Annotated in this window: 49 protein-coding genes, 2 tRNA genes and 1 pseudogene (2 of these 52 cut by a window edge); 11 read left to right on the forward strand and 41 right to left on the reverse strand. The window is 71.8% G+C overall.

From position 1 onward, the window contains the following. Nucleotides 1-292, reverse strand: partial view of a cytidine deaminase gene (locus ACFY12_RS26575; RefSeq protein WP_390718412.1) — the 5' portion only. 74 nt of this gene lie to the left of the window's left edge; 292 of the gene's 366 nt are visible here — the first part of the coding sequence; its start codon is at nt 290-292; the stop codon falls past the left edge of the window. Between the two features lie 43 nt (nt 293-335). Continuing rightward, nucleotides 336-1,157 (reverse strand): helix-turn-helix transcriptional regulator, encoded by an 822-nt coding sequence (locus tag ACFY12_RS26580; RefSeq protein ID WP_390718524.1) that lies wholly within the window; start codon nt 1,155-1,157, stop codon nt 336-338. 340 nt (nt 1,158-1,497) lie between these two features. Here ACFY12_RS26580 and ACFY12_RS26585 point away from each other — a divergent pair, with 340 nt between their 5' ends. Further along, on the forward strand, nt 1,498-2,913 hold the full coding sequence (locus ACFY12_RS26585) for an MFS transporter (protein WP_390718525.1): 1,416 nt from the start codon (nt 1,498-1,500) through the stop codon (nt 2,911-2,913). Here the strand turns inward: ACFY12_RS26585 and ACFY12_RS26590 are convergent. The 4 genes from ACFY12_RS26590 to ACFY12_RS26605 form a co-directional block, all read right to left on the reverse strand. Next, nucleotides 2,852-4,174, reverse strand: coding sequence for a hemolysin family protein (locus ACFY12_RS26590; protein ID WP_390718413.1), 1,323 nt, complete (start codon nt 4,172-4,174; stop codon nt 2,852-2,854). The two genes, ACFY12_RS26585 and ACFY12_RS26590, sit on opposite strands and share 62 nt — an antisense overlap. A 10-nt stretch (nt 4,175-4,184) precedes the next feature. After that, nucleotides 4,185-4,682: an rRNA maturation RNase YbeY gene (gene ybeY, locus ACFY12_RS26595; RefSeq protein ID WP_066936642.1), complete on the reverse strand. Its 498-nt coding sequence runs from the start codon at nt 4,680-4,682 to the stop codon at nt 4,185-4,187. Between the two features lie 42 nt (nt 4,683-4,724). Further along, nucleotides 4,725-5,729, reverse strand: a complete 1,005-nt coding sequence (locus tag ACFY12_RS26600) for a PhoH family protein (RefSeq protein WP_390718414.1) — start codon at nt 5,727-5,729, stop codon at nt 4,725-4,727. Nucleotides 5,730-6,029: 300 nt separating this feature from the next. After that, nucleotides 6,030-7,235 (reverse strand): carbohydrate kinase family protein, encoded by a 1,206-nt coding sequence (locus ACFY12_RS26605; protein WP_390718415.1) that lies wholly within the window; start codon nt 7,233-7,235, stop codon nt 6,030-6,032. A 67-nt stretch (nt 7,236-7,302) separates the two neighbouring features. Here ACFY12_RS26605 and ACFY12_RS26610 point away from each other — a divergent pair, with 67 nt between their 5' ends. Beyond that, a complete protein-coding gene (locus ACFY12_RS26610; protein ID WP_390718416.1) occupies nt 7,303-8,640 on the forward strand; it encodes a 6-phospho-beta-glucosidase in 1,338 nt (445 codons plus the stop codon). A 256-nt stretch (nt 8,641-8,896) separates the two neighbouring features. On the opposite strand, the gene ACFY12_RS26615 is transcribed toward ACFY12_RS26610, so the two are convergent. Together ACFY12_RS26615 and ACFY12_RS26620 are read right to left on the reverse strand one after the other, a co-directional pair. Continuing rightward, on the reverse strand, nt 8,897-9,520 hold the full coding sequence (locus ACFY12_RS26615; protein ID WP_390718417.1) for an MBL fold metallo-hydrolase: 624 nt from the start codon (nt 9,518-9,520) through the stop codon (nt 8,897-8,899). After that, nucleotides 9,520-10,605, reverse strand: a complete 1,086-nt coding sequence (locus tag ACFY12_RS26620; protein ID WP_390718418.1) for an S-(hydroxymethyl)mycothiol dehydrogenase — start codon at nt 10,603-10,605, stop codon at nt 9,520-9,522. The genes ACFY12_RS26615 and ACFY12_RS26620 overlap by 1 nt, the downstream gene beginning before the upstream one ends. Before the next feature lie 325 nt (nt 10,606-10,930). On the opposite strand from ACFY12_RS26620, the gene ACFY12_RS26625 reads away from it, so the two are divergent. After that, nucleotides 10,931-11,821, forward strand: coding sequence for an HAD family acid phosphatase (locus ACFY12_RS26625; protein ID WP_390718419.1), 891 nt, complete (start codon nt 10,931-10,933; stop codon nt 11,819-11,821). Nucleotides 11,822-11,857: 36 nt separating this feature from the next. Here ACFY12_RS26625 and ACFY12_RS26630 read toward each other — a convergent pair whose 3' ends face one another. Further along, nucleotides 11,858-12,763: a ribonuclease Z gene (locus ACFY12_RS26630; RefSeq protein ID WP_390718420.1), complete on the reverse strand. Its 906-nt coding sequence runs from the start codon at nt 12,761-12,763 to the stop codon at nt 11,858-11,860. A gap of 6 nt (nt 12,764-12,769) precedes the next feature. Further along, complete coding sequence (locus ACFY12_RS26635) at nt 12,770-13,129, reverse strand: histidine triad nucleotide-binding protein (RefSeq protein WP_390718421.1); 360 nt, start codon at nt 13,127-13,129, stop codon at nt 12,770-12,772. Between the two features lie 221 nt (nt 13,130-13,350). On the opposite strand from ACFY12_RS26635, the gene ACFY12_RS26640 reads away from it, so the two are divergent. Next, nucleotides 13,351-13,779, forward strand: a complete 429-nt coding sequence (locus ACFY12_RS26640) for an OsmC family protein (RefSeq protein ID WP_390718422.1) — start codon at nt 13,351-13,353, stop codon at nt 13,777-13,779. A 55-nt stretch (nt 13,780-13,834) separates the two neighbouring features. Here ACFY12_RS26640 and ACFY12_RS26645 read toward each other — a convergent pair whose 3' ends face one another. From ACFY12_RS26645 to hrcA, 4 genes are all read right to left on the reverse strand, one after another. Beyond that, entirely contained in the window at nt 13,835-14,578 is a 744-nt protein-coding gene (locus ACFY12_RS26645) for a 16S rRNA (uracil(1498)-N(3))-methyltransferase (protein ID WP_390718423.1), read from the reverse strand. Beyond that, a complete protein-coding gene (locus ACFY12_RS26650) occupies nt 14,575-15,663 on the reverse strand; it encodes a nitronate monooxygenase (protein ID WP_390718424.1) in 1,089 nt (362 codons plus the stop codon). The genes ACFY12_RS26645 and ACFY12_RS26650 overlap by 4 nt, the downstream gene beginning before the upstream one ends. 190 nt (nt 15,664-15,853) lie before the next feature. Continuing rightward, a complete protein-coding gene (dnaJ, locus tag ACFY12_RS26655; protein ID WP_390718425.1) occupies nt 15,854-16,990 on the reverse strand; it encodes a molecular chaperone DnaJ in 1,137 nt (378 codons plus the stop codon). Further along, on the reverse strand, nt 16,991-18,007 hold the full coding sequence (gene hrcA / locus ACFY12_RS26660; RefSeq protein ID WP_390718426.1) for a heat-inducible transcriptional repressor HrcA: 1,017 nt from the start codon (nt 18,005-18,007) through the stop codon (nt 16,991-16,993). A 314-nt stretch (nt 18,008-18,321) separates the two neighbouring features. Here hrcA and ACFY12_RS26665 point away from each other — a divergent pair, with 314 nt between their 5' ends. Both ACFY12_RS26665 and ACFY12_RS26670 read left to right on the forward strand, forming a co-directional pair. Next, the gene (locus ACFY12_RS26665) at nt 18,322-19,056 is read left to right on the forward strand and encodes an MBL fold metallo-hydrolase (protein WP_390718427.1); all 735 of its coding nucleotides are present in this window, start codon (nt 18,322-18,324) and stop codon (nt 19,054-19,056) included. A 162-nt stretch (nt 19,057-19,218) separates the two neighbouring features. Then, complete coding sequence (locus ACFY12_RS26670; RefSeq protein WP_390718428.1) at nt 19,219-20,055, forward strand: DUF3097 domain-containing protein; 837 nt, start codon at nt 19,219-19,221, stop codon at nt 20,053-20,055. On the opposite strand, the gene ACFY12_RS26675 is transcribed toward ACFY12_RS26670, so the two are convergent. The 5 genes from ACFY12_RS26675 to lepA form a co-directional block, all read right to left on the reverse strand. After that, nucleotides 20,033-20,602, reverse strand: a complete 570-nt coding sequence (locus tag ACFY12_RS26675) for a Uma2 family endonuclease (RefSeq protein ID WP_390718526.1) — start codon at nt 20,600-20,602, stop codon at nt 20,033-20,035. The genes ACFY12_RS26670 and ACFY12_RS26675 overlap by 23 nt on opposite strands. Nucleotides 20,603-20,708: 106 nt before the next feature. After that, nucleotides 20,709-21,941: a radical SAM family heme chaperone HemW gene (gene hemW, locus ACFY12_RS26680; RefSeq protein ID WP_390718429.1), complete on the reverse strand. Its 1,233-nt coding sequence runs from the start codon at nt 21,939-21,941 to the stop codon at nt 20,709-20,711. A 125-nt stretch (nt 21,942-22,066) separates the two neighbouring features. Beyond that, complete coding sequence (locus tag ACFY12_RS26685; protein WP_390718430.1) at nt 22,067-24,430, reverse strand: SpoIIE family protein phosphatase; 2,364 nt, start codon at nt 24,428-24,430, stop codon at nt 22,067-22,069. Nucleotides 24,431-24,641: 211 nt separating this feature from the next. After that, nucleotides 24,642-26,531, reverse strand: a complete 1,890-nt coding sequence (locus ACFY12_RS26690; protein ID WP_390718431.1) for an AMP-dependent synthetase/ligase — start codon at nt 26,529-26,531, stop codon at nt 24,642-24,644. 421 nt (nt 26,532-26,952) lie between these two features. Continuing rightward, entirely contained in the window at nt 26,953-28,812 is a 1,860-nt protein-coding gene (gene lepA / locus ACFY12_RS26695) for a translation elongation factor 4 (protein WP_390718432.1), read from the reverse strand. Between the two features lie 349 nt (nt 28,813-29,161). Here lepA and rpsT point away from each other — a divergent pair, with 349 nt between their 5' ends. Then, the gene (gene rpsT / locus ACFY12_RS26700; protein ID WP_362914367.1) at nt 29,162-29,428 is read left to right on the forward strand and encodes a 30S ribosomal protein S20; all 267 of its coding nucleotides are present in this window, start codon (nt 29,162-29,164) and stop codon (nt 29,426-29,428) included. A 660-nt stretch (nt 29,429-30,088) separates the two neighbouring features. Here rpsT and holA read toward each other — a convergent pair. Continuing rightward, a complete protein-coding gene (gene holA / locus ACFY12_RS26705) occupies nt 30,089-31,078 on the reverse strand; it encodes a DNA polymerase III subunit delta (protein ID WP_390718433.1) in 990 nt (329 codons plus the stop codon). Between the two features lie 268 nt (nt 31,079-31,346). Here holA and ACFY12_RS26710 point away from each other — a divergent pair, with 268 nt between their 5' ends. Next, nucleotides 31,347-31,625 (forward strand): hypothetical protein, encoded by a 279-nt coding sequence (locus ACFY12_RS26710; protein WP_390718434.1) that lies wholly within the window; start codon nt 31,347-31,349, stop codon nt 31,623-31,625. A gap of 106 nt (nt 31,626-31,731) precedes the next feature. On the opposite strand, the pseudogene ACFY12_RS26715 reads toward ACFY12_RS26710, so the two are convergent. The 7 genes and pseudogenes from ACFY12_RS26715 to ACFY12_RS26745 all read right to left on the reverse strand — a co-directional run. Further along, nucleotides 31,732-34,548, reverse strand: a pseudogene (locus tag ACFY12_RS26715) (ComEC/Rec2 family competence protein); the annotation flags it as partial. Next, nucleotides 34,545-35,480: a helix-hairpin-helix domain-containing protein gene (locus tag ACFY12_RS26720; protein ID WP_390718435.1), complete on the reverse strand. Its 936-nt coding sequence runs from the start codon at nt 35,478-35,480 to the stop codon at nt 34,545-34,547. The gene ACFY12_RS26720 and the pseudogene ACFY12_RS26715, both read right to left, overlap by 4 nt. 109 nt (nt 35,481-35,589) lie before the next feature. Next, entirely contained in the window at nt 35,590-35,724 is a 135-nt protein-coding gene (locus tag ACFY12_RS26725) for a hypothetical protein (RefSeq protein ID WP_390718436.1), read from the reverse strand. A 94-nt stretch (nt 35,725-35,818) separates the two neighbouring features. After that, on the reverse strand, nt 35,819-36,664 hold the full coding sequence (locus ACFY12_RS26730) for a DegV family protein (RefSeq protein ID WP_390718437.1): 846 nt from the start codon (nt 36,662-36,664) through the stop codon (nt 35,819-35,821). Between the two features lie 207 nt (nt 36,665-36,871). Next, nucleotides 36,872-37,771, reverse strand: coding sequence for a hypothetical protein (locus tag ACFY12_RS26735; RefSeq protein WP_390718438.1), 900 nt, complete (start codon nt 37,769-37,771; stop codon nt 36,872-36,874). 208 nt (nt 37,772-37,979) lie between these two features. After that, entirely contained in the window at nt 37,980-40,871 is a 2,892-nt protein-coding gene (locus tag ACFY12_RS26740; protein WP_390718439.1) for a leucine--tRNA ligase, read from the reverse strand. A gap of 385 nt (nt 40,872-41,256) precedes the next feature. Further along, nucleotides 41,257-41,329, reverse strand: a tRNA-Ala gene (locus ACFY12_RS26745). 205 nt (nt 41,330-41,534) lie between these two features. Between ACFY12_RS26745 and ACFY12_RS26750 the strand changes: the two genes are divergently transcribed. Further along, nucleotides 41,535-42,953 (forward strand): glycosyltransferase 87 family protein, encoded by a 1,419-nt coding sequence (locus ACFY12_RS26750; RefSeq protein WP_390718440.1) that lies wholly within the window; start codon nt 41,535-41,537, stop codon nt 42,951-42,953. 280 nt (nt 42,954-43,233) lie between these two features. Here ACFY12_RS26750 and ACFY12_RS26755 read toward each other — a convergent pair whose 3' ends face one another. The 9 genes from ACFY12_RS26755 to ACFY12_RS26795 all read right to left on the reverse strand — a co-directional run bounded on the left by ACFY12_RS26755 (nt 43,234) and on the right by ACFY12_RS26795 (nt 48,394). Continuing rightward, nucleotides 43,234-43,467, reverse strand: coding sequence for a hypothetical protein (locus tag ACFY12_RS26755; protein WP_066936706.1), 234 nt, complete (start codon nt 43,465-43,467; stop codon nt 43,234-43,236). 3 nt (nt 43,468-43,470) lie between these two features. Next, nucleotides 43,471-43,614, reverse strand: coding sequence for a hypothetical protein (locus tag ACFY12_RS26760; RefSeq protein ID WP_390718441.1), 144 nt, complete (start codon nt 43,612-43,614; stop codon nt 43,471-43,473). A 138-nt stretch (nt 43,615-43,752) separates the two neighbouring features. After that, nucleotides 43,753-43,825, reverse strand: a tRNA-Ala gene (locus ACFY12_RS26765). A 112-nt stretch (nt 43,826-43,937) separates the two neighbouring features. Beyond that, on the reverse strand, nt 43,938-44,591 hold the full coding sequence (locus ACFY12_RS26770; RefSeq protein WP_390718527.1) for a histidine phosphatase family protein: 654 nt from the start codon (nt 44,589-44,591) through the stop codon (nt 43,938-43,940). Then, nucleotides 44,588-45,022 carry a ribosome silencing factor gene (rsfS, locus tag ACFY12_RS26775; protein WP_390718442.1) on the reverse strand — a complete coding sequence of 145 codons (435 nt, stop codon included), beginning with the start codon at nt 45,020-45,022 and terminating at the stop codon, nt 44,588-44,590. The genes ACFY12_RS26770 and rsfS overlap by 4 nt, the downstream gene beginning before the upstream one ends. A 282-nt stretch (nt 45,023-45,304) precedes the next feature. Beyond that, nucleotides 45,305-47,137 carry an LCP family protein gene (locus tag ACFY12_RS26780; protein ID WP_390718443.1) on the reverse strand — a complete coding sequence of 611 codons (1,833 nt, stop codon included), beginning with the start codon at nt 47,135-47,137 and terminating at the stop codon, nt 45,305-45,307. 24 nt (nt 47,138-47,161) lie between these two features. Continuing rightward, nucleotides 47,162-47,773, reverse strand: coding sequence for a nicotinate-nucleotide adenylyltransferase (gene nadD / locus ACFY12_RS26785; RefSeq protein ID WP_390718444.1), 612 nt, complete (start codon nt 47,771-47,773; stop codon nt 47,162-47,164). A gap of 52 nt (nt 47,774-47,825) precedes the next feature. Beyond that, nucleotides 47,826-47,987 carry a hypothetical protein gene (locus tag ACFY12_RS26790; RefSeq protein WP_390718445.1) on the reverse strand — a complete coding sequence of 54 codons (162 nt, stop codon included), beginning with the start codon at nt 47,985-47,987 and terminating at the stop codon, nt 47,826-47,828. A gap of 257 nt (nt 47,988-48,244) precedes the next feature. Next, nucleotides 48,245-48,394, reverse strand: a complete 150-nt coding sequence (locus ACFY12_RS26795; RefSeq protein ID WP_181690447.1) for a hypothetical protein — start codon at nt 48,392-48,394, stop codon at nt 48,245-48,247. Nucleotides 48,395-48,567: 173 nt separating this feature from the next. Here ACFY12_RS26795 and ACFY12_RS26800 point away from each other — a divergent pair, with 173 nt between their 5' ends. Next, nucleotides 48,568-49,689 (forward strand): M48 family metallopeptidase, encoded by a 1,122-nt coding sequence (locus tag ACFY12_RS26800; protein WP_390718446.1) that lies wholly within the window; start codon nt 48,568-48,570, stop codon nt 49,687-49,689. Nucleotides 49,690-49,759: 70 nt separating this feature from the next. On the opposite strand, the gene ACFY12_RS26805 is transcribed toward ACFY12_RS26800, so the two are convergent. From ACFY12_RS26805 to proB, 5 genes are all read right to left on the reverse strand, one after another. Then, nucleotides 49,760-50,890 carry a hypothetical protein gene (locus tag ACFY12_RS26805; protein ID WP_390718447.1) on the reverse strand — a complete coding sequence of 377 codons (1,131 nt, stop codon included), beginning with the start codon at nt 50,888-50,890 and terminating at the stop codon, nt 49,760-49,762. Between the two features lie 107 nt (nt 50,891-50,997). After that, nucleotides 50,998-51,666 carry a hypothetical protein gene (locus tag ACFY12_RS26810; protein ID WP_390718448.1) on the reverse strand — a complete coding sequence of 223 codons (669 nt, stop codon included), beginning with the start codon at nt 51,664-51,666 and terminating at the stop codon, nt 50,998-51,000. 85 nt (nt 51,667-51,751) lie between these two features. Continuing rightward, a complete protein-coding gene (locus ACFY12_RS26815) occupies nt 51,752-53,020 on the reverse strand; it encodes a glutamate-5-semialdehyde dehydrogenase (RefSeq protein WP_390718449.1) in 1,269 nt (422 codons plus the stop codon). Nucleotides 53,021-53,093: 73 nt separating this feature from the next. Continuing rightward, a complete protein-coding gene (locus tag ACFY12_RS26820; protein WP_390718450.1) occupies nt 53,094-53,618 on the reverse strand; it encodes a hypothetical protein in 525 nt (174 codons plus the stop codon). 209 nt (nt 53,619-53,827) lie between these two features. After that, nucleotides 53,828-54,964: a glutamate 5-kinase gene (proB, locus tag ACFY12_RS26825; protein WP_390718451.1), complete on the reverse strand. Its 1,137-nt coding sequence runs from the start codon at nt 54,962-54,964 to the stop codon at nt 53,828-53,830. 481 nt (nt 54,965-55,445) lie between these two features. Here proB and ACFY12_RS26830 point away from each other — a divergent pair, with 481 nt between their 5' ends. Beyond that, a protein-coding gene (locus ACFY12_RS26830) for a hypothetical protein (protein ID WP_390718452.1) crosses the window boundary here: on the forward strand, nt 55,446-56,812 show its 5' portion. 748 nt of this gene lie beyond the right edge of the window; 1,367 of the gene's 2,115 nt are visible here — the first part of the coding sequence; its start codon is at nt 55,446-55,448; the stop codon falls past the right edge of the window.

Genomic DNA, 56,812 nt, shown 5'->3' on the forward strand with positions numbered 1-56,812 from the left:
CGGGTCCGCCCAGGTCCCGGACCGCCGCACGGTCGGCGTCGCTCGCGTGGTCGGCGTCGGTCACCACGGCCGCGGCCTCCAGCGATGCGGCCCCGCTGGCGACGGCCATCGCGACGGCCGTCTGCAACGCGCTGAGCTGCAACGACTCCAGGGCAACGGTGCCGGCGACATAGGTGCGGCCGGTCTCGTCGCGTACGGCGGCCCCCTCGGGCACGCCGTTACGGGCCCGCGCCGAGCGTGCGAGCGTGATGAGCTTGCGGTCTTCGGGGTCCAGCGGTGCGGCTTCGGTCATACGGGCGAGCATATGCGGCACCCCCATGGCGGCCGTACGGGGATCACCCGGCGACCGAGTACATCCCCCCGCGCCGGCCCTCCGGGGAGACCAGGCGGGCCAGCCTGTCCGCCGTGTCCGAGTCCGGCAGCGGGTTGTGCATCACCACGGTCAGGTCCGGGCGGGCCGGCATCCGCAGCGTCGTGGTCTCGAACCGCAGGGTGCCGACCAGCGGATGCTCCAGCTCCTTGGTGATCTGACCGCGCTCCTGGACGTCGCGCAGCGCCCACAGCCGTACGAAGTCCTCGCTCACCGCGGACAGTTCCCGGACCAGTTCCTGGTAGCCCTCGTCGTACGGCCGCTCGGAGCAGGCCGCGCGGAACTGGGCGACGACCGTCGGGGCGTTGCGCTCCCAGCTCTTGGCGCGGGCCCGGTAGACGGGGTCGGTGAAGAAGGCGATCAGGCAGTTGGAGGAGACCCCGGGGCAGCCGTGCCGGAGGACGAGCCGCGCCGCGTCGTTGAAGGCGATGCTGTTCCAGTAGGCGTCCATGATGTGCGCGGGGTACGGCATCCAGCCGTCGATCAGGCGGTGGAGGCCCTCGCAGAGGTACTCCGGGTCGTACTCCAGGTGCGGCTGCGGCGGGTTCAGCCCGGCCAGGACGTACAGATGCCGCCGCTCGGCGTCGCTGAGCCGCAACACCCGGGCGACCGCGTCCAGGACCTGCGGCGAGACGGTGATGTCGCGCCCCTGCTCCAGCCACTGGTACCAGGAGGCGCCGACCCCGGCGAGGACGGCGACCTCCTCGCGACGCAGCCCCGGCGTACGGCGGCGGCCGCCGTCGGGAAGGCCCGCCTCGGCCGGAGTGACCCGGGCCCGACGGCTCATCAGGAACTCGCGGAGATCCTGGCGTCGCAGCTGCTCACGTCGGTGCGCCGGGCTTTCCTGGGTTCGGCGCGAGGTGCGCTCGACGGTGGTGTTCGAGGCCACGGGTCTCCCCCTGTCGACGTGGCTGGTGGTGCGGACACCACCATAAGTGCCCGCTCCCCATCCGCTATTCCGGGACCGCAGGCTCGGTTGCATGCCAATATCCGACGCCGTCTCCACAACTGACGTCCTCTCCACCGACGCCCCGGCCGATACCTCGCTCACCTCACGTGATCCCGCTCCGCGGACGGCCGCATCCGGGACGCGGAGACCCACCGCGCCCGCCCCCGGCGACGCCCGGATGTCCCCGCGCGCCAAGCTCATCCTGCTGCTGCTCTGTGCCGCGCAGTTCATCGTGGCCCTCGACTTCTCCATCCTGAATGTGGCGCTGCCCGTGCTGGGCCGGGACCTGGGCATGGGCCAGGCCGATCTCCAGTGGGCGGTCACCGCGTTCGCCCTGCCCTCGGGCGGCTTCCTGCTGCTGTTCGGGCGGATCGCCGACCTCTTCGGGCGGCGGAAGCTGTTCCTGACCGGGCTGGTGCTGTTCACCGCCGCCTCGGTACTGGCCGCTCTCGCCTGGGACCCGGCGTCCTTCCTGGCCGGGCGTGTGCTCCAGGGCCTGGGCGCGGCGGTCCTCGTCCCGACCGGGATGTCACTGCTGACCACCACCTTCGCCGAGGGCCCGCAGCGCGAACGGGCTTTGGGCATCAGCGGCACCCTGCTCTCGATGGGCTTCACCATCGGCATGGTGCTGGGCGGCGTGATGACCGACGCGCTGGGCTGGCGCTCGACCATGGGCCTGCTGGCCGTGGCGGGGGTGGCCGTACTGCTTCCCGCGCCGGCGCTGCTGACCGAGTCCCGGCATCCCCAGCGGCCGCGGATCGACGTCCCCGGCGCGGTCGCCGTCACCGGCGGACTGCTGTCGGTGATCTACGCCCTGTCGACCGCGGCCGAGCAGGGCTTCGGCCGCGCGGACGTCCTCGCGACGCTGGTGGCGGGCGTGGTGCTGCTGGTCGCGTTCGTGATCGTGGAGGCGCGGGCCGCGCAGCCGCTGGTGTCGCTGCCGATGCTGCGCCGGCGTACGGTCGCCTGGGGCAATCTGGCGGGTCTGGTCACCTTCTCGATGATGACCGCCGTGGTCTTCCTGCTGACTCTCTACCTCCAGGAGGTGCTGGGGCTGTCCGCGGCGCAGACCGGTCTGGTCTTCGGCGTGCAGGGTGTCGTCGCGGTGATCGCCGGTGTGGTCGCCCCGAACGTCATCCGCCGGATCGGTGCCCGCCGCACCCTGCTGATCGGGCTGGTGATCCAGGCCGGTTTCACCGCCACGCTGCTGGGCCTGGGCACCGGCTCCGGCGTCTGGCTGACCCTGATCGGCTCGATCCCCGCCTGCTTCGGCCACATGTGGGCGATCGTCGCGTACGGCGTGATCGCCACGTCCGGAGTCCCGGACGAGGAGCAGGGGCTGGCCACCGGCCTGATCACCAGCTCCCAGCAGGTGGGCATCACCATCGGTATCCCGCTGCTGAGCGCCGTGGCCTCGGCCCGGATCGCCGGGCTGCGGTCGGAGGGGGCGGGCTTCGCGGACGCCACCCTCGGCGGTATCAAGCTGGGCCTGGGGCTGGACGCGGCGCTGGTCGCGGTGGTCGCCCTGCTGGTCACAGCCGGGCTTCGGACTCCCCCGCCGTCTCGCTCCGCACCGGCTCGCACAGCACCGTGACGATCCTGTTGCGGCGGCCGGCCGGCGACTCGGCGGTCAGCCGCAGCGCCTTCAGGCCGGGGTCGGCCGCGTCGTCGGAGAGGTCGACCTCGGCGGTGGCACCGGCGATCGGCACCCGGCCGAGCAGCTTGGCGAGCAGGCCGCCGACCGTCTCGACGTCCTCGTCGTCCAGCTCGGCCAGGCCGTAGAGCTCGCCGAGATCGCCGATGTCCAGACGCGCGGTGACCCGGTAGCGGCCGTCGCCGAGGTCTTCGACGGGCGGCAGTTCGCGGTCGTACTCGTCGGTGATCTCGCCGACGATCTCCTCCAGGATGTCCTCGATGGTGACGATGCCGGCGGTGCCGCCGTACTCGTCGATGACCACCGCGACGTGGTTGCGGTCCTGCTGCATCTCGCGCAGCAGATCACCGGCGTTCTTGGTGTCGGGGACGAAGACGGCCGGCCGCATGGCCGTGGAGACCAGCTCGGATTCGGCGTCGCGGCTGATGTGGACCTTGCGGGCGAGGTCCTTGAGGTAGACCACGCCGACGACATCGTCCTCGTTCTCGCCGGTCACCGGGATCCGGGAGAAACCGGAGCGCAGCGCGAGGGTCAGCGCCTGGCGGATGGTCTTGAAGCGTTCGACGGAGATCAGGTCCGTCCGCGGCACCATCACCTCGCGGACGAGGGTGTCGCCCAGCTCGAAGACGGAGTGCACCATCCGGCGCTCCTCGTCCTCGATCAGCGACTCCTTCTCCGCCAGGTCGACCAGCGAGCGGAGCTCGGCCTCGGAGGCGAACGGGCCCTTGCGGAAGCCCTTTCCGGGGGTGAGGGCGTTGCCGATCAGGATCAGCAGCTGCGGGATGGGGCCCATGACGCGGGCCAGCGGGAGGAGGACGTACGCGGCGGCGGTGGCGGTGCCGAGGGGGTGCTGGCGGCCGATGGTGCGCGGGGAGACGCCGACGGCGACGTAGGAGACCAGCACCATCACGGCGATGGCGACGGTCAGCGCCTGCCAGGTCTCCTGGAAGGAGCGCAGGCAGGCGTAGGTGACCAGGACGCCGGCGGCCATCTCGCAGCCGACCCGCACCAGCAGCGCGACATTGAGGTAGCGGGTGGGGTCGGCGGCGACCTGGGCGAGCCTGGCGCTGCCGCGGCGGCCGGAGCGGACGGCCTCCTCGGCGCGGAAGCTGGTCGTCCGGGCCAGCCCGGCCTCCGCGCAGGCGGCGAGCCAGGCGATCACGACGAGCAGGACCGCGACCGCGATCAGCTGGGTGGTCATCGCGGGCCCGTCAGGTGACAGTGGGGGCCGGGGAGGGGCCGGTCAGGCCCCGTTCGGCGCGCCAGCCGTCGATGATCGCCGCCTGCAGCCCGAACATCTCGGCCTTCTCGCCCGGCTCCTCGTGGTCGTAGCCGAGGAGGTGGAGCACGCCGTGGACGGTCAGCAGCTGAAGCTCCTCGTCCATGCTGTGTCCGGTCGGCGCCTCCTCGCCCTGCTTCTTGGCGACCTCCGGGCAGAGCACGATGTCGCCGAGGAGACCCTGCGGAGGCTCCTCGTCGTCCTTGGCCGGCGGACGCAGCTCGTCCATCGGGAAGGACATCACATCGGTCGGGCCGGGGAGGTCCATCCACTGTATGTGCAGCTGCTCCATGGCCTCGGCGTCCACGACGATGACGGACAGCTCGGAGAGCGGGTGGATACGCATCCGGGCGACGGCGTAGCGGGCGACGTCCAGGATCGCCTGTTCGTCGACCTCCGTGCCGGACTCGTTGTTGACGTCGATGGACATGGGGCGTTGCTTCTCACTTCTCGTTCGCGCGGTGCGTCCGGCTCACTGGCCGTTGCGGCTGTCGTACTTCTCGTAGGCGTCGACGATACGGCCGACGAGCTTGTGCCGGACCACGTCCTTACTGGTGAGCAGGGAGAAGTGCACATCGTCGACGCCTTCCAGGATCTCCCGGACCTGGCGCAGACCGCTCTTCGTGCTGCCCGGGAGGTCGACCTGGGTGACGTCACCGGTGACGACGATCTTGGAGTCGAATCCGAGGCGGGTGAGGAACATCTTCATCTGCTCGGGGTTCGTGTTCTGCGCCTCGTCGAGGATGATGAACGCGTCGTTGAGCGTCCGGCCGCGCATGTACGCGAGCGGCGCGACCTCGATCGTGCCCGCGGCCATCAGGCGCGGGATGGAGTCGGGGTCGAGCATGTCGTGCAGCGCGTCGTAGAGCGGGCGCAGATACGGGTCGATCTTCTCGTAGAGGGTGCCGGGCAGGAAGCCCAGCCGCTCACCGGCCTCGACCGCGGGACGGGTCAGGATGATGCGGTTGACCTGCTTGGCCTGGAGCGCCTGGACGGCCTTGGCCATGGCCAGGTACGTCTTGCCGGTGCCGGCCGGGCCGATGCCGAAGACGACGGTGTGCTTGTCGATGGCGTCGACGTAGCGCTTCTGGTTGAGGGTCTTGGGCCGGATCGTGCGGCCGCGGTTGGAGAGGATGTTCTGGGTGAGCACCTCGGCGGGCGTCTCGCTCACCGCACCGTCGCCGTCCTCCGCCGCGCGCAGCATGGCGATCGAGCGTTCCACCGCGTCCTCCGTCATCGGTTGTCCGGTGCGGAGCACCAGCATCATCTCGTCGAAAAGGCGCTGGATGAGGGCGACTTCCCGGGGGTCGCCGACAGCGCTGACTTCGTTGCCCCGGACGTGGATGTCGGTCGCCGGGAAGGCTTTTTCGATGACGCGCAGCAGCGAGTCTCCGGACCCGAGGACCGTCACCATCGGGTGCTTGGCCGGCACGGTGAACTGGGCGTGCGCCTGCGGTTGCGTGGCTGTCTGAGTCATAGGGCGGCCCGTTGGCCTGCTCGACCCCCATCCTTTACTCATCCGAGGAGCCCCTGAAAGGTGCCTGCCTGCACCGGCTCCTTGCGTTACAAGAGTACGACGGGGCACTGACAAGCCCGAGGGGTTTACCGCCCCGCCCCGCGCGCGCCCGGCTTGACCTGCGCCGCTGCCGTGCCGGGGGGTTGCGGCCGGCCCGGGCCACCCGGATCGGACCGCTCGGACCGGATGGCTCGGATGGGACCGCTCAGCCCGGATGGCTCGGACGGGATCGCTCGGACCGGATGGCTCGGACCGGACCGCTCAGGCCGGGCGGCGGAATCCGAGGGTCGGCACGGCGCGGGCCAGCGGGAACGGCCCGGCCGGGGGCGCGGTGTCGGGCGCCCCGGTGGAGCCGGTGGCCGCATCAGGGGGCAGCACCTCGTCCAGGAACGCGTACCGGCGGCGCAGCGCGCCCGGCGTCCCCGCCGCTTCCGTCCCGTCCGCCCCGTACGCCCGTACCCGCTGCCACCAGGCCGCGATCTCCGCCCAGCCGGGCGCGGAGAGCGAGCCGCCGAATTCCTGCACGGAGAGCGCGGCGCTCAGTCCCGCGAAGGACAGCCGGTCGGCGAGCGGCCAGCCGGCCAGAGTGCCGGTGACGAATCCGGCGACGAAGACATCGCCGGCGCCGGTCGGGTCCAGCTCCTCCACGGCGATCGCGGACGCCTCGGCGGTCTCGCCGGTCCGGCCGTCCACCGCGTACGCGCCCTCGCGGCCCAGCGTGACCACGGCGAGCGGGACCAGGTCGGCGAGCCTGCGGGCGGCCGCGCGCGGGCAGTCCGTGCGGGTGTAGCGCATCGCCTCCTCGGCGTTCGGCAGGAACGCCTCGCAGTGGGCGAGTTCGGCGAGGTCGGCCGGGTCCCAGCGGCCGCTGTCGTCCCAGCCCACGTCCGCGAAGATCCGGCTGCCCCGGCCGGCCGCGCAGCCCAGCCAGCCCTCCCGGCGGCCCGGTACGAGCGAGGCGACGCAGGCGCGGGACGGCGGCGGGCAGCCCGGCGCGTGCTTGCCGTCGAAGGCGAAGTCGGGCGGCGGCGCCTCGTGGCCGTGCGAGACCATCGTGCGCTCGCCCTCGTACGCCATGGAGACGGTCACCGGGGAGTGCCAGCCGGGGACGGTGCGCGACAGCGACAGGTCGATGCCCTCGCCCCGTTCGAGCGCCTCCCAGCAGTATTCGCCGTACTTGTCGTCGCCGAAGGCCGCGGCGAGGGAGGTACGCAGCCCGAGCCGGGCCAGCGCGGTGGCCATGTTGGCGACCCCGCCGGGGCTGGAGCCCATCCCGCGGGCCCAGGATTCGGTACCGCGGACCGGTGCGGAGTCCAGGCCGGTGAAGATGATGTCCAGGAAGACCGTGCCGGTGAGGTACACGTCGGTCGGGGGATCGCCCTCGGCGCGCACCGCGGCCAGCGGATCGAGGCCCGTCGGCGCCGTGGCCGGTCCCGCGGGCGGATGGACATCGCGTCGGCTGTTCACCGTGCACGCCCCTCTCGTATCTGCACCGTGGGGCCAGTGTGCCTGATGCTGCGGTACGTTCCGCCCCATGAGGCTGACGATTCTCGGCGGCGGCGGATTCCGGGTACCGCTGGTCTACCGCGCGCTGCTGGCCGACCCGGCCGGACCCGTCTCGGAGGTGGTCCTGCACGACACCGACCCCCGCCGGGTGACGGTGATCGCCGCCGTGCTGACGCGGCTGGCCCAGGGGCATCCGGCACCGGTGCCCGTACGGGTCGCGGCGGACCTGGACGAGGCGCTGACCGGCGCGGACTTCGTCTTCTCGGCGATCCGGGTGGGCGGTACGGCCGGCCGGATCCGGGACGAGCGGATCCCGCTCGCCGAGGGCGTGCTCGGCCAGGAGACGGTCGGCGCGGGCGGGGTCCTCTACGGTCTGCGGACGATCCCGGTGGCGCGGCATATCGCCGAGCGGGTCGCGCGGCTCGCCCCGGGCGCCTGGGTCATCAACTTCACCAACCCGGCGGGCATGGTCACCGAGGCGATGTCCCAGGTGCTGGGCGACCGCGTCATCGGGATCTGCGATTCGCCCGTGGGGCTGGCCCGCCGGGCGGCCCGGGCGGCCGGCGCGGACCCGGCGGCCTTCGACAGCGGCCGGGTCGGCTACGACTACGTCGGGCTCAACCACCTCGGCTGGCTGCGGTCGTTGACGCTGGACGGCACCGAGCAGCTGCCGCGCCTGCTGGGCGACGACACCGCGCTGGCCTCCTTCGAGGAGGGCCGGCTGTTCGGCGCGGAGTGGCTGCGCACCCTGGGGGCGCTGCCCAACGAGTACCTGCACTACTACTACTTCCGCCGCGAGACCCTCGCCTCCGTACGGGAGACCGCGGAGACCCGGGGGGAGTTCCTCGACCAGCAGCAGCGCGGTTTCTTCGAGCGGGCCGCGGCGGCCGGCGGCCCCGACGCGGTGTACGAGCTGTGGGAGCGGACCCGGCTGGAGCGCGAGGAGACGTATCTGGCGCACAGCCGGGAGGCCGGCGGCGGCTGGCAGCGCGACAGCCATGACCTGGAGGGCGGCGGCTACGACCGGGTGGCGCTGGCCCTGATGCACGCCATCCTGCGGGACAGCGGGACGCGGCTGATCCTCAACGTCCGCAACGGGACGACGGTGCCGCAGCTGGATCCGGACGCGATCGTGGAGACGGTGTGCGAGGTGACCGCCCACGGTCCCCGGCCGCTGCCCTGTGCGCCCCTGCGGGAGGACCAGTTGGGTCTGATGCTCCAGGTCAAGGCGGTGGAGCGGGCGGCGGTGGCGGCCGCGGTGTACCAGGAGCGCGGCGCGGCGCTGCGCGCGCTGGCGCTGCACCCGCTGGTGGACTCGCCCGCGGTGGCCGCCCGCATCCTGGAGCGGGCGGCCCGGGAGGCGTAACGGCCCGGGAAGCGTTGCGGCCCGGGGGGGGCATTGCGGCCCGGGAGGCGGAGGCGTACGGCCGGAGAGGCGTAACAGCCGGGATGCCGTCCCACCCCCGGGAATGCCGTCCCACCCCGCCGCGTTGTGGCCCCGCAGGGGGCCCTCGCGACCCTTAGGGGATCTGTTCGACCGCCCCCTAAGGGTCGTCCCGCCTGCTGGAGGCCGTCCCGCCTGGGGGGCTCCCCCCGCCGCCCCCCGCCCCGCGGCAGCGCCGCTACGGTCGCTTCCACTCCTCCGCGTGAGCCGCCTCGGCCCCCACGGTCGTCTCCTCCCCGTGCCCGGTGAGCACCCGCGTCTCCGGCGGCAGCGTCAGCAGCCGCTCCCGGATCGACCCGACGATCGTCGGGAAGTCCGAGTAGGACCGGCCGGTGGCACCGGGCCCGCCGTGGAAGAGCGTGTCCCCGGTGAAGACCACGCCCAGTTCGGGCGCGTACAGGCAGACCGCCCCCGGGGCATGGCCGGGCGTGTGCAGCACCCGCAGGTCCGTGCCGGCGATGGTCAGGACCTGGCCGTCGGCCAGCGCCGCGTCCGGCACGGTGCCGGGGTGGGTCATCCGCCACAGCGGCAGGTCGTCGGGGTGCAGATGGATCCGGGCGCCGGTACGGGCGGCCAGCGCCGGGGCGGCGTCGATGTGGTCGTTGTGCGCGTGGGTGCAGAGGATCGCGCGCAGCGTGCGGCCGCCGAGGGCCTCCTCGATGGCGTCGGCGTCATGGGCGGCGTCGATGACCACCGCCTGGTCGTCGTCGCCGACGATCCAGACGTTGTTGTCGACGTCCCAGGTGCCGCCGTCGAGGGAGAAGGTGCCGGACGTGACCAGATGGTCGATACGGGCCGGCATCAGAGCGTCACCACCGAGCGCAGGACGTCGCCGGCGTGCATCCGCGCGAAGGCCTGCTCGACGTCCTCGATGCCGATGGTCTCGGTGACGAACGCGGCGAGGTCGATACGGCCCTGCTGGTGGAGGTCGATCAGCATCGGGAAGTCCCGGGAGGGCAGGCAGTCGCCGTACCAGGAGGACTTGAGGGCGCCGCCACGGCCGAAGACGTCCAGCAGGGGGAGGTCCAGGGTCATCTCCGGGGTGGGGACGCCCACCAGGACGACGGTCCCGGCCAGGTCGCGGGCGTAGAAGGCCTGCCGGTACGTCTCGGGCCGGCCGACCGCGTCGATGACGACATCGGCGCCGAAGCCGCCGGTCAGCTCGCGGATCGCCTCGACGGGGTCGTCGGTGCGGGAGTTGACGGTATGGGTGGCGCCCATGGTGCGCGCGGTCGTCAGCTTGCGGTCGTCGATGTCGACGGCGATGATCCTGGCCGCGCCGGCGAGCCGGGCGCCGACCACGGCCGCGTCCCCGACGCCGCCGCAGCCGATCACCGCGACCGAGTCGCCGCGGCCGACGCCGCCGGTGTTGAGGGCGGCGCCGATACCGGCCATCACCCCGCAGCCCAGCAGCCCGGCCACCGCGGGCGACACCTCCGGGTCGACCTTGGTGCACTGCCCGGCGGCGACCAGCGTCTTGTCGGCGAAGGCGCCGATGCCGAGCGCGGGGCTGAGCTCCGTGCCGTCCGTCAGCGTCATCTTCTGCCGAGCGTTGTGGGTGTCGAAGCAGTACTGGGGGCGGCCGCGCAGACAGGCCCGGCACTGGCCGCACACCGCGCGCCAGTTCAGGATGACGAAGTCGCCGGGGGCGACATCCGTGACGCCGTCGCCGACCGCCTCCACCACACCGGACGCCTCGTGCCCGAGCAGGAAGGGGAACTCGTCGTTGATGCCGCCCTGCTTGTAGTGCAGGTCGGTATGGCACACCCCGCACGCCTGGATCTTCACCACGGCCTCGCCGGGCCCCGGGTCCGGTACCAGGATCGTCTCCAGCCGGACCGGTTCGTTCTTCCCCGGCGCGATCACGCCGCGCACTTCCTGTGCCATCGGAACAGCCCCTTTCAGAGATGCGGAGTTGCAGAGATGCGGAGTTGCAGAGATGCAGGGATTCGACGATGGAGATGTCGAGATTCCAAGATCACATACGGGTCCACTGTGGCGCACCGCCACGGAGCCGTGCCTCACCGTACGCGCGCCGTGCGACCTGGCGCAGGCCCCCCTCAGGCGTGCGGTACCGGTCCGCCGCCGGGAGGGAGGCGACCGCCCGCCGGCTGCGAGTCTTTATCAAATCGTTGAATCTACGCGCGTAAGTGAACGGCGAGCCTCTGCTACATCTACCGGTGACCATTCGTGCCACCCGAAGGAGACGCGCATGCCGCGCCCCGTTCGCTTCCGTTCCGTCCTGCCCCGTCCCGCGCTGTCCCGCCGCGCCCGCTTCGGCGCCGCGACGGTCACCACCCTTGTCGCCGGCACCGCCGTCTTCGGCATCGGCCAGGCCACCGCCGAGCACTCCGTACCGCGCACCGACAAGGAGATCCCCAACCTCACCCAGGTGCAGGACAAGATCAAGGCGTACTACGGCGACACGGTGACGGCCGACGGCGAGCACTACGCGTCCCCGGACAGCAACTACGCCCGCCAGGTCCGCGGCATCGAGGCCAAGGCCCGCGCCTACCTGTCCAAGGCCCTCGCGAAGCACGACAAGGACGGCGGCAAGGACGGCGACCAGGGCGACGGAAAGGGCAATGGAAAGGGCGGCAGGAAGGACGGCGGGAAGACCCGTCCCGCCATCGTCCTCGACATGGACGACACCACCCTGCTCACGTACAACTACGAGCTCAAGGTGGGCTTCAACTACACCCCGGAGACCCAGAACAAGTACCTCGAAAGCACCGACATGGATCCGGTCTTCGGGATGAACAAGCTCGTCAACTGGGCCCGCGGCAAGGGCGCCGAGGTCTTCTTCATCACCGGCCGCAAGGAGTCGCAGCGCGAGTGGAGCGTGCGCAACCTCAAGAACGTCGGCTATGACGTCGCGCTCGACCGCAAGCACGTCTACCTGAAGAACAAGGAGAACCCGCCGGCCTACCTGCCCTGCGGCGCCACCTGCACGACCGTCGAGTACAAGGCGGGCACCCGCAAGTACATCGAGTCCCTCGGGTACGACATCGTCGCCAACTTCGGCGACCAGCACAGCGATCTGAACGGCGGCTACGCGAAGAAGACCTTCAAGCTGCCCAACCCGATGTACTACCTGCCGTAGTCGCGGGAGAGCCGTAGACAGGTCCTGGCCCGGCGCTCAGCGCCGCTTCGGCACCGGCACGCGCAGCAGGTCCCTGGCGATGGTCAGTTCGCCGGTGAAGCCCGCTGCGCGTGCCTGCCGTTCGAACTCCCCGGGGTCGTCGTAGCGCTGCGAGAAGTGCGTCAGGACAAGATGCCGTACGCCCGCCCGGGCCGCCACCTCCGCCGCCTGCCCCGCGGTCAGGTGCCCGTGGTCCTCGGCCAGCCGGACGTCCTCGTCGAGGAACGTCGACTCGATGACGAGCATGTCCGTGCCCTCCGCGAGGGCGTGCACCCCGGCGCACAGCCGGGTGTCCATGACGAAGGCGAAGCGCTGGCCGGGACGCCGCTCGCTCACCTCGTCGAGGGTGACCCCGTTCAGCTCGCCGAGCCGCTGGAGGCGCCCGACGTCCGGCCCGCTGATGCCGCGCTCGGCCAGCAGCTCCGGCAGCATCCGCCGGGAGTCCGGCTCCACGAGGCGGTAGCCGAACGACTCGACCGGGTGCGAGAGCTTGCGCGCCTCCAGGACGTACGCCTTCGAACTCTCCAGCACACCGTCGACCGCGACCGGCCGCTGGACCAGCCGGACGGTCTCCCGGTACGCGGTGGCGTAGCGCAGCCGCTCGAAGAAGCGCTCCCCGCTGGCCGGGTAGTGCGCGGTGACGGGGTGCGGCACCCGGTCCAGGTTGATCCGCTGGATCACCCCGGCCAGGCCGAGCGAGTGGTCACCGTGGAAGTGCGTGATGCAGATCCGGTTGAGGTCATGGGCCGCGACCCCGGCGCGCAGCATCTGGCGCTGGGTTCCCTCGCCGGGGTCGAAGAGCAGCCCCTGGCCGTCCCACCGCAGCAGATAGCCGTTGTGGTTGCGGTGGCGCGTGGGAACCTGGCTGGCGGTGCCGAGGACGACCAGTTCACGTACGGACACAGCTGCTTACCCGGGGGGCCACTGGAGACCGCGGCCGCCCAGCACGTGCAGATGGGCGTGGAAGACGGTCTGGCCCGCGCCGGCGCCGGTGTTGAAGATGACCCGGTAGCCCGAGCCCTCGATGTCGTCCGTGGCGGCGACCTCGCGGGACTCACGCAGTATGTCGGCGATGACCTGCGGTTCGGCGGCCGCCAGGGACGCGGCGTCGGGGTAGTGCACCCTGGGGATGACCAGGACGTGCGTCGGCGCCTGGGGGTTGATGTCGCGGAACGCGACAGTGGTCTCGGTCTCCCGGACGATGGTCGCCGGCACCTCCCCCGCCACGATCTTGCAGAACAGGCAGTCGGCCTGCGCTTCACCCGCCACAGGTGGCTCCTCCCGGATCATCCGTCATACGCGCGGTACGTACGGTACGTACGGCCTCGGATGCTACCGGGCGGGGCGTACGGGGGTGGCCACCGCACCCGCACACGGCGCGGGCGCCCCTCGCACACACCCCGGCGGCGAACGGGCGCCGGTCCTCTCCGGCTCACTAAGCTGACCACTGACCACCGATCACTTTCGCCCACAACCGGGAGTTATGCACCATGGCAACCACGCGCACCGCTCTGACCCACTGGGAAGGCAACCTCATGGAGGGCAAGGGCCAGGTGTCCCTCGCCTCCTCCAACGTCGGTACGTACGACGTGAACTGGCCCGCCCGCGCGGAGCAGCCGAACGGCGTCACCAGCCCTGAGGAGCTGATCGCGGCCGCCCACTCCTCCTGCTACTCCATGGCCTTCTCGCACGGCCTGGCGGGCAAGGGCTACACCGTCGCCGCCCTCGACACTAAGGCGGACGTCACCTTCCAGCCGGGCGAGGGCATCACCGCCATCGCCCTGACGGTCAAGGCCAGCGTCCCCGGCCTGTCGGAGGAGGAGTTCCAGGCGGCGGCCGAGGACGCCAAGAAGAACTGCCCGGTGAGCCAGGCGCTGGCGGGCGTCAAGAACATCACGCTGGACGCCCAGCTCGTCTGACGCGACGACGGCGACGGCCGTCCGGCGCCACCGCGGCACCGGGCGGCCGTCGCGCTCAACTCCAGCGGCCCGTACGCCCCAGAAGAAGGGCCGTCGCCGCGGTGCCGGCCGTCGAGGTGCGGAGGACCGTCGGGCCCAGCCGGTACGGCGTGGCGCCGGCCTCGGCGAAGGTGGCGAGCTCCTCCGGGGAGACGCCGCCCTCGGGGCCGACGACGAGCACGATCCGGCCGGTGGCGGGGAGTTCGGCGGTGGCGAGCGGGGAGCTGCCCTCCTCGTGGAGGACGGCGGCGAAGTCCGCGTCCGCGAGCAGCGCCGCCACCTGCTTCGTCGTCAGCGGGTCGGCGACCTCGGGGAAGGTCAGCCGACGCGACTGCTTGCCGGCCTCCCGGGCCGTGGCACGCCACTTGCCCAGCGATTTGGCGGCCCGCTCGCCCTTCCACTGGGTGACACAACGCGCCGCCGGCCAGGGCACGATGGCGTCCACACCGGTCTCGGTCATCGTCTCGACGGCCAGTTCGCCGCGGTCGCCCTTGGGCAGCGCCTGGACAACGGTGATGGCCGGGCTCGGCGGCTCCTCGGTGCGGAGTTCCGCGACGGCGACGGTGAGCCGGTCCTTGCCCTCGACAGCGGCCACCGTGCCGTAGGCGCCGGCGCCCTGGCCGTCCGTGAGCACGATCTCCTCGCCGGCCCGCAGCCGGCGCACCGACACCGCGTGCCGCCCCTCGGGGCCGTCCAGCGTCAGAGTGCCGCCGGCCCGTACGTCCGCGAGCGAATCGATGAGGAAGACGGGCGCGGTCATGAGGCACTTCCGGGGGTGGGACGGGTCAACGCGGCGCGCGCCACGTCCAGTTCGGTGGCCAGGACCTCGACGAGCCGCGCGGCGGGCATCTGCCGGGCCAGCCGGTGGCCCTGGCCCGCCCAGAGGTTCATGCCCTGCGGGTCGCCCGCCCTGGCGGCGGCCTTGCGCACGGTGGAGGTGAGGTAGTGGACGGCGGGGTAGGCGGCCGGCGCGTACGGGCCGTGCTCGCGCAGGAAACGGTTCACCAGCCCGCGGGCCGGCCGTCCGGAGAACGCCCGGGTCAACTCCGTATGAGTGAACAGGGGGTTGGTGAGCGCCTGCTTGTGCAGCGGGCTGGCGCCCGACTCGGGGGTGGCGAGGAAGGCGGTGCCCAGCTGCGCCATGGTCGCCCCGGCGGCCAGTACGGCGGCGATCTGCGCCCCGCGCATCAGCCCGCCCGCGGCGATCACCGGGATCCGCACCGCCTCGCGGACCTGGCCGAGCAGCGCCAGCAGCCCCAGGCTCGCGCCGGTCCCGTCCGCGTGCGGATCGTCCCGGTGGGTGCCCTGGTGACCGCCGGCCTCCACGCCCTGCACACAGACCGCGTCCGCGCCCGACCACTGAGCGGCCTGGGCCTCGGCGACGGTGGTGGCGGTGACGACGGTGTACGTACCGACCTCGGCGAAGGCGTCGAGGACGGCGCGCGGGGGGCAGCCGAAGGTGAAGGACACCACCGGCACCGGGTCCTCCCGCAGGATCGCGAGCTTGGCCTCGTAACCGTCGTCGGCGGGCCCGTCGGTGTCGCCGAGTTCGGTCTCGTACCAGGCGGCCTCACCGGCGAGCTGCTCGCGGTAGACGTCGACGGCGGAGCTGTCGGACAGGGCGGGCTGCGGCATGAAGAGGTTGACGCCGAAGGGCCCGTCGGTCAGCGACCGCAGCTGTTTGATCTCCTGGTACATGCCGTCGGCGGTTTTGTAGCCGGCGGCGAGGAAGCCGAGGCCGCCGGCGCCACAGACGGCGGCGGCCAGCGCGGGGCCTGAGCCGCCCCCGGCCATGGGGGCCTGCACGATCGGATGACGGCAGAGATCGGTCAGCGCGGTGGGCATGCGCACATCGTGTCACGCCCACCGCGCCGCTCCGAACCGGGGCGGACCCCGGCCGGACCCGCCTACCGCCCGTTAAAGCCGGACCCGCCTACCGCCCGTTGAAGGCGTCCTTCAGGCGCGAGAACAGCCCCTGCTGCCCCGGCTGACTGTGCCTGCCCGGGGGACACCCCCCGGACCCCCGGCCCCTCGCCTACCGCCCGTTGAACGCATCCTTCAACCGCGAGAACAGCCCCTGCTGCCCCGGCTGGAACTGCCCCGTGGGCCGTTCCTCGCCGCGCAGCTTGGCGAGCCGGCGCAGCAGCTCCTCCTGCTCGGGGTCGAGCTTGCCGGGCGTCTGCACCTCGACGTGGACGATCAGGTCGCCGCGGCCGTTGCCGCGCAGGTGGGTCACCCCGCGCTGGTGCAGCGGGATCGACTGGCCGGACTGGGTGCCGGGCCGGACGTCGACCTCCTCCACCCCGTCGAGCGTCTCCAGCGGGCACTTCGTGCCCAGCGCCGCCGCCGTCATCGGAATGGTGACCGTGCAGTGCAGATCGTCGCCGCGCCGCTGGAAGACCGGGTGCGGCAGCTCGTGGATCTCGACGTAGAGGTCACCGGCGGGGCCGCCGCCGGGGCCGACCTCGCCCTCGCCCGCGAGCTGGATGCGGGTGCCGTTGTCGACACCGGCCGGGATCTTGACGGTCAGGGTCCGGCGGGAGCGGATCCGTCCGTCGCCGGCGCACTCGGGGCACGGCGTCGGCACGACCGTACCGAAGCCCTGGCACTGCGGACACGGCCGCGACGTCATGACCTGGCCGAGGAAGGACCGGGTGACCTGGGAGACCTCACCACGGCCGCGGCACATGTCGCAGGTCTGGGCGGAGGTGCCGGGGGCGGCGCCCTCGCCGGTGCAGGTCGTGCACACCACTGCGGTGTCGACCTGGATGTCCTTGGTCGTACCGAAGGCCGCTTCGCTCAGCTCGACATCGAGCCGGATCATGGCGTCCTGGCCGCGGCGGGTCCGCGACCGCGGGCCGCGCTGCGACGCGGTGCCGAAGAAGGCGTCCATGATGTCCGAGAAGTTGCCGAAGCCCGCGCCGAAGCCCGCGCCGCCACCGGCGCCGCCGGACTGCGAGAGCGGGTCGCCGCCGAGGTCGTAGACCTGCTTCTTCTGCGGATCCGACAGGACCTCGTAAGCGGCGTTGATCTCCTTGAACCGCTCCTGGGTCTTGGGGTCCGGGTTCACGTCCGGGTGCAGCTCGCGCGCCAGCCGGCGGAACGCCTTCTTGATCTGGTCCTGCGAGGCATCGCGCTGTACGCCCAGGACCGCGTAGTAATCCGTGGCCACTTACGACTCCGCCAGGATCTGTCCGACGTAACGTGCCACTGCGCGTACCGCTCCCATCGTTCCGGGGTAATCCATGCGGGTCGGTCCGACCACGCCGAGTTTGGCGACTGCCTCGTCGCCCGAACCGTAACCGACCGTGACCACCGAGGTCGAGGTCAGGCCTTCATGGGCGTTCTCATGCCCGATACGTACGGTCATGCCCGAGTCCTTGGCCTCCCCGAGGAGCTTGAGCAGCACCACATGCTCCTCAAGGGCCTCCAGTACCGGACGGATGGTCAGGGGGAAATCGTGCCCGAAGCGGGTGAGATTAGCCGTACCGCCGATCAGCAGCCGCTCTTCGGTCTCCTCCACCAGAGTCTCCAGCAACACCGACAGCACTGTCGAGACCGTGCCGCGGTCCTCCTGTTCGAAGGACTCCGGAAGATCCTGCACCAACTGGGGCACGTCCGTGAACCGGCGCCCCACGACCCGGCTGTTCAGCCGCGCCCGGAGGTCGGCCAGGGAGGCCTCGGCGAACGGCGCCTGGCAGTCGACCAGCCGCTGCTCGACCCGTCCGGTGTCCGTGATCAGTACGAGCATCAGGCGGGCCGGGGCCAGCGCCAGCAGCTCGACGTGCCGGACCGTGGACCGGGTCAGCGACGGGTACTGCACCACCGCGACCTGCCGGGTCAGCTGCGCCAGCAGCCGGACCGTGCGGCCCACCACATCGTCCAGGTCGACCGCGCCGTCCAGGAAGCTGTGGATCGCCCGCCGCTCCGGGCTGGACAGCGGCTTGACGCCGGCCAGCCGGTCGACGAACAGGCGGTAGCCCTTGTCGGTCGGGATCCGCCCGGCGCTGGTGTGCGGCTGGGCGATGTAGCCCTCGTCCTCCAGCGCGGCCATGTCGTTACGGATGGTGGCCGGGGAGACCCCGAGCTTGTGGCGCTCCGTGAGTGCCTTGGAGCCGACCGGCTCCTCCGTCCCGACGTAGTCCTGGACGATGGCGCGCAGCACTTCCAGCCTGCGTTCACTGAGCATCCTGCGCACCTCCAGTCCGGCCGTCCCGCCGTCTCGTTTCTCCTGGCACTCACCCGGGCCGAGTGCCAGACCATGAGCCAGTGTACGGCCGGGTAGCACCGGCACGGCAAGGCCCGCCTCACGCAGCGCGCACCCGACGCACGCCCGACGGCCGCCTCGGACGGTCCGCCGGCCGTCACCGGATGGTCCGCTCACCTCACCGTGATCACCATCGTCGCAGGTGGCCGACGTGGTAGCTGGCCGGCCATGATGTCGATGGCCATGATCAGGCGGTCCGCCGGGCAACGCCATCGCGAGGGGGCTAGCGTCTCGGTATGCGCACTGCTTGGGAAGAGGCCGGGTGGGAACAGCTCGGTGAAGGCGTCGCCAGGCGCCGGATGCCGGGCTGGGACGAGACGATCGGGGTGATCGCCGGGGCGTCCGGCGTCATGATCGTCGACACCGGCGCGACCATCCGTGACGGCGCGGATCTGCGCCGGTCGGTCCGCGGTGTGCTGGGCCGGGACGTGACGCATATCGCGCTCACCCATCCGCATTTCGATCACGTCCTGGGCACCGCGGCCTTCGCCGGCGTCGCGGTATTCGGCGCGGCCGGCCTCGGCGACCTGCTGCGCCGCGACAAGGACGCGCTGCGGCACGACGCGATCCGTCATGGTGTCGACCGGGACGCCGCCGCGGAGGCCACCGACCTGCTCGTCGTCCCGCACCACCATGTGCACGACCAGCTCACCGTCGACCTCGGCGACCGCCCGGTGCTGCTGGCGAATGTGGGTCCCGGCCACACCGCGCACGACCTGGCCGTCCTGGTGCCCGGCCGGCACGGCGCCCCCGAGATCGTCTTCTGCGGTGACCTGGTCGAGGAGTCCGGCGAACCGCAGGCCGGCCCGGACGCACTGCCGCGGCGGTGGCCGGCGGCCCTGGACCGGCTGCTGGCCCTCGGCGGCGAGGACGCGGTGTATGTGCCCGGCCATGGCGCCGTGGTGGACGCCGCCTTCGTCCGGGCACAACGGGACGCGCTGGCCGCCCGCTTCGGCGTGTCTCCCGCCTGACCCGCCGCCCTCTCCCGCCCGGCCCGCTGCCTTCTCACCGCCTGGCCTGGTGCCCTCTCCCGCCTGACCGTTGCCTTCTCGCCGCCTGACCTGCTGCCTTCTCTGCGCTTTCCCGCCGCCTTCGCTCCGCCGCGCCTCCGCGGCTGTCCTATCGTCTGGCGCATGCGCAGCAGACAGTACGGTCCCGACCTCACGCCTCCCTGGAAGAAGCAGCGGCCCGCACCCGAGGTGCCGGCCGATCCCGATCTGGTCGTCGAGGAGGTCACCAGCGGCTTCTGCGGTGCCGTGATCCGCTGTGAGAAGACCGCCGAGGGCCCGACGGTCACCCTGGAGGACCGCTTCGGCAAACACCGTGTCTTCCCGATGACGCCCCGCGGCTTCCTCCTGGAGGGCAAGGTGGTCACCCTCGTACGCCCTCAGCGACAGCAGGCGGCGCCGAGCGGCCCGGCCCGTACGGCGTCCGGCTCCCTCGCCGTCCCCGGCGCCCGCGCCCGGGTCGCGCGCGCCGGGCGCATTTACGTCGAGGGGCGGCACGACGCCGAACTGGTCGAGCGGGTCTGGGGCGACGACCTGCGCATCGAGGGCGTGGTGGTGGAGTACCTGGAGGGCATCGACGACCTGCCGGCGATCGTCCGCAGCTTCGCCCCCGGGCCGGACGCACGACTGGGGGTACTGGTGGACCACCTCGTCCCCGGCTCGAAGGAGTCCCGGATCGCGGCCGGGGTGACCGGTGAGCATGTGCTGGTCGTGGGCCACCCGTACATCGATGTGTGGGAGGCGGTGAAGCCGTCGTCGGTCGGCATTCCGGCCTGGCCGGCCGTACCGCGCGGGCAGGACTGGAAGACGGGGGTCTGCCGGGCGCTGGGCTGGCCGGAGAACACGGGGGCGGCGTGGCAGCGGATTCTGTCGGGCGTGCGGTCTTACAAGGACCTGGAGCCACAACTCCTGGGGCGGGTGGAGGAGTTGATTGATTTTGTTACGGTCGGCGGTGCCGGTTGATGGCGGGCAGGGTGCCGAACTGGGTGGTGTCGAGCTTGATGCCGAGGGCGTCGATACGGATCGGCTTACCGAACGGGACGGTGCGCTGGACCTCGTAGTCGGCGTCCTCCCCCGCCCCGTAGGGCTCCGTGAGGAGTACGCAGCGGGCATCGTGCGGGTCGATGACGAGGTACGCCGGGATGCCCCCGGCTGCGTAGACGGATCGCTTGAGGCCGTAGTCACGGTCGACGCTGCTTCCCGAGACCACCTCCAGCAGCATCGTCACATCCGACGCCGGCACGAGCCAGCCATCACCTTCGCATGCCCCGCGCTCCATCACGACGAGGTCGGGCCGCGGATAGCTCGGCTCACCGGCGATCGCGACGTGCTGGAGCTGAAGGCGCGCCCATTCGTCGCGCGGGAACTGATTCATCACTCTCGTGACGATCTTGTTGTGGACAATATCCGGGCCCCCGGACAGCACGATGCTCCGGCGCAGCAGCTCCGCCCGCACCCCCTCCGGCGGCTCGAACTGCTCGAAGTACTCCATGATCGCCTGGTCACGCACCGCGCCCAACCACCCAACTGTCCCCGCCTGCCGCTGTGTTGTCGACAGCCTAGAACGGCAGAAGGCGGTGAAGCGGGCTTCGCCGTGAGATCACCCCGCCGAGTGATCAGTCCACCAGGTCCCTGACCACCGCGTCAGCCAACAGCCTCCCCCGGAGCGTCAGCACGGCCCGCCCCTCCTCGTACGGACCGGCGTCCAGCAGACCGTCCGCCAGGGCCTTGCGGGATGCCGCGAGGCCGTCCGGGCGCAGCAGGGACAGGGAACAGCCCTCGCGCAGCCGCAGCTCCAGCAGGATGCGCTCCACACGGCGGTCCTCGTCGGCCAGGACCTCGCGGCCCGCGCCCGGCGACCGTCCGTCCCCCAGCGCCTGGGCGTAGGCGCCCGGGTGCTTCACGTTCCACCAGCGCACGCCGCCTATGTGGCTGTGGGCGCCGGGGCCGGCGCCCCACCAGTCGGCGCCGGTCCAGTACAGCTCGTTGTGGCGGCAGCGGGCGGCCTCGGTGGTGGCCCAGTTGGAGACCTCGTACCAGTGGAAACCGGCCGCTGACAGAGCCTCCTCGGCGATCAGATAGCGGTCGGCGTGCACATCGTCATCGGTCATCGGGACCTCGCCACGACGGATCCGGCGGGCCAGCTGGGTGCCCTCCTCGACGATCAGGGCGTACGCGGAGATGTGGTCGGGGCCGGCGCCGAGGGCGGCGTCGAGGGATGCCCGCCAGTCGTCGTCGGTCTCGCCGGGGGTGCCGTAGATCAGGTCGAGGTTGATGTGCCGGAAGCCGGCGGCGCGGGCCTCGGCGACGCAGGCCTCGGGGCGGCCCGGGGTGTGCGTACGGTCGAGGATCTTCAGGACGTGCTGCCGGGCGCTCTGCATACCGAAGGAGACGCGGTTGAAACCGCCGGCGAGCAGCTCCTCCAGGTAGGCCGGGCCGACGGACTCGGGGTTGGCCTCCGTGGTGATCTCGGCGCCGGGGGCGAGGCCGAATTCGTCGCGGATCGCGGCGAGCATGCGGCCCAGGTCCGCGGCGGGGAGGAGGGTCGGGGTGCCTCCGCCGACGAAGACCGTCTCTACGGGGCGCGGGTCGTCGCCCAGCACCTTGCGGGCCAGCCGGATCTCCTCGACAACGGTGTCGGCGTAGTTGTCGCGGGAGGCCAGGGCGCCGCCGGAGCCGCGCAGCTCGCTCGCGGTGTAGGTGTTGAAGTCGCAGTAGCCGCAGCGGGTCGCGCAGTACGGCACATGCAGATAGAAGCCGAGGGGCCGCCGGGCGGCCCCCACCAGCGCATGGCGGGGCAGCGCCCCGTCCTCGGGCATCGGCTCACCATCAGGCAGTGCGGAAGGCATGGGATCCATTGTCCGTCATGGGACCGACAACGTCCGTCAGAGGACCGGCGGCCTGGATTCCGGCCGGTGACGGCCTGGATTCCGGCCGGTGAGCACTGGTGGATGTCGCTTTCGCCGGTGGGCGGCTACGAGAGGCCGCCCGCCGCCTTGAGCACGAGAAGTGCCAGGTCGTCGTCGGGCGGGGCGGGGTCGAAGGCGTGGACGGCGGTGCGGAGGTGATCGGCGAGGGCCTTGGCGCTCAGGCCGACGCCTGCCGCGAGGGCCTTGGCCAGCCCGTCCTCGTCGTCGAAGAGCCGGCGGCCGGAGCGGCGCTCGGTGACCCCGTCGGTGACGCACAGCAGGGTCTCGCCGGGGCGGAGGTCGAACGATTCACTGACGTAGGCGGCGTCCTCGACCACCCCGAGCAGCACCTGAGGCGCCGCGACGACCCGGACCGCGCCGTCCGTACCCAGGACGAGCGGCAGCGGATGGCCGGCGCTGGCCAGGGTGCAGCGTGCGCCCCCGGAGCCGCCGGAGCCGCCGGGGTACGGGACGATTTCGCCGTAGAGGAGGGAGAGGAACCGGGCCTGCTCACTCTCCTCGCGGACCTCCACCGGGGCCTCCGCTCCCGCGCCGGCGGCCGCCATCGCCGCCGCGACCGCCGCGACCGAGTCCGCGGCCTGCCGGGCCATGGTCTTGTTGAGCCGGTCGAGGACCTCCGCGACGCCGAAGCCGCCTCGGGCCAGCAGCCGCAGCACCGGCCGGGCCAGCCCGGTCACCGCGGCCGCCTCGGGCCCGCTGCCGCAGACGTCGCCGAGCGCGAAGCACCAGCGGCCGTTCCCGGCGTCGAAGAGGTCCCAGAAGTCGCCGCCCGCCCAGGCGCCCTCGCGCGGCTCGTAGACCACCGCCGACTCCACGCCGGGCACCTTCGCCCTCCCCCGGGGCAGCAGCCGGCGCTGCAGGACCTGGCTGATCCGTTCCTGGCGGCGGTAGGCGCGGGCGGTGGCCACGGCGCGGGCGACCCGGCGGCCCAGGTCCTCGATCAGTCCGACCACCTCGTCGGGGAAGCGCGGCAGCCCGCCCCGGCCGAGCAGCAGCGTGCCGAGCCGACGGCCGCCGACGGCCAAGGGGCAGGCCAGCGCCGCGCCGCCCAGGTCACCGCAGCCCAGGTGCTCACCACCGGGGTCCGCACAGTCCAGGTGCTCACCGCGGGGGTCCGCGCAGTCCAGGTCGTCACAGCCGGGTTCGTGCGGCCATGGCCACGGGACCGCGACCGGTGCGCTGCCGGGCGCGGCATCGCCCGGCAGTTCCGGTGACTGCTTCTCCAGCGCCGCACGGAGGGAGTCGATCCGGCTCTCGCAGGTGTGCCAGACGCGGGCGAGCCGCTGCGCTCCCTGGCCGTCGGCCGCCTCCAGCCCCCGCCCGGACGCACCGCCATCGCCGTCGTGAAGCCACACCGCGCACCAGTCGGCGAGCCGGGGGACGATCAACTGGGCGGCGAGCGCGGCGACCTGATCGGCGTCGAGCTGACCGGAGAGCAGGTCGGAGGCCTCGGCGAGGAAGGAGAGGGCACCGTTGTCGACCCGGCCGGCGCCGGGCTCCGGGCGGGTGGGGCGGCGAGGTACGGGGGCGAGGAGTTCGGCGGCCCGCAGTTCGCGCTGGAGCAACCGGCCACCGGATGTCTGCTCCAGCCGCCCACCAGATGTGTGCTCCAGCCGGCCATCGGAGGTGTGCTCCAGCCGACCGTCGGAGGTGTGCTCCCACTGGTCGCCGTGGACGATCTCGATCTGGTCGTCGTAGGGAAGCTCGGGCTCCGGACGGGCGCCGGCGCCGGGGGCGTCCACGGGGAGCCGGAACCATACGGCCTTCATGGCGTGGCGGTAGGTGATGCCCCAGGATTCGGCGACGGCACTGATCAGCTGGAGCCCGCGGCCACCGCTTTCGGAGGCGGGGCCGTCGGCCGCGGCACCCTCCGCGCGGGCGCGGGCACGGATCGGCCGGGTCGGGTGGCGGTCGGAGACCTCGATGACCACGCCGGGCAGGGAATCCTGGCCGGGACCCGGGTCGAGTCCGAGGTCGAGGCCGGGGTCGAGGCCGGGGTCGGCGCTGTCGTACGGCTCGGCCGCGGGGGCGAGTCGGCAGCGCAGCTCGACGGTGGTGCCGGCGTACACCACCGCGTTGGTGACCAACTCGCTGACCAGCAGCACCGCTTCGTCCGCCAGGCGGTCGGTGAGACCCTCCGCGCCGGGCAGCCGCTGAGCGGTCCAGTCGGCGAAGGACTCGCGGACGAAGCGCCGCGCGGCGGCCGCGGCCTGCGGGTTCCCGGGAAGCCGGACCCACCGGGTGCGGGCGCGGGGGCCGGCAGGACCACCAAGGCCGCCAGGGCCACCAGGGCCGCCGGAATCACCTGACGTGCCGGAACCCTCCGGCGTCGGCGCGCACGCCGCCGTGCGCGCCCCCGTGACGCCGTCATCCCGTGGAGACGAAGTTGTCGTCGCAGTCGTTCTCATTGAGCAACTCCCGAACAGCTCCGCTACAGCGCCGGATGCGCCACCGACAGGGTGACAGAACGAGCGCACGCATAAGCACCGAGTCACGGAAGTGCGAGGTCGCGGCGTCCAATTCGGCTGACACACCGGGGGAGTTGGCCGGTGCGCGAAGGAGGCAGCAGTGCGGGGCGGACCGCATCGGTCCGCCCCGCCATCCCGGCACAGGCCGCCGCTACGCCTCCCGCGCCCCCGCGTACATCTCCTCCAGCAGGTCCTGGAACGCCCGCTCCACCACTGGCCGCTTGACCTTCAGGCTGGGGGTCACCTCGCCGTGCTCGATGTCCAGATCGCGCGGCAGCAACCGGAACTTACGGATCTGCTGCCAGCGCTGGAGGCCCTCGTTGACCCGCTCGACATAGCCGTCGATCAGCTCGCGGACCTGCTCCGTGGCGACCACCTCGGCGTACGACTTCCCCGCCAGGCCGTGCCCCTTCGCCCAGTCCATGATCGTCGGCTCGTCGAGGGCGATCAGCGCGGTGCAGAAGTTCCGGTTGGCGCCATGCACCAGCACATTGGAGACGAACGGGCAGACCGCCTTGAACTGCCCCTCCACCTCGGCGGGCGCGATGTACTTGCCGCCGGACGTTTTGATCAGGTCCTTCTTGCGGTCGGTGATCCGCAGATAGCCGTCGGGGGACAGCTCGCCGATGTCGCCGGTGTGGAACCAGCCGTCCTCCTCCAGCACCTCGGCGGTCCTGTCCGGCAGGCCGTGGTAGCCCTGCATGATGCCCGGGCCGCGCAGCAGGATCTCGCCGTCTTCGGCGATCCGGACCTCGGTGCCGGGCAGCGGCTTGCCCACCGTGCCGGTGCGGTACGCCTCGCCGGGGTTGACGAAGCTGGCGGCGCTGGACTCTGTCAGGCCGTAGCCCTCCAGGATGTGGATACCGGCGCCGGAGAAGAAGTAGCCGATCTCCGGGGCGAGCGCGGCCGAGCCGGAGACCGCGGCGCGCAGCCGGCCGCCGAAGGCCTCCCGGAGCTTGGCGTAGACGAGGGCGTCGGCGATCTTGTGCTTGGCGCCGAGCGCGAACGGCACCGAGGCGTTGCCGGTGCGCTGGAAGTTGCCCTGGGCCGCCTTGGCGTACTCGCGGGCCACCCCGGCCGCCCACTGGAAGATCTTGTACTTGACGGCGCCGCCCTCCCGGGCCTTGGCCGCAGCGCCGTTGTAGACCTTCTCGAAGATCCGGGGTACGGCCGCCATGTACGTGGGCTGGACGACCGGCAGATTCTCGATGATCTTGTCGACCCGGCCGTCGACGGCGATCACCTGGCCGGTCGCGATCTGCCCGGCCGTGAGCACCTTGCCGAAGACATGCGCCAGTGGCAGCCAGAGGTACTGCACATCCTCCTCGGTGATCAGCCCGGTCGCCTCGATCGCGCGGGCCATGTACGCCCAGCAGTCGTGCTGGAGCCGTACGCCCTTGGGGCGGCCGGTGGTCCCGGAGGTGTAGATCAGCGTCGCCAGTTGGTCAGCGCTCAGCCCGGCGATCCGCTCCTTGACGCACTCGGGGTGCTTCTCCAGATGAGCCGCGCCGCGCCGCTCCAGCTCCGCCAGCGAGAGCACCCACCCCTCGGGGTCGTCGGCCGCGGGCTCGGCGTCCGCCTCGTCGATGACGACGACATACGCCAGGTCGGTCAGCTCCGCGCGCCGCTCGCGGGCCTTGGCGAGCTGTCCGGCGTCCTCCGCGATCAGCACCCGGCTGCCGGAGTCGGCCAGGATGTACGCGGTCTCCTCGGCGTTGGTGCTGGGGTAGACCGTGGTGGTCGCAGCACCGGAGCAGAGCACACCGAGGTCGGTGAGGATCCATTCGACGCGGGTGTTGGAGGCCAGCGCCACCCGTTCCTCGGGCCGTACGCCCAGCGCGATCAGCCCGGCGGCCACGGCGTAGACCCGGTCGGCGGCCTGGGCCCAGCTGATCGCCTTCCAGGCGTCCGGGCCCCGACCGGAGGCCGACGGGACCGGATGACGGAAGGCCTCGATATCGGGCGTGGCCGCGACCCGCTCCAGGAAGAGGTGCGCCACCGAGGGCGGCCGGTTCTCGATCAGGGTGTAGGTGTCCGTCACGGCGTCCTCCGGGGCCCGCTTCGTTGCGTGGTGACTCGCGAGTAACCTTGAGCGTGATCAGAGTAGAGCGCCTCGCGTCGCCGCGTAAGGGGCTGCGACCCACTGGTTCTCGGTGTGACCGATGCGATAGGTGTACGTAGCACGCGCATCGCCCGATAACGTCGCGCCGCACCGGTCACCCTCACCAGACCACAGCCGGGCGCGCCGGTCGAGCCACTACGGAACGGCACGCTCCGCATTCATTCCGATGCACGCCGGTGAAGGCACGAAGGCATGAGGGTGCGAGGGGGGCGGGGGTACGCGGGTACGGGAGCATCGACGACGCCGGGGCGCCGGGCCCCCGTACGGGAGGATCCCGGCGCCCCGGCGCCCCGCAGCTTCCGCTTCTTCTGCCGCGGCTTCTTCTTGCTTCTTCTTCTCGTTACTTCTTCTTCTCGCCCTCGGAGTCCGAGGACAGCACCGCGATAAAGGCCTCCTGCGGGACCTCCACGCTGCCGACCATCTTCATCCGCTTCTTGCCTTCCTTCTGCTTCTCCAGCAGCTTCCGCTTACGGGAGATGTCACCGCCGTAGCACTTGGCGAGGACGTCCTTGCGGATGGCGCGGACCGTCTCACGGGCGATCACCCGGCTGCCGATGGCGGCCTGGATCGGCACCTCGAAGCTCTGCCGCGGAATCAGCTCGCGCAGCTTGGCGACCAGCCGCACACCGTAGGCGTACGCCTTGTCCTTGTGCGTGATCGCGGAGAACGCGTCGACCTTGTCGCCGTGCAGCAGGATGTCGACCTTGACCAGGTCGGCGGCCTGTTCACCGGTGGGCTCGTAGTCCAGCGAGGCGTAGCCGCGGGTCTTGGACTTGAGCTGGTCGAAGAAGTCGAAGACGACCTCGGCGAGCGGCAGGGTGTAGCGGATCTCGACGCGGTCCTCGGAGAGGTAGTCCATGCCGAGCAGATTGCCGCGGCGGTTCTGGCACAGCTCCATGATCGCGCCGATGAACTCGCTCGGCGCCAGGATCGTGGCCCGTACGACCGGCTCGTGCACCTTGTCGATCTTGCCGGTCGGGAACTCGCTCGGGTTGGTGACCTCGTGCTCGGCGCCGTCCTCCATGTCCACGCGGTAGATCACGTTGGGCGCGGTGGCGATCAGGTCGAGGCCGAACTCGCGCTCCAGGCGCTCCCGGATGACCTCCAGGTGCAGCAGGCCCAGGAAGCCCACGCGGAAGCCGAAGCCGAGCGCCGCGGAGGTCTCCGGCTCGTAGACCAGCGCGGCGTCGTTGAGCTGGAGCTTGTCGAGTGCGTCACGCAGCTCGGGGTAGTCGGAGCCGTCCAGCGGATACAGCCCCGAGAACACCATCGGCTTGGGGTCCTTGTAGCCGCCGAGCGGCTCCTCGGCGCCCTTGTTGAGCTGGGTGATCGTGTCACCGACCTTGGACTGCCGGACGTCCTTCACACCGGTGATCAGGTAGCCCACCTCGCCGACGGAGAGACCGTCGGCCGGCGTCATCTCGGGGGAGTTCGTCCCGATCTCCAACAGCTCGTGCGCGGCGCCGGTGGACATCATCTTGATGCGTTCGCGCTTGCTGAGCGTGCCGTCGACGACCTTCACGTACGTCACCACGCCGCGGTAGGCGTCGTAGACCGAGTCGAAGATCATCGCGCGGGCGGGGGCGTCCTTGACGCCGACCGGGGGCGGCACCTCCCGGACGACCTTGTCCAGCAGCTCGGGCACGCCGACGCCGGTCTTGGCGGAGACCTTCAGTACGTCCTCGGGGTCGCAGCCGACCAGGTTGGCCAGCTCGGCGGCGAACTTCTCGGGCTGTGCAGCCGGCAGGTCGATCTTGTTGAGGACCGGGATGATCGTGAGGTCGTGCTCCATCGCCAGGTAGAGGTTGGCGAGGGTCTGGGCCTCGATGCCCTGGGCGGCGTCGACGAGGAGGATGCAGCCCTCGCACGCGGCGAGCGAGCGGGAGACCTCGTAGGTGAAGTCGACGTGACCAGGGGTGTCGATCATGTTGAGGATGTGGGTCGTCCCACTGTCCTCGCTCGGCGCCCAGGGCAGCCGGACCGCCTGGGACTTGATCGTGATGCCGCGCTCGCGCTCGATGTCCATGCGGTCGAGGTACTGCGCGCGCATCTGCCGCTGCTCGACGACACCGGTCAGCTGGAGCATCCGGTCGGCGAGCGTCGACTTGCCGTGGTCGATGTGCGCGATGATGCAAAAGTTACGGAGGAGAGCCGGGTCGGTACGGCTCGGTTCCGGCACGTTCGTAGGGGTCGCGGGCACGCAGGGTCCATTCAGTGAACGCGGGTAGGCGGGACTCGGGTATCTGACGTCTTCCCCCATGGTCCCATGAGCGGCGGAGTCGGTTCGGATTGGGCGGTGCGGACCGGGTGGACGGCAGTACGGAGCGGGCCGGCCGGCGGGACGAGCGGGTGGACGGTGGACGGTGGACGGTGGTGCGGACCGGGTGGGCGGCCGTACGGAGCGGGCGAGCCGGCCGGCGGCCCGTACTGGTGACCTCGGGCCGGTTTGGGGCGCCGTAGACCCTGCTGGTAGCCTGGTCCACTGCGCTTCGTGCCCTCTCTCGTACGAGGCGCGCTAGAAACTCCAACGAACCTGAAAAGGCTCTTTCGTGGCGAACATCAAGTCCCAGATGAAGCGGATCAAGACCAACGAGAAGGCTCGTCAGCGCAACAAGGCTGTCAAGTCGGCTCTGAAGACCTCGATCCGTCGTACCCGTGAGGCCATCGAGGCCGGCGACCTGCAGAAGGCCACCGTTGCCCAGGCCGAGGCGGCCAAGAAGCTCGACAAGGCCGTCAGCAAGGGTGTCATCCACAAGAACGCCGCCGCCAACAAGAAGTCGGCGCTGGCCAAGAAGGTCGACGCCCTCAAGGGCTGAACCTTCCCCCGGGAGAAGCTCACGGCCGCTTCCGGCCGCTGACCTCCTCCCCTCGCAGCATCTGCTGCTGCAACTGCAAGACCTCTGCCGACAGGGATCCAGCGGCCCCTCTCACCGCTCCCGGTCGGTGCACCACCGCGCCGCACACGGCCTGCGTTCGCCACGCGGGTGCGGCGCACCCGGCTCACCGGCGGCTCGTACCGCCGACCGAGTCAGCATCACTTGATGCGAAGGCCCCGCCTCGCCCCTTCCCCAGGGGCCTGCGGGGCCTTTTGCATGGGTTCGATGGCGGGTCCGGGTCCGGGTCCGGATCTGGATCTGGGTCCGTGTCTGGTCCGGGGGCGGGTCTGGTCCGGGGGCGCGTCCGGTCCGGGGGGGGGGCGGCAACGTGCGGCCCGGGGCGGCACGTCCAGTCCGGGGGCGGCACCCGCGATTGCCCCCCGAAAGCCATGGGCGCCTTGCCTCGAAGACCCACGGGTGCTGTGCCACAGAAACTTATGGGCGCCGCGCTCCCGGGGGAAAGCCCTGGGGAAGGCGCCGCCGGTTACCCGAAGGCGCAGGCCTGACGCTGCCCTGGCAACGGGCCCGCTGCGACCGCCCGCCCTACCGGGAAAGAACTACCGTCCCGCCGGGAAAGAACCACCGCCCTGCCGGGAAGAACTACCGCGACGCGGACCTCGCCGCCCGCGCCACGGTCACCACGGCTTTCTCCAACGCGTACCCCGGATCGTCACCGCCGCCCTTCACCCCCGCATCGGCCTCCGCCACCGCGCGCAGCGCCGTGGCCACGCCGTCCGCCGACCAGCCGCGCATCTGCTGCCGCACCCGGTCGATCTTCCAGGGCGGCATGCCCAGATCGCGGGCAAGGTCGCCGGGGCGGGCGCCGCGCGGGGCGGAGGCCAGCTTGCCGATGGCACGGACGCCCTGGGCGAGCGCGCTGGTGATCATGACGGGGGCGACGCCGGTCGCGAGCGCCCAGCGCAGCGCCTCAAGGGCCTCGGCGGCCCGGCCTTCGACAGCCCGGTCCGCGACGGTGAAGCTCGATGCCTCGGCCCGGCCCGTGTAGTAGCGGGCGACGACGTTCTCGTCGATCGTGCCCTCGACATCGGCGGCCAGCTGCGAACACGCCGACGCCAGCTCACGCAGATCGCTGCCGACCGCGTCGACCAGCGACTGGCAGGCTTCCGGTGTCGCCGAACGCCCGGCCGCCCGGAACTCGCCCCGGACGAATGCCAGCCGGTCGGCCGGTTTGGTCATCTTGGGGCAGGCAACTTCCCGCGCACCGGCTTTACGGGCGGCGTCCAGCAGCCCCTTCCCCTTGGCACCGCCGACATGCAGCAGTACAAGCGTGATCTCCTCGGCGGGCGAGCCGAGATAGGCCTTGACGTCCTTGACGGTGTCTGCGGACAGGTCCTGGGCGGCCCGCACCACCACGACCTTGCGCTCGGCGAAGAGTGAGGGGCTGGTCAGCTCGGCGAGGGTGCCGGGCTGCAGCTGATCGGGGGTGAGGTCACGTACATCGGTGTCCGCGTCGGCTGCCCGGGCAGCCGCCACCACCTGCTGCACCGCGCGCTCCAGCAGCAGTTCTTCCTGGCCCACCGCGATCGTGACGGGGGCGAGGGGGTCGTCATGAGCTGTCTTCCTGGCCATCGCGAACCAGCATCCCACGCGCCACTGACAACACCGCCCGCCCACTCCCCCGATGAGGCCCAGCTCAATCGGAACGACCAGCTCGACCAGAACGCCGGCCCCGGACGACTCTCCGGGCAACGGCCCGGTACTGCTCTCCGGGCATCGGCCACGGACGGCTCCGGGCAACAGCCCCGTACGGCTTCTCCGGGCAACGGGTCCGGACAACTCCGTTCAGCTGCCCGCCCCGCCCGACAACCGCACAGTCCCTCTGCCGGACAATGGCCCGGTGAACGACGACGCCACCCAGCCCGCGCGCCACAGCCGCCACACCCGCCACGTACTGGTCCTGCCCGACCGCGACGCCGCCGAAGAGGTGGCAGAGGCCCTGGCCGAACGCTTCGGTCTCGCCGAGGAGCCCGAGCTCGTACGGGACGCCCTGGCCGGCGAGGACGACGCCGAGGACGCCCAGTGGCTGGTGGTGGTCGAGGACCCGGACGCCATCCACGACCCGGAGCGCCTGGACACCCTCGCCGCGGAGTACGACGGCTGGCGCGAGGCCGAGTGACGGCAAGGTGACGGCCCCGCCGTCTCCGGGGAATTCGTCCACCGGGCATGCGTCCGCCGCGCATTCTTCTGCCGAGCGAACGTCCCCGGGACCGGCGGCCGCCGACGGCCGCGGAGAGCCTGCCGGACGTGCCCAGGACCGCGAGGGCTCCGTCGGTATCCGTACGCAGCACCCGTGCGCCCAGGGCGTGCAGCGCCGCGATGGTCCGGGGCGCCGGATGGCCGTACGGATTGCCGGTGCCACAGGAGATCAGCGCCAGGCGCGGCGCCAGCCGCCGTATCAGCACCGGGTCCTGGTACGCGGATCCGTGGTGCGCCACCTTCAGCACATCGACGGCGGGCAGCTCCGGATGCGCTATCAACAACGCCTGCTGGGAGGGTGGTTCGAGATCGCCGAGCAGCAGCAGGTTCAGCCCGCCGGTACGGACGAGCAGGGTGACGCTGGCGTCGTTAGGGCCCTCGACGGCGCCGGAGCCGTACGCCCCGGGCACAGCCGACGCCGACGGGAGTGTGGCGGACGAGGCAGACGGCGAAGGCGACGAAGGTCGGGCAGGCGAGGGCAAAGGGGCCGGTGGCCAGAGGACTTCCCAGCTGAGGGGGCCCAGTCGGCGCCGCTCCCCCGGCACGGCGCGGATGACCGGGATCCGGGCAGCCGCGGACGTGGCACGTACGAACTCGGCCTGCCCCGGCGGGTCCTCCAGCGTCGTGGTCTCGATCGCACCGACCGACCGGCCGCGCAGCGCACCCGGGAGGCCGTCCACGTGATCGGCGTGAAAGTGGGTGAGGATCAAGAGCGGAATGCGGCGGATGCCGAGGTCGGTGAGGCAGCGGTCGATCGCATGGGGCTCGGGGCCGGTGTCCACCACCAGCGCGGTACCGTCCCCGGCCGCCAGCACCAGGCCGTCGCCCTGCCCCACGTCGCAGACCACGGCACGCCACCCGGGCGGCGGCCAGCCCGTGATCACGCGGGTGAACGGGGCCGGCCGGCACACCGCGAGGATCACCGCCAGCGCGCAGAGCGCACACAGCCAGGGACGCCGCAGCACCCGGCGGGCGACCGGCACCACGGCCGCGATGACGACCGCCAGTACCAACCCGCCGACCCAGCCACCGGGCCAGCCGAACTCCGCTCCGGGCAGTGCCGCCCCCGTACGGGCGACGCCGGCGATCCACTCGGCCGGCCAGCCCGCGCACCACGCCAGCCCCCGGGCGACCGGCAGGGCGACCGGAGCAGTGGCCAAGGCCGCGAACCCGAGCACCGTCGCCGGTCCCACGGCCAGTTCGGCCAGCAGATTACAGGGCACGGCGACCAGGCCCACACGTGCGGCGAGTACGGCGACGACCGGCGCACAGACCGCCTGGGCGGCGGCTGCGGCGGCGATCACCTCGGCGAGCCGCGGTGGCACCCGCCGCCGCTGCAGGGCCGCGCTCCAGCGCGGTGCGAGCAGCAGCAGCGCGCCGGTGGCCAGAACGGAGAGCAGGAAGCCGTAACTACGGGCGAGCCAGGGGTCGTAGAGGACCAGCAGCAGCACCGCGCCGGCCAGCGCGGGGAGCAGCGAGCGGCGGCGGCCGGTGCCGATCGCCAGCAGCGTGATCAGGCCGCAGGCGGCAGCCCGCAGCACGCTCGGGTCCGGGCGGCAGACGACCACGAACGCGAGCGCCAGCGCGCCGCCGAGGACGGCCGTGCCGCGCAGCGACAGCCCCAGGCGCGGCGCCAGCCCTCGGCGCTCGGCCCGGGTGGCAAGGTGCGCCGGGCCGATCAGCAGAGCGAGCACAATCGTCAAATTGCTGCCGGAGACGGCGAGCAGATGCGTCAGGTCGGTGACATGGAACGCATCGTCCAGGTCCGGCGACACCCGCGAGGTGTCCCCCACGACCAGGCCGGGCAACAGGGCCCGGGCATCCGGCTCCAGCCCCTCGGTGGCGTCCCGGAGCCCGCCGCGCAGCCTTCCCGCCAGCCGCTGCAGCGTGCCGGGTGGACGGACCGTGACCGGCGGCGCCGCGGCGCTCACCCGCAGCACGGCGGCGACCTGGTCGCCGGTCGACGACAGCGGCGGGACGGCGCGGGCCACAACACGGACGCGGGTCGACGGCAGCAGCCCGCGCCAGCCTGACGCCGCCCCGGGCGGATGCCCGACGCCGCCCTCGTCATCCTCTCCCCGCTCCCTCTGTCGCACCCCTCCCTTCCCCGGCGCCTCTCCCCTCCGCCGCACACCTGCCTTTCCTGGCACCTCTCCCCTCTGCGGCACGACGACCAGCACGGGCGTCCGCACGGCCGTGACCTCACCGTTGGGCGCTGTGACCCGGACGGCGTCGGCCGCGAACACCACTGCCGGAGGCGTTCGTTGGGAGCCGTGTACCCGTGGCCGGGTCAGCCGCGGATCGCCCGTCACCTCCAACTCCACCGTGACCCGTGCGAACCGCTCCGCCAGGGCGGGCAGCGGCCCTCGCCGGCCATCCGCCGCATGCAGTGCCGCGGACGCAGCCCCCGCCGTACCGCACAGCAGCGCTCCGGCCAGGGCGACACAGGCTCCAGCGGACCACAGACGTGGCGCACGGGGGCGGTGGAACCCCCTTGTCCACCGGCCGCCGCTGCCCGGCCCGAGTCGGCCTCCTGCCGGCTCCGGGCCAGGCGGCTCGTCCTCCCCCGCCTCACTCTCCGCCCGGCGCCGGACCACAGCCAAACGCAGTGCGAACGCCGCGAGGACGACCGCCACCCCGCAGGCCGCCGCCACCCCACCATCGGGTGCGCCCAGGGCGAGCGCCGCAGCTGCCCAGGCCGCCAGGGCCGGCACGACCAGGCGCAGATCCACCGGGTCGTCCTGCTGTGGCTCCGAGGCGCCGTGCGGCGAGATCGCCGTGGCGTGGACGGGCGGGCGAGCGCTACGAAGACGAGGGCCGTGCGGGCTGTGGATCCCGGTCATGGCTGCACCAGGGGGCGCAGCTCGGCGAAGCGGCGATCACCGATGCCGGTCACCTGGCGGAGCTGGTCCACCGAGGTGAACCCGCCGTGCTGCGTGCGGAATTCGATGATGTGGCGGGCCAGGACGGGGCCCACCCCCGGGAGGACGTCCAGCTGCTGCTCGGTTGCCGTACTGAGGCTCACCGGCCCACCGGGTCCGCCTGCGGAACCAAGCGCCCCGCTTCCAGCACCGCCCAGACCCATGCCCCCGGAGTCGGCACCGCCCCCGTCCGCGCCCCCCGCCCCGGCGCCCACTGCACCGGCCACACCGACGACGATCTGTTCGCCGTCGGTCAGCAGCCGCGCCCGGTTCAGCCCACGGGTGTTCGCCCCGTTCAGCACACCGCCCGCGGCCCGTAGGGCATCGAACACCCTCGACCCCGGCGGCATCCGGTGAATACCCGGGTGGCGGACCTTTCCGGTGACATCGACGACCAGTTGTCGCCCCGCGCCGCCCGACGGGCCGCCGGCCGTCCCGGCGGAGGACGCCACCGATGCCGTCGAGGGCGGCAGCAGTGACTCCCGCTCGCCCGGTCCGGAGCCGACGCCGGGGCCAGGGCCGGACGCCGCGGCCCGTTGCACCCCCGGGGCGCGTACCGGTTCAGGCCGCCCGGCCCAGAAGTGCTGCACGGCGAAGCCCACGGCGACCACCAGCACCAGGGCCAGCGCGGCCAGCGCCTTGGGGTCGGTACCGCACCGTAACTGCACCCAGAGCGGCAGACGTTCGCGTACCGCAAGCCACACCCGCTCCCCACGGCGGGGACCTGGTGGATCGTGTCCAGGGGGCGGCGACTCCCCCACCGCGGCCGCCCCGGCCGCACCGAAGACGGCCGCGATCCGGGCCCGTACCCGCTCGCGCTCCCCCTCCCGCCGTTCCGCCGCACGGGACGGCACCGACAGCCCCGACGAACCGGAGGGAAGGGAGGGATCAGACGGAGACGAAGAGGGAGGTGGGGGTGGGGGTGGGGGTGGCGGGGCCACGGCAACCGATGAAGCTGATGAGTCAGACGACACCGCGGCGGACGAAGCCGAGGGAGCCGACGAAGCCGAGGGAGCCAGTGCGGCCGTGACAGGCGTGAAGACCGGGGAATCCGACGGAGCGGATCGAAGTGAGTTCATAGCGACTGACGGTAAGCACGTCGCGTGGATCTCGCTGAGCAGCCTCAATTTCCGTGGATAACAGCCAAGTTGTGGATAACTTCGTCACCCACAGGTGACTCTTGCCGTCCCACTCACCGCGGCGACACCACAGCCGCCAGCAGCCCCGGCCCGGTGTGTGCGCCGATGACCGCGCCGACCTCGCTCACATGCAACTCGTTCAGCCCTGGTACCCGCTCCCGGAGCCGCTGGGCCAGCGCCTCCGCGCGCTCCGCCGCAGCAAGGTGGTGCACCGCGATATCGACCTGGTCCTCGCCCGCCCGCTCTACGGCGATCTCCTCCAGCCGCGCGATGGCCCTGGACGCCGTACGGACCTTCTCCAGCAGTTCGATCCGCCCGTCGGCCAGTTGCAGCAGCGGCTTGACGGCGAGGGCGGAGCCGAGCAGGGCCTGGGCCGCGCCGATGCGGCCGCCGCGCCGCAGATAGTCGAGAGTGTCGACGTAGAAGTAGGCGGCGGTGCCGGCCGCACGCTTCTCCGCGGCGGCCACGGCTTCGTCCGCGCTCCCGCCGGCCTCCGCCGTCTCCGCCGCGGCGAGAGCGCAGAAGCCGAGCGCCATCGCGACCATGCCGGTGTCCACGACGTGTACCGGGACCGGCGCCTCCTTGGCAGCCATCACCGCCGCGTCGTACGTACCGGAGAACTCCGAGGAAAGGTGCAGCGAGACGATGGCGTCGGCACCAGCCGCCGCGGCCGCGCGGTAGGTGCCCGCGAACATGCCGGGGCTGGGTCGGGAGGTCGTCACGGGACGGCGCTTCTGGAGTGCCTGGGCGACGGATCTCGCGGAGATCTCGGTGCCCTCTTCCAGGGCCTGGTCCCCCAGGACGACGGTCAGCGGCACAGCCGTGATGTGGTGGCGTTCGAGGGCCGTCCGCGGCAAGTAGGCCGTGGAATCGGTGACGATCGCGACATGGCGGGACATGACGTGGAGATTATCCGGGGATCGGGACGCCGCACAGTGCGGGCCGCTACCCAAGATCTTCCAGGTTTCGCCAAGGCTCTGCCAAGAGCCCACAGGACGATGTTGTCACCGCTCCCGGCGGCCGGCAAAGGGCATAAGACGCCACCTTGCCGCTCCTGCCTCTCGGGGCCCCGCCCCGCCCCCACCCACCGCCTCCACCGCTCAGGTTCACTCCAGGTTGTGTGTCTTCGTCTCCCGTCGGTTCGTCTCCCGTTGGTTCGTCTCTCGTCGGTTCGTCTCCGTCGCCGGGGACTTCTGCCAGGGGTACGTCGGCCGGGTACGGGGGTCACGGGCGGTGAGAGCCGGCGGGGCTTCGGGGGACGGGCCCCAGGAGTATCCGCGGTCGGCGGGATCCGACGCCGCCGCATCCGCCGCGGTATCCGTTGGCGCGCCCCGACGAGCGTCAGCGGACGAAGGGGCAGCCGAGGGGCCGGAAGAGGGGCCGGCGGCAGGGCCGCCCGCGCCAGCCGTGCGTGAGCGGTCGTCCGGCAGCGGCTCGGCCAACGGATCCGGGGCACCGGCCTCCCATGTCCAGTGGCGCAGCGCACCCGTCTCCACATCGATCTGGTCGCTGAGCGCCGCCAGGTCATCGTCCGCGAACTTGCGGGCCCGGTCGCGGGCGGCCCAGCGCAGCGACTCGGCGGAGTGGGTGATCCGCTCCATGCGCTCCCGGAGCTCGGGGAGGCGGGCGGTGATGGTGGGCCGGTCGGGCTCCCGTTCCAGGCGCTTGAGTTCGTCGTCGAGCTCATGGCCATGCGCACTCAGCCGCTCGAAGAGGCCGATCGCCTCGCCAAGGGAGGGGTCGTCCTTGGCCCCGCCGTGCAAGACGTCCTGGGTGGCGCGCATCGACGTGCGGAGCGACAGCCGCAGCTCGGCCAGTTCGCCGACCACACCGGGCTGGGCGAACTGCCGGGCCCGGAGGGTGGTGTCCTCGACGCTCCGGCGGGCCTGGGCGACCGTGCGGTCCACGCCGCGCTTGGCCGCCTGCACCGCCTTGACGGTGACGAACACCCCGGCCACGACGAACAGCACAAAGAGCAGTCCGACGATGGCGACGGCGGCTTCCATGGGCTCTCCCCAGACATGTCGGCGGCGCCGGTTTCCCACCCGCGCCCGGTATCTCCACGGTAAACGGCGCGGGCAGGTTGCGGGTTCCTGACGAACCCCCAACCTGCCCGTAGGGGAAATCCCCTATAGCCGTGCTCACGGCGGTTCGCACGTCCGCGACCGTTGCCGTGGGAACGGCCTTGCCGTGGATCGTGCGAGGTCCGGAGAGCTACGCCGGCACGATGTTCACCAGCTTCGGCGCCCGGACGATCACCTTCCGGATGCCCGCACCGTCCAGCGCCGCGACCACGGCCGGCTCGGCCAGTGCCGCCGCCTCCAGGTCCGCCTCGGAAATCGACGGGGCGACCTCCAGACGGGCCTTGACCTTGCCCTTGATCTGGACGACGCAGGTCACCGTCTCGTCCACGACGTACGCCGGGTCGGCGACCGGGAAGTCGGCGTACACCACGGAGTCGGTATGGCCCAGCTTGCGCCACAGCTCCTCGGCGATGTGCGGGGCCAGCGGGGCGATCAGCAGCACCAGCCGCTCGGCGACCGTGCGCGGAACCGGTCCGCCCGCCTTGGTCAGGTGGTTGTTCAGCTCGGTCACCTTGGCGATGGCGGTGTTGAAGCGCAGGTTCGCCATGTCCGTGCTCACGCCGTCGATGGCCTTGTGCAGGGCGCGCAGGGTGGCCTCGTCCGGCTCGGCGTCGACAACGGTGACCTCGCCGGTCGCCTCGTCCACCACATTGCGCCACAGGCGCTGCAGCAGGCGGTACTGGCCCACGACGGCCCGGGTGTCCCACGGACGCGACACGTCCAGCGGGCCCATCGCCATCTCGTACAGGCGCAGGGTGTCCGCACCGTACTCGACGCAGATCTCATCCGGCGTGACGGCGTTCCGCAGGGACTTGCCCATCTTGCCCAGCAGCCGGGAGACCTTGCCGCCCTCGTAGTAGAAGACGCCGCCGTCGTGCTCCTCGACCTCCGCCGCCGGGACGGCGACACCGCGGGTGTCCCGGTAGACGTACGCCTGGATCATGCCCTGGTTGTACAGCTTGTGGAACGGCTCGGAGGACGAGATGTGCCCCAGGTCGTGCAGCATCTTGGACCAGAAACGGGCGTACAGCAGGTGCAGTACGGCGTGCTCGGCGCCGCCCACGTACAGGTCGACACCACCGTGCGGCTGGCCCTCGCGCGGCCCCATCCAGTACTGCTCGACGGCCGGGTCGACCAGCGCGTCGTCGTTGTGCGGGTCCAGGTAGCGCAGCTCGTACCAGCACGAACCCGCCCAGTTGGGCATGGTGTTGGTCTCGCGGCGGAAGCGGCGCGGGCCCTTGCCGTCGCCCAGGTCCAGCTCGACGTTCACCCAGTCCTCGTTACGGGACAGCGGGGTCTCCGGCCGGGTGTCGGCGTCGTCCGGGTCGAAGGTGCGCGGGGAGTAGTCCTCGACCTCGGGCAGCTCCAGCGGGAGCATCGATTCGGGCAGCGGGTGCGCCACACCGTCCTCGTCGTAGACGATCGGGAACGGCTCGCCCCAGTAGCGCTGCCGGCTGAACAGCCAGTCGCGCAGGCGGAAGTTGACGGTGCCCTCGCCGATGCCCTGGGCGGCCAGCCATTCGGTGGCCTTCGCCTTGGCCTCCGTGATGCCCAGGCCGTCCAGCGAGATCGAGGTGTCCGACGAGTTGATGATCTTCGCGTCGTACGAGGAGAAGGCGTCGTCCCAGGTGGACGGGTCGGTGCCGCGGCCGTCGGTCGGCTCGACGACGCAGCGCAGCGGCAGCTCGAAGGCGCGCGCGAAGGCGAAGTCCCGGCTGTCGTGCGCGGGGACGGCCATGATCGCGCCGGTGCCATAGCCCATCAGGACGTAGTCGGCGATGAAGACCGGGATCTGCCGGCCGCTGACCGGGTTGGTGGCGTAGACGCCGGTGAAGACGCCGGTCTTGTCCTTGGCCTCGGCCTGCCGCTCGACGTCCGACTTGGACGCGGCCTGCTTGCGGTACGCGGCGACGGCGTCGGCCGGGGTGGCGTGGCCACCGGTCCACACCTCGTGGGTGCCCTCGGGCCAGGCGTCCGGGACGAGGGAGCCGACGCCGCTGCCGTTCTCGGCGCCGGCGATCAGCGGGTGCTCGGGCGCCAGCACCACGTAGGTCGCGCCGAACAGGGTGTCCTGGCGGGTGGTGAAGACCGTGATCTTGCCGGAGTCACCGACGGGGAAGTCGACGCGGGCGCCCTCGGAGCGGCCGATCCAGTTGCGCTGCTGCAGCTTGATGGCCTCCGGCCAGTCCAGCTCGTCCAGGTCGCGCAGCAGCCGGTCGGCGTAGGCGGTGATGCGCATGTTCCACTGGCGCAGCTTGGACTTGAAGACCGGGTAGTTGCCGCGCTCGGAGCGGCCTTCGGCGGTGACCTCTTCGTTGGCCAGGACGGTGCCCAGGCCGGGACACCAGTTGACCGGCGCGTCCGAGGCGTACGCCAGGCGGTACTCCCCCAGGATGTCGGCGCGCTCGCGGGCGGTCAGCTCGCTCCAGGGGCGGCCGTCGGGCGTCTGCCGGGTACCGGACTCGAACTGGGCGACCAGGGTGTCGATCGGGCGGGCCGCGTCCGCCTCCGGGTCGTACCAGGAGTTGAAGATCTGCAGGAAGATCCACTGGGTCCACTTGTAGTACGCCGGGTCGATCGTCTCGATCGAGCGGCGCTGGTCGTGGCCCAGGCCCAGGCGGCGCAGCTGGCGCCGCATGTTGACGATGTTGGCCTCGGTGGAGACGCGGGGGTGGGTGCCGGTCTGGACGGCGTACTGCTCGGCGGGCAGGCCGAAGGCGTCGAAGCCCAGGGTGTGCAGGACGTTGTGGCCCGTCATGCGCTGGTGGCGGGCGTAGACGTCAGTGGCGATGAAGCCCAGCGGGTGGCCGACGTGCAGGCCCGCGCCCGACGGGTAGGGGAACATGTCCATGATGAACTTCTTGGGGCGCGCCACCTGCTCCGGATCGCCACCGGGGTTGGGGGCCTCGTAGGTCCCGCGCTCCTCCCAGAAGTCCTGCCAGCGCGCCTCGATGTCGGCGGCCAGGGCAGCCGTATAGCGGTGCGGCGCTGCCGCGGCGGCAGCGGTAGTCGTCTCGCTCATCGTCCTCAAAGCTCCATCGATCGTCTCTGCCTGCGGAAAAACGCCTTGTTCCCGGCACCGCCGGAAACAAAAAGACCCCTCGCACAGGAGGGGGCGCCGCGCCGATTCCGACGGGCTCTGTCATCCGTCGGTACTGATCAGCGCGGCCCGCTAAGCAGAAGGCGTACGGCACGCATGGCGCCAGGGTACCGCAGGGCATACGGGGGCGCTGGTGAGGATTCCCCGGATGCGGGCCCCGGGGCACGTGGGCAGTGCCGGCTGACGGGAGGTCAGCGCAACGGCCGCAGGGAACGCCCGGCCACTGCCTCGGAGGTGCGTGCGCCGAAGACACGGGGTACGTACGACAGAGCAGGCCGTCCGTAATGGACGGCCTACTCTTCATCTGTGGAGCTAAGGAGAATTGAACTCCTGACCTCCTGCATGCCATGCAGGCGCTCTACCAACTGAGCTATAGCCCCGGGTCTTGTCTCCGCCTCGGTTCCCCGCGGCGACATCGCCTACATTACACGGACCTCCCCGGCTTCTGCCAAATCGCACACCCGTCACCCGGCCACCACCCCTGGACGAGGCCCTTCGGGCCGCAGCACCCCCGGAGGCCCTCCGGCGGGACCCGAGGTACTGTCGGCAAGCCGTGTCCGATTCGTCCTGGGGGAGCCGTACGCCGTGACCGCGCTGGAGCTCGAACAGTCCACCGACCCCGGCGGCCCGAACCCCCGCAGGGGCATCGCCCGTCGCCATCCGATCCCCGCGGCGGCCCTTGTCTGCCTGGTCTCCTTCACCGCCTTCTGGATCGCACAGCGCCTTGCGGGCGTGACGATGATCGACCTGATGGTCTACCGCGCGGAGGGCCTCACCGTCCGCGCCGGCGAATCCCTCTACGACATGGTGGCCACCTCGGCGCAGCTGCCCAACACCTACCCGCCCTTCGCGGCGCTGCTGTTCACCCCGCTCACTCTGTTCGACGTCCCGGTGATGCGTACTCTCGCCACCGCCGGCAACCTCCTGCTGCTCGTCGCCGTCGTCCATCTCTCGCTGCGCCTGGCCGGCCGGCCCCGCCTGCTCCCCCGTCCCGCGGCGACGCTGGCACTCTCGGCACTGCTGGTGTGGTGCGAGCCGGTGTGGACGACGCTGCGCTACGGGCAGATCAACCTGCTGCTCGCCGCGCTGGTCCTGTGGGACCTGACCCGTAGGGACAGCAACCGGCTCGCGGGCATCGGTATCGGTATCGCGGCCGGTATCAAGCTGACGCCGGCGCTGTTCGCCGTGTTCCTCGCGGTGGCCGGCGCCGTCCTGGCCGGGCGGCGGCTCCGCTCCGGCGCCGGCATACGTACCGCCTGGAACCCCTGGCTACGGCAGGCCTCCGTCGCCACCGGCACCTTCCTTGCCACCGCGCTGCTCTCCGCGCTCGCCCTGCCGCGTGACGCACACCGCTTCTGGACCGAGACCGTCTTCGCCGCCGACCGGGTCGGGGAGGTGGAGATCACCGCGAACCAGTCGCTGCGCGGCGCTCTCGCCCGGCTGCTGCACACCCACGACCCGGGCGCCGCCTGGATCGTCGTGGCCGGTCTGACGGCCGTCCTCGGGCTGGCACTGGCGGCCGGCTCACTACTGCGCGGGCCGGGGGCGGCGCAGGCCGAAGGCCGGGGGAAGGCCTGGGCGGCCGTCGCCTGCGCGGCCACCGCGCTCCTGATCAGCCCGATCTCCTGGTCGCACCACTGGGTGTGGTGCATCCCGATGCTGATCCTGCTCGGATCCGAGGCGCTGCACCGCGCGGCACACCGCCCGGCGGCCGGTGCGGAGCACGGCGAGCCCCGCAGGCGGATGCCGACCGCCGCCCGTCGCTGGTGGACGACGACCATCGCACTGGGCCTCCTCTTCTTCTCGTTCGCCCTCTGGTGGGTGCCGCATCGCTGGCACCGGCACGAGGAACTGCACCAGAACGGCGTCCAGATGCTGCTCTCCGGCGTCTATCCGATCGCCGGCACCGTCATCCTGACGCTGGCCGGCGTCCGGCTGTGGCGACTACGGCGACTGAGCCGCACTCCCGCGCCGCTGAACCGGACGGTCGCGCCGCGGAATTGAGCGGAATTGAACGGTCGGTAGCTCGCTGTTCCTTCCAACGGCCGGTACACCGGCGGCAGTTCCGCGCGCCCGGAACCGACCGGAAGGGGCCGAAAGCGGCCGCGGCTGGTCAGTGCTGACCGGTCGCTGCAAGAGACTGTGCATCTGCCCGGCGGTGCTCGGCCAGTTCCGGAGGGGGCGCCAGATGGCGGGTATCGCAGATGACTTGGGACGGCTCGGCCAGAAGGCGACCAGGGCAGCTGGTCAGGGGGCGGCTCGTCAGGGGCGGCCAGGCTCCCGGTCAGGCCGTCACGAACGAGTAGAACCGCTTCAGCGTGCAGTGCTCGTCCAGCAGCCGCCCGTAGATCGGCTCCCCGTCGAGCTCCCGATAGGTCTCGATGGGGTCGCCTTTTATGACCAGGGCGCGGGCGCACTCCTCGCACCAGTACTGATAGTCGGCGTTGACCGGTTCCATGTCGCGGACGATCGGCGTTCCGCTGCCGCACCAGTCACACTTCCTGCTGTGGGCGCCCATCCATCAGCTCCAACTGTGGCCGCAGGCCGTGCAGACGAAGGAAATACCGCCATTGTCGCCCAGCACCTGTGCCACATGGGACGAGCCGCACGCAGGGCACTGCAGGGCGAGCAGGGCAGGGACCTCCTCCAGGATGCTCGTGAGCATCGCGATCTTCTCCTCCCCGGCCGGCGCCGTCCGATTCTGCCACGGACCGCCCACCGGGTCAGGCTCGCCGTCGCGCCACCCGGTATCCCGAAAACGCAGAGATCCCGCCTCCTTGAGGAGGCGGGATCATCTGGGCTGTGGAGCTAAGGAGAATTGAACTCCTGACCTCCTGCATGCCATGCAGGCGCTCTACCAACTGAGCTATAGCCCCGGGTCTTGTTCCGGCCCTCCGAGTTTCCCCGGCGGCCCCGCGAACAAGAAGAACTTTAGCCTGCGACCTGCCCAGATGTGAAATCCGGTCCGGCGGGGCCGCCCCGCGGGGCTCAGTCGTCGTCGCCGAGCACCGGTTCCGGCAGTGTGCCGGCGTTGTGCTCCAACAGGCGCCAGCCGCGCGCACCCTCGCCCAGCACCGACCAGCAGCAGTTCGACAGGCCGCCCAGGCCCTCCCAGTGGTGGGCCTCCAGGCCGAGCAGCCGGCCGATGGTGGTGCGGATCGTGCCGCCATGGCTGACCACGACCAGGGTGCCGTTCTCGGGCAGCTTGCCGGCGTGGTTGAGCACCACGGGGGCGGAGCGATCGGCGACCTCGGTCTCCAGCTCGCCGCCGCCCCGGCGGACCGGCTCACCGCGCTTCCAGGCGGTGTACTGCTCGCCGTACCGCGCGAGGATCTCGTCGTGCGTGAGCCCCTGCCAGGAGCCCGCGTAGGTCTCCCGGAGGGCGGCGTCGTGCGTCACCTCAAGACGGGTCAGGGCGGCCAGCTCGCCGGCCGTGTCCGCGGCGCGCCGGAGGTCCGAGGCGATGATCGCGTCCGGGCGCAGGGAGGCGAGCAGCCGGGCCGCCCGCCGCGCCTGGGCCCGGCCCGTGTCGGTCAGCTCGATGTCCGTGGACCCCTGGAAGCGGCGCTCCAGATTCCAGGACGTCTGGCCGTGCCGCCACAGGACGATACGGCGGCCCGGGGGGCGCGTGGTGCCGTTCAGAACCGCTCCCCGTCCTGCCCGCCGGCCGTGGTCTCGGCGTGCGCGGCGGCCTTGCCGCGGGTGGCCTTGGCCTCCTCCGGGAGGTCGATCTCGGGGCAGTCCTTCCACAGCCGCTCGAGCGCGTAGAACACCCGCTCCTCGCTGTGCTGGACGTGTACGACGATGTCGACGTAGTCGAGCAGCACCCAGCGGGCCTCGCGGTCGCCCTCACGGCGGACCGGCTTGGCGCCCAGGTCCTTGTTGAGCCGTTCCTCGATCTCGTCGACGATCGCCTTGACCTGGCGGTCAGTGGGCGCCGAGGCGAGCAGGAAGGCATCGGTGATCGAGAGGACGTCACTGACGTCGTACGCGATGATGTCGTGCGCGAGCTTGTCGGCCGCGGCCTGGGCGGCGGCGTTGATGAGCTCGATGGAACGGTCCGTGGCGGTCACAAGCGGCTTTCCGGGTCGAGGGCTGCCTCTCCGGCGGCTGGGGTACTCCCCCACAGCTCGCGCTGGGGGCACCCCCACCAGCGTGGGCCGGCGGGAGGGCGGACGGCGCTCGGCGCAGCCTCGGCGCGCGCCGCGGTCCCCCGGGCAACCGGATCAGCGGTCAGATACCCCACAAGGGTCTCACGGACCACCGACACTCCCGGCAGCGTTTTCGAACCCGTGGGTCACACACGGCGTCCGCGCTGGTCAGAGACGTGCCGGAAGCCGCCGGGCACGTCTCTGTCAGCCCTTGTAGTCCCGCCCCAGCACCACCTGGACATCGGCGTTCGCGGGCGCCTTGCCCTGCTTGACCGAGCCGGCCGGCAGGCCCAGCGTCTTGGCGACCTCGGTGGCCTTCGCCTTCTGGGCGGCGTCCCCGTAGCCGACCTCGGAGGTGGCCCGGGCCGCGCTGTCGGTGCCGTCGTCGACGAAGGTGTAGCCGCCGTTGACCAGCGCGACCTGCGCCTTGCCGGTGGCTTCCTTGGTGCCGGTGGCGTTGCGGACGGCGACCCGGGCGGTCGCGTCGGGGGCGGTCTTCCTGACCGAGCCGCCGAGTACGTCCTTGACCACGCTCGCCGCGGTGGCGGGACTGAGCGTGCCGTTCGTCTCCACGGGCAGCACGGTCGTGGTGTACGCACCGGTCTTGGCCAGTTCCGCGCGCTGCGCCAGCGAGCTGCCCAGCTGGCCCTCGGTGAGCGGCGGGTCGAGCACCTGCAGGAGTGCCTTCACCGTGGCGGTGGCGCCGTCGGCGTCGCTGGACAGCTTCTTCAGGGTCGCCTGCACGACCTGCCCGAACCGCCGCAGCTGCCCGGTCTGGTTCTCGCCGGACGCCTGGTAGGTGGCGTAGGCGACGGCGGCCCGGCCGCCCAGGTCTTGGGCGCGCCCCTGCTTGACCACCGGGGAGTCGCCCTTCTTGGCGCCGGGCACGGTGGCGTCGGTGTCCAGGGTGATACCGCCGACCGTCTCGACGAGGTTCTCCAGATAGGGGGTGTCCAGCCGCCAGGTGGCCTTCAGGTCGGCGCCCAGGAGGCTGTTGAGGGAGTCCCGGGTCGGGTCGGCGCCGTCGTCCGTGACGGATTTGCCGAGGGTCGTGGCGGTGCCGTCGTCCTTGGGGACGACGAGGCTGTTGGGCAGCAGGACGGTGGTGCCCTTGTGGGTGGTCACGTTGTCGACGAGCAGTGCCGTGGAGCTCTTGCCGCTCTTGATGTCCCGCAGATGTACGACGAGGACGTCGCGCTTCTGCCCGCCCGCCTCGGTCTGCCCGCCGGCCTGCGGGCCGGCCAGTCCGGGCAGTTTGCCCGCCCACCACAGATAGCCGACACCACCGGCGACCAACAGGGCCAGGACGACGCAGAGCGCGACGATCCGGCTGCGGCCGCGCCGTTTGGCCTCCTCACGGCGCTCGGTGCGGCTCTCGGTGAACTTGAGCCAGTCGATGACGTCTTCGGAGTCCTCGTCCGGCTCCTCGATGAAGGAGAACTGCTCCGTGCGGTAATCGGGGGGCGACGAGGAGGACGAAGAGAACGCGGAGGAAGCAGAGGAAGCAGAGGAAGCGGACACCGACGAAGCGGAGGGCGGGGAGGGCGGGGCGGCCGCCGAGGACGGCGACGGCTGCTGCTGGGCCTGCTGCGGGATCCACTCCTGCTGCGGGTGCTGGGGTTGCTGCGGATGCTGTGGATGGGGCTGCTGCTGGGGCTGGGCGTACGGGTCGTACTGCTGGGGGTAGCCGGGCTGGGGCGGCACCTGATGGCCGCCGTACGGGTCATAGCCGTACTCGGGGCGGCCCGCCTGGGTCTGCTGTCCCTGGTGGCCCTGGTGGCCCTGCTGCCCCTCGTGGCCCTGCTGCGCCTGGTGCCCGGCGTACGGGTCGTAGCCCTCGTAGCCGGACGGAGTGGACTGCTGGCCATACGGGTCGTACGGGTCGTAGTACTGCCCATACGACGGCCGGCCGCCGTCACGGTATACGGGCTGCCCGTAGGCGTCGTAGGTGTAGCCCGGCTGCCCCTGCTGCTCCTGGGCGTACGGGTCGTGGGCGTACGGGTCCTGCGGCCCGTACGGATCCTGCCGGTCGCTCACCGGTACCCCTTTCCGTCAGCCCCGTCAGCAGTCGTCGCGGTACAGCTGCTTCTTGTCGATGTAGCGCACCACACCGTCCGGCACCAGGTACCAGACCGGCTCCCCCTGGGCGACGCGCGCCCGGCAGTCGCTCGAGGAGATGGCGAGCGCGGGCACCTCGACCAGGGAGACCGCTCCCTCGGGGAGCCCGGGGTCCGCGAGGACGTGGCCGGGTCTGGTCACCCCGATGAAGTGGGCGAGCGAGACCAGCTCGGCGGCGTCGTGCCAGGTGAGGATCTGGCTGAGCGCGTCGGCGCCGGTGATGAAGAACAGATCCGCGTCACGGTGCTCCGCCCGCAGATCACGCAGCGTGTCTATGGTGTACGTCTTGCCGCCGCGGTCGATGTCGATACGGCTGACGGAGAACTGGGGGTTCGAGGCCGTGGCGATGACCGTCATCAGGTAGCGGTCCTCGGCCGGCGACACCTTCTTGTGGCTCTTCTGCCACGGCTGCCCCGTGGGCACGAAGATGACCTCGTCGAGGTGGAACAGGCTGGCCACCTCGCTGGCGGCGACCAGGTGCCCGTGGTGGATCGGGTCGAACGTCCCGCCCATCACTCCGAGTCGCCGCTTCACGGGCTCTGTGTGCTCTCCCATGCGTGCAGACCCTACTGGGCGGGGCGCGATGCCGGGGGACGGGTGTCCGGGCTCAGCGGTCCCGGTTGAAGCGGGTGGTGATCCAGAGCAGGAGGAGCAGGACGAACAGGGCGCCGCCGCCGGTCAGGTAGGGGCTCAGGCTGGCGTGACCGCCCTCGTGGCCGGGCTCGGCGGCCAGGGAGACCAGGGACTGTGCGGTGGTGTGCAGGCTCATCGTCGGCAGGACCAATCCGGGCTGGGGTCGGGCAGAGACTTCGACCACATCGTAAGCGTCGGCTCACTGCGGGCTCACGGCGACTCCACCCGGTGGCGGCCGGAACGGCCGACGGCACTCGGGGCGATCGGGCGATCGGTGGCGCGCGGAGTCGCTGCGGCCCGGCGGGGTCAGTCCTTGCCGCACGGGGTCAGTCCTTGCCGTACGAGGTCAGTCCTTGCCGTACGAGGGCAGTCCTCGCGGTACGCGGTACCAGGTCAGTCCTTGCCGTAACCGCGCAGCAGGAACCAGGCGAGCAGGACGGCGCCGACGACGCCCACGATGATCACGGTGCGCAGGAGCCATCCGGGGCCCGTCTGGTGGGCGGGGTCCTGGGCGGCGGCGAGGAGCACGCTCGGATGCGGCATGACGGTGGACTCCCTCCGGTAGCGGCCCGAGCGGTCGGGTGGGCGGGCCTGTGCGGTCACGGTGCGACCTGTGCGGTCACTGGTGCGATCGCCAGCGTACGCCCGAGCATCCAATCGGCTGTCGGCGGCGTCCTCTAGGCTGAACACACGCAGTCGAACAGGGGGAGGCCCCAATGACCGAGAGCCCAGGCGGCGCGCACGTACCGAGCCGGGACCGGCGGCGATTCCCCGGAATCTCCTCGCGGTCGTACGAGCATCCGGCCGACCGCTCGGCGCTGGTGGCGCTGCGCAAGCTGAGCGGTTTCGACACGGTCTTCAAGACGCTCAGCGGCCTACTGCCGGAGCGCAGTCTCCGGCTGCTGTTCCTGTCGGATTCGGTGCGGGTCAGCGACCAGCAGTTCTCGCACCTCAACGACATGCTGCGGGACGCCTGCCACATCCTGGACCTGGAGAAGGTCCCGCCGATGTACGTCAATCAGGACCCGCAGCCCAATGCCATGTGCATCGGTCTGGACGAGCCGGTCATCGTGGTCACGACGGGTCTGGTCGAGCTGCTCGACGAGGAGGAGATGCGGGCGGTCATCGGCCACGAGGTCGGCCACGCGCTGTCCGGGCACGCCGTCTACCGCACGATCCTGCTGTTCCTGACGAACCTGGCCACGAAGGTCGCCTGGATCCCGCTGGGCAACGTCGCGATCATGGGGATCGTGGCGGCGCTGCGCGAGTGGTTCCGTAAGTCGGAGCTCTCCGCCGACCGCGCCGGGCTACTCGTCGGCCAGGATCTCCAGGCCTCCATGCGCGGCCTGATGAAGCTGGCCGGCGGCAACCACCTGCACGAGATGAACGTGGACGCGTTCCTCGAGCAGGCCGATGAGTACGAGGCCGGCGGCGATCTGCGCGACTCCGTGCTGAAGATCCTCAACCTGCTGCCGCGCAGCCACCCGTTCACGACCGTACGGGCGGCCGAGCTGAAGAAGTGGGCGGCCAGCCGCGATTACCAGCGGATCATGGACGGCCACTACCCGCGCCGGGACGAGGACAAGGACGCGTCGGTCTCCGACTCGTTCCGCGACTCCGCGGCGCACTACGCCGATTCGGTGCGCCACAGCAAGGACCCGCTGATGGGTCTGGTCCGCGATATCGCGGGCGGCGCGGGCGACTTGGGCGGCAAGCTGCGCGACACGGTCTTCCGCAGCGGCTCGCGCCCGGGCGGCACAGGCGGCGCCAACGGCTCCGGCGGCACGGGCAACTCCGGCGGCAGCAAGGGCAGCACGGGCGACTCGGACGGTTCCTGACGCCCGTGCCAGAGGTCCCGGACGTCCCGGAGGTCCCGGAGGTCCCGGAAGTCCCGGAAGTCCCGGCCGCCTAGCGGATCGGGTGGGCCGGCTTCGGTTCGGCGGAAGGGGCCAGTTGGCCGCAGAGCGGCGGGTTGGTCAGGTCCCGGGCGTAGGGGTCGGTGGCCGAGGGCCGGGCGTCGCCGGCGCGCTGGCCCGCGAACAGCGGGTGCAGGGCGTCGGCCGACTGTGCGGAGCAGGCCATCGGCCCGGCCTGCAGACTGCTCCGGAGCAGCTCCAGGCGGTGGTCGGTGAGGTCGTCGCGGTCGATCCGGAAGTGCATCTCACGCCGTACGGTGACCAGCGAGGCGGCGCCCGGAGTGGCCTTGCCGAGGTGCTGCCCCGCCCCGTCCTGCCGGGCGCCGGGGGCGGGGGCGGGCCGTACCGCGTAGACGAAGGTGTAGTCGGCGGTGACGTCGAGCGCGTCGGGGCCCAGCTCCGAGGCGGACAGTGTGCCGTCGACCCGTACGTCGCGGGCCGCGAGCCGGGTCTCTCGGGGGTCGAAGCGGACCAGCCAGCCGGTCGCCGCATGGCGGCCGTTGTTGTCGGGGTGCGCCAGGCTCCGGTCGAACTGGTCGAGTTGGCCGGTGTCGATCAGCAGCCGTACCGGCCGTACGGATCCGCCGGTGAGGGTGGCGGGATCCAGCGAGGAGCGGACGATGTAGTCCTTGACGGTGGTCAGGGCGGAGACGATCTGGCTGTCGGAGAAGTGCTCGGTGCGGGCGACGGCCGGCAGATTGACGCCCGCGGCGCCGATCCGGTAGTCGGCCGCCGGGCTGTGCCCGAAGAGGTCGTCGGGCGTTCCGCCCGGTACGGCCCCGGCCGGGGCGAGCGGCACCACGGCGGACCGCAGCGGCTGCGTGGCGGCCGGCTCAGGGGCCTTGTACGGATGGCGTATGCCCATGTAGACGGCCGTGCCGAAGGCGAGAACGATCAGCAGCACCAGCAGGACGGCCTGCCGGGAGCCGCCCAGCCGGGCCCATGCGTGCCGGGTCTTCACGGCGGGTGCGTGGTGCTCGCCGAGCCGTTCGTCCGCGGAGAATTCCTGCAGGCGGGCAGCCCGGACGAACGATTCGTCGAAGACGACGGATCGGTACTCGTCCTCACCGCCTCCCGGGGCGCCGTTGGGCGTCCCTTCGGGAGGGTCACCAGGCCCGGCCATACAACAAGAGTAGGTCTGCGGAGGCAGGGATAAACGCCGGGACGGCGGGCAACTTCAGCCGACCGCCCCGTTTCGGGCGCCCGATTCCCGGGCAGGACGGCAGGCGGTTACTGCGGCCCGGTGACAGCGGAGGCGGAGGGGCGCCCGGATCCCTCGGACGGCGGCGACGGCAGGCCCGGACGCGCCGTCCGGACGCTGTCCGCGCCCCCCGTGGTGGGGGTGTCGACCCCGCTGGTGGTGGGCGCCGGCGCCGGGCTCTGGTTCCGCCCCGAGGCGCCCCGGTAGACGGCGCTGAAGGCGAGCGCCACGAGCCCGATACCCATCACCACGGCCAGTACCCAGGCGACCGGCCGGTGCCAGCGGGTGCTGCCGCGATAGGGGCGCAACGAGCCGCCGTACGGGCCGTACGGGCTGTGCGGCCCGTAGTCGCCGTACGCTCCGCCGTCGTCCTCGTACCCCTCGTCGCCGTACGCCTCGAAGCCGTCCGCTCCCGGGCCGCGGCGCCCTCTGCGGCCGCGGCCGCCGGCCTCGCCCTGGTCGTCGCCGTCGGGCCCGAAGCCGGGCCCGGAGCGGGCCGCCTCGGCCTCGGCGCGCGCCTCGGCGGCGGCCAGCAGGCGCTCGACCGCCGAAGGCTCGTGGATCTGCGCGGACCGTACGAATTCCTCGTCGAAGACCACGGAAGCGAAGTCTTCGTCCGCTCTTCCGTGGCTCCTGTGGTGGTGCTCGTCGGGCTCTTCGCCGTCCGGGAACGGCCTGCCCCCCACGTCGTCCGGCACCCGTCCAGGTTAGCCCCGAACGGTCGCTTCGGGCAGGGAGATGCGGGAGAGAAAACGGCGGATCCGGGGCCCGGGCCGGGGCGGCTCAGCGGGTGTGGCCGTCGCCCGTGAGGATGTACTTCGTCGACGTGAGCTCCGGCAGGCCCATGGGGCCACGGGCGTGCAGCTTCTGCGTCGAGATACCGATCTCCGCGCCGAAGCCGAACTGGCCGCCATCGGTGAACCGGGTCGAGGCGTTGACCGCGACGGTGGTCGAATCCACCAATTGGGTGAAACGGCGGGCGGCGGCCTGCGAGCCGGTGACGATGGCCTCGGTGTGCCCCGAGGTCCAGCGGCGGATGTGGGCCACCGCCGCGTCCAGGTCCGGCACCACGGCGGCCGCGATGTCGTACGAGAGGTACTCGGTGGCCCAGTCCTCGTCGGTGGCCGGCGCGACCAGCCCGGGGCCCGCCTGCTGCCAGGCCGCGTCACCGTGGACGACGACCCCGGCCTGGGTGAGCGCCTCCAGGGCGCGCGGCAGGAACTTCTCGGCGATCCCGGCGTGCACCAGCACGGTCTCCGCGGCGTTGCAGACGCTGGGCCGCTGGGCCTTGGAGTTGATCAGGATGTCGATCGCCATGTCGAGGTCGGCGGCCTCGTCGATGTAGACGTGGCAGTTGCCGGTGCCGGTCTCGATCACCGGGACGGTGGACTCCTCGACGACCGTACGGATCAGCGAGGCGCCGCCGCGCGGGATCAGCACGTCCACCAGGCCCCGGGCGCGCATAAGTTCGCGCACCGAGTCGCGGCTCTCACCGGGCACCAGCTGCACCGCGTCCGCGGGCAGCCCGGCGCTCCGCACGGCGTCGCGGAGCACGTCCACCAGGGCGCTGTTGGAGGCGTACGCGGACGAAGAGCCGCGCAGCAGTACGGCGTTGCCGGACTTCAGGCAGAGGGCCGCGGCGTCCACCGTCACATTGGGCCGGGCCTCGTAGATGATGCCGACCACGCCGAGCGGGACCCGGACCTGGCGGAGGTCGAGGCCGTTGGGGAGGGTCGAGCCGCGCAGCACCTCGCCCACCGGGTCGGGCAGCGCCACGACCTGGCGGACGTCCGCGGCGATCGCCCCGATCCGCTCCCGGGTGAGGGTGAGCCGGTCCACGATCGACTCGGCGGTGCCGGCTTCCCGGGCCTTGGCGATGTCCTCGGCGTTGGCGGCGATGATCGCGTCGGCCCGCTCCACCAGGGCGTCGGCGATGGCGAGCAGTGCGGCATCGCGCGCCGTCCGCGGCAGCGGAGCCAGGACGGCGGCCGCCTCCCGCGCACGGCGGGCGGTGTCGAGGACGGGTGTGGAGTGCGCTGCGCTGCTGGTCATGGCCGCAGCCTATAGCGGGCGGGCGGATGGGTGCCCGCCGCTGCCCCTGGGCGGCGCCTTACGGCGGACCGGGTCAGAACGGGTGGACGCCGACCGGCCAGGCCGGGGGCGGGCCGTACCCCTCCGCGACGCGCTGGTGGTAGGTCTCCCGGTCGATGACCTCCAGGCCGACGATCTCCCACGGCGGCAGGTTGGCCGTCGACCGGTGCTCGCCCCACAGCCGCAGCGCGACCGCCGCGGCATCGTGCAGGTCCCGGGCCTCCTCCCAGTAGCGGATCTCGGCGTGATCGCCGGCGTAACGGCTGGTCAGCAGGAAGGGGTGGTCGTGGGCGAGCCGTTCCAGCGACCGCCGTACCTCCGTCAGCGGGGCTCGCGCGCCCGAGACGCTGAGGGTGATGTGCCACATCCGGGGCGTCTCCCGGCGCTCGCCCTCCGGGGCCCGCCGCGCCGTCCCGTGCCGCTCCGTGTGCCCGTCGTCGTCCGTATCCGGCGTATCCGTCCGGCCGTCTTCCCCACCGGTCGCGGCGCCGGATCCGACGCTGGTCAGTGTCCGTTCCGCCGTCCCTCGGGGCGGTGCTCCCGGGCGCCCTCGTCCCACCGGCGGCCTCCTGTGATGCGCATCGCCTCCGTACGCGGGGTGCGGAGCGATGGTGCGGTCGTACTTCGGCGTGTGCGCTCGCGCGCTGCGGGCGCCGCTCCCCTACGGCGCCCCCGCAACAAAGTTGACCAGTCCGCGGGCCCTCGCGGGGGCGTTTTCCGCAAGGTCCCGCGGAACAGCCGGTCCACGCCCCACCCGAGGGGTACGCGTCAGTGGTGCAGCAGCACCAGATCGTCGCGGTGCACGACCTCGCGCTCGTACGCCGGACCCAGCTCGCGGGCAAGATCCCGGGTCGAACGGCCAATCAATCGGGGGATTTCCCGGGCGTCGAAGTTGACGAGCCCCCGGGCCACCGGATGGCCGGTGCCGTCCCGCAGCTCCACCGGGTCGCCCGCGGAGAACTCGCCCTCCACGGCGGCGATGCCGGCCGGGAGCAGCGAGGAGTGCCGCTCGACGACGGCCCGCACCGCCCCGTCGTCGAGGACGAGCGCACCGCGCGGCGTGGAGGCGTGCGCGAGCCACAGCAGCCGGTCGGCGGTGCGCCGGCCGGTGCGCAGGAAGTGCGTGCCGGTGGGCCCGCCGGCCAGCGCCTCCGAGGCGTGCACGGCGGAGGTCAGTACGACCGGGATGCCGGCGCCGGCCGCGATCCGGGCCGCCTCGACCTTGGTGACCATGCCGCCGGTGCCGACGCCGGCCTTGCCCGCGCTGCCGATGGAGACGCCCTCCAGGTCCTGGGGCCCGTGGACCTCCGCTATCCGGGAGGTGCCGGGCCTGGACGGGTCGCCGTCGTAGAGGCCGTCCACGTCGGAGAGGAGGACCAGCAGGTCGGCGCGGACGAGATGGGCGACCAGCGCGGCCAGCCGGTCGTTGTCGCCGAAGCGGATCTCGTCGGTGGCGACCGTGTCGTTCTCGTTGACGATCGGGACCGCGCCCATGGCCAGGAGCTGGTCGAGGGTCCGGTAGGCGTTGCGGTAGTGGGCCCGGCGGCTGGTGTCGTCGGAGGTCAGCAGGACCTGGCCGACGCGGCGCCCGTAGCGGGCGAACGACGCGGTGTAGCGGGCGACCAGCAGCCCCTGGCCGACGCTGGCGGCGGCCTGCTGGCGGGCCAGATCACGGGGGCGCCGGTCCAGCCCCAGGGGCGCCAGTCCGGCCGCGATGGCGCCGGAGGAGACCAGCACGATCTCCCGGTCCTGGTGCTTGGCCAGCACGTCCACCAGGGCGTCCACCCGGTCCGCGTCCAGACCTCCGGCGGCCGTGGTCAGCGACGACGAGCCGACCTTCACCACGATCCGGCGGGCGTCCGCCACTTCCTGCCGTGCGCCTGCTGCGGCTGCAGCGCCTGCCATGTGTCCGTACCTCTGTGTTTCCCGGTCCTGTGACCGTACGGGCGTCGTTTCCCGGTCCTGTACGGGCGTCCCGGCGCCGTCGGTCCCCGCTCGTCCCGTCGTCCCGTATCGCGTCCCTACGGGCGCAATCTACGGCAGTACGGCCTGCGGGCGCGTGCGGGGGCGTGCGGAGGCCTGCCGCCCGGAGCCCCCGGGCCGGGGAATCCAGGAGATCCGGGGCCGTGGCGGGCGACGCCTCACACGATTTTCTGCCGTAATTAATTTTTATTAAGACGCAGAAAGTGCCTCATGGGTTGCGTTCGATTGGCCCGATTTCGCGGCGATGAGAGCCACAGCAGATTGTCACCAAGGCCAACGAGGTCATACGGTCGGGTGTCCATCGGTCCCGTTTCGCCGCCCCGGCGGTGTCGCAGCGCGGGACCGGGCCACCCCCCACTGGCCTTCCCCCCAGAACCTTTCTTGCTGCCAGGAGCCCTCCCCCGTGCCTTCCGCCGGAATCGTTCCCCGCCGAGCCGTACAGCTCGCGGCACTCCTCGCGATGATGGTCGCGTTCATCGCCCAGCTCGTCGGTGCGCTGCTGTCCGTCATTCCCCTGTTCATCGCCGCGTCCGTGGTCAACCTCGGCCTGGACCTGGTCCTCCAGCACAAGCAGCCGGGCCTGCTCGCGGTGCTGGGCCGGATCCGGTTCGATGTCACGGTCCGTCAGCTGCTGCGCGACATGCTGATACTGGTCGGCCTGTTGCACATCGACGGCATCAACCCGCTGGAGGAGCAGGCTCCGCTCACCATCACGCTGCTGCTCTTCTACGGCACCCACTTCGTGTGCCAGGCGGTCGCCGTACTGGTCCGCCGGTCGCGCAGTCTGCCGTTCGTGACCCGCAACATCGACGCCACCGCGCTGCGGTTGTGCGACGCCCCGCCGCGGATCCTCTCCCGTCAGACGGGCCGGCGGCTGCTGCGCTTCTCGGTGCCGACCACGGTGGGCATGATGATCACCGCGATCACCGCGGACGCGTACTGGGGCGGCATCGGCCTGACCGTCTCGCTGACCCTGTCCGCCGGCGGCACGCTCTACCTGAGCACCTGGCTGCTGCCGGGGAAGCGGGTGGCCGATGAGCAGCAGGCGCTGCGGTGGCTGGACAACTGGCTGGCCGCGTACCGGCCGACGGTCGGCATGTACTTCTCCGGCGGCGCCACCTCCGCCTACCAGGCCAACATGTGGCTGAGCACCCTGGCCGCCCTCGACGGCAACCCGATCATCGTGCTCCGTGAGCGCTTCATGGTGCAGAAGATCGAGGCCACGGACGTACCGATCGTCTGCATCCCGAAGGTCGCCCACCTGATGCGCCTGGAGCACTCCACCCTCAAGGTGCTGCTGCACCCGGCGAACTCCGGCAAGACCTCGCAGATCCTGCGCATCCCGTCCATCAAGCACGCCTTCACCAACCACGGCGAGAGCGACAAGCTGTCCTCCTGCAACCCGTACGCCAAGGCGTACGACGAGGTGTGGGTGGCGGGCCCGGCGGCCCGTGAGCGCTACCAGCTCGCGGACATCGGCGTCGAGGACAAGGACGTCGTCGAGGTCGGCCGCCCGCAGCTGGCCCCGATCCGGGCGGTCCGGCCGCCCGGCCCCGGCGGCGCCCCGGCCGCCCCCCGGACGACCACGGTGCTGTACGCCCCGACCTGGGAGGGCTGGGACGGCAACCCCGGCAACACCTCGGTGATCCTGGCCGGCGAGAACATCGTCCGCGAGCTGCTGGCCGATGCGCGGGTGCGGCTGCTCTACAAGCCGCATCCGATGACCGGCTCCGTCGACCCGCGTGCGGCCGCCGCCGACGCCCGGATCCA

It is taken from the genome of Streptomyces sp. NPDC001339 (assembly GCF_042895955.1).
In the GTDB taxonomy this organism is placed as follows: Bacteria; Actinomycetota; Actinomycetes; order Streptomycetales; family Streptomycetaceae; genus Streptomyces.

Excerpts from the sequence above, each read along its gene's own strand:
- ACFY12_RS26590 (WP_390718413.1), bottom strand. The coding sequence starts at position 4,174 with ATGACCACCCAGCTGATCGCGGTCGCGGTCCTGCTCGTCGTGATCGCC.
- ACFY12_RS26625 (WP_390718419.1), top strand. The coding sequence starts at position 10,931 with ATGCCGCGCCCCGTTCGCTTCCGTTCCGTCCTGCCCCGTCCCGCGCTG.
- ACFY12_RS26790 (WP_390718445.1), bottom strand. The coding sequence starts at position 47,987 with ATGAGCCTGCACACCACCGCACAGTCCCTGGTCTCCCTGGCCGCCGAG.
- ACFY12_RS26730 (WP_390718437.1), bottom strand. The coding sequence starts at position 36,664 with ATGTCCCGCCATGTCGCGATCGTCACCGATTCCACGGCCTACTTGCCG.
- hemW (WP_390718429.1), bottom strand. The coding sequence starts at position 21,941 with ATGCCTTCCGCACTGCCTGATGGTGAGCCGATGCCCGAGGACGGGGCG.
- nadD (WP_390718444.1), bottom strand. The coding sequence starts at position 47,773 with ATGGGAGAGCACACAGAGCCCGTGAAGCGGCGACTCGGAGTGATGGGC.
- ACFY12_RS26650 (WP_390718424.1), bottom strand. The coding sequence starts at position 15,663 with ATGCCCACCGCGCTGACCGATCTCTGCCGTCATCCGATCGTGCAGGCC.
- holA (WP_390718433.1), bottom strand. The coding sequence starts at position 31,078 with ATGGCCAGGAAGACAGCTCATGACGACCCCCTCGCCCCCGTCACGATC.
- hrcA (WP_390718426.1), bottom strand. The coding sequence starts at position 18,007 with ATGCTCAGTGAACGCAGGCTGGAAGTGCTGCGCGCCATCGTCCAGGAC.
- ybeY (WP_066936642.1), bottom strand. The coding sequence starts at position 4,682 with ATGTCCATCGACGTCAACAACGAGTCCGGCACGGAGGTCGACGAACAG.
- ACFY12_RS26815 (WP_390718449.1), bottom strand. The coding sequence starts at position 53,020 with ATGACCAGCAGCGCAGCGCACTCCACACCCGTCCTCGACACCGCCCGC.
- ACFY12_RS26800 (WP_390718446.1), top strand. The coding sequence starts at position 48,568 with ATGACCGAGAGCCCAGGCGGCGCGCACGTACCGAGCCGGGACCGGCGG.
- ACFY12_RS26580 (WP_390718524.1), bottom strand. The coding sequence starts at position 1,157 with ATGAGCCGTCGGGCCCGGGTCACTCCGGCCGAGGCGGGCCTTCCCGAC.
- ACFY12_RS26735 (WP_390718438.1), bottom strand. The coding sequence starts at position 37,771 with ATGGAAGCCGCCGTCGCCATCGTCGGACTGCTCTTTGTGCTGTTCGTC.
- ACFY12_RS26610 (WP_390718416.1), top strand. The coding sequence starts at position 7,303 with ATGAGGCTGACGATTCTCGGCGGCGGCGGATTCCGGGTACCGCTGGTC.
- ACFY12_RS26600 (WP_390718414.1), bottom strand. The coding sequence starts at position 5,729 with ATGACTCAGACAGCCACGCAACCGCAGGCGCACGCCCAGTTCACCGTG.
- ACFY12_RS26615 (WP_390718417.1), bottom strand. The coding sequence starts at position 9,520 with ATGCCGGCCCGTATCGACCATCTGGTCACGTCCGGCACCTTCTCCCTC.
- ACFY12_RS26795 (WP_181690447.1), bottom strand. The coding sequence starts at position 48,394 with ATGCCGCATCCGAGCGTGCTCCTCGCCGCCGCCCAGGACCCCGCCCAC.
- ACFY12_RS26585 (WP_390718525.1), top strand. The coding sequence starts at position 1,498 with ATGTCCCCGCGCGCCAAGCTCATCCTGCTGCTGCTCTGTGCCGCGCAG.
- proB (WP_390718451.1), bottom strand. The coding sequence starts at position 54,964 with ATGGCAGGCGCTGCAGCCGCAGCAGGCGCACGGCAGGAAGTGGCGGAC.
- ACFY12_RS26670 (WP_390718428.1), top strand. The coding sequence starts at position 19,219 with ATGCGCAGCAGACAGTACGGTCCCGACCTCACGCCTCCCTGGAAGAAG.
- ACFY12_RS26760 (WP_390718441.1), bottom strand. The coding sequence starts at position 43,614 with ATGCTCACGAGCATCCTGGAGGAGGTCCCTGCCCTGCTCGCCCTGCAG.
- ACFY12_RS26740 (WP_390718439.1), bottom strand. The coding sequence starts at position 40,871 with ATGAGCGAGACGACTACCGCTGCCGCCGCGGCAGCGCCGCACCGCTAT.
- ACFY12_RS26665 (WP_390718427.1), top strand. The coding sequence starts at position 18,322 with ATGCGCACTGCTTGGGAAGAGGCCGGGTGGGAACAGCTCGGTGAAGGC.
- ACFY12_RS26645 (WP_390718423.1), bottom strand. The coding sequence starts at position 14,578 with ATGACCGCGCCCGTCTTCCTCATCGATTCGCTCGCGGACGTACGGGCC.
- ACFY12_RS26640 (WP_390718422.1), top strand. The coding sequence starts at position 13,351 with ATGGCAACCACGCGCACCGCTCTGACCCACTGGGAAGGCAACCTCATG.
- ACFY12_RS26620 (WP_390718418.1), bottom strand. The coding sequence starts at position 10,605 with ATGGCACAGGAAGTGCGCGGCGTGATCGCGCCGGGGAAGAACGAACCG.
- ACFY12_RS26755 (WP_066936706.1), bottom strand. The coding sequence starts at position 43,467 with ATGGGCGCCCACAGCAGGAAGTGTGACTGGTGCGGCAGCGGAACGCCG.
- ACFY12_RS26685 (WP_390718430.1), bottom strand. The coding sequence starts at position 24,430 with ATGAGAACGACTGCGACGACAACTTCGTCTCCACGGGATGACGGCGTC.
- ACFY12_RS26805 (WP_390718447.1), bottom strand. The coding sequence starts at position 50,890 with ATGGCCGGGCCTGGTGACCCTCCCGAAGGGACGCCCAACGGCGCCCCG.